At 69.3% G+C, this 57,671-nt stretch carries 47 protein-coding genes and 1 tRNA gene (1 of these 48 running past the window's edge); 35 read left to right on the top strand and 13 right to left on the bottom strand.

Annotation, left to right across the window (positions count from 1 at the left end):
- The first annotated feature begins 164 nt into the window (after positions 1 to 164).
- The 3 genes from EV644_RS05900 to EV644_RS05890 are packed head-to-tail and all read left to right on the top strand — an operon-like array spanning position 165 to position 3,788.
- On the top strand, positions 165 to 2,336 hold the full coding sequence (locus tag EV644_RS05900) for a phage holin family protein (protein ID WP_241998026.1): 2,172 nt from the start codon (positions 165 to 167) through the stop codon (positions 2,334 to 2,336).
- 4 nt (positions 2,337 to 2,340) lie between these two features.
- On the top strand, positions 2,341 to 3,108 hold the full coding sequence (locus EV644_RS05895) for an MBL fold metallo-hydrolase (RefSeq protein WP_132188187.1): 768 nt from the start codon (positions 2,341 to 2,343) through the stop codon (positions 3,106 to 3,108).
- A complete protein-coding gene (locus tag EV644_RS05890) occupies positions 3,105 to 3,788 on the top strand; it encodes a DedA family protein (RefSeq protein ID WP_132188188.1) in 684 nt (227 codons plus the stop codon). The genes EV644_RS05895 and EV644_RS05890 overlap by 4 nt, the downstream gene beginning before the upstream one ends.
- Here the strand turns inward: EV644_RS05890 and EV644_RS05885 are convergent.
- Positions 3,774 to 4,415 (bottom strand): TIGR03085 family metal-binding protein, encoded by a 642-nt coding sequence (locus EV644_RS05885; RefSeq protein WP_132188189.1) that lies wholly within the window; start codon positions 4,413 to 4,415, stop codon positions 3,774 to 3,776. The genes EV644_RS05890 and EV644_RS05885 overlap by 15 nt on opposite strands.
- Positions 4,416 to 4,570: 155 nt before the next feature.
- On the opposite strand from EV644_RS05885, the gene EV644_RS05880 reads away from it, so the two are divergent.
- Entirely contained in the window at positions 4,571 to 6,436 is a 1,866-nt protein-coding gene (locus tag EV644_RS05880; protein ID WP_132188190.1) for an ABC transporter ATP-binding protein, read from the top strand.
- The gene (locus EV644_RS05875; protein ID WP_132188191.1) at positions 6,433 to 8,229 is read left to right on the top strand and encodes an ABC transporter ATP-binding protein; all 1,797 of its coding nucleotides are present in this window, start codon (positions 6,433 to 6,435) and stop codon (positions 8,227 to 8,229) included. The genes EV644_RS05880 and EV644_RS05875 overlap by 4 nt, the downstream gene beginning before the upstream one ends.
- Before the next feature lie 174 nt (positions 8,230 to 8,403).
- On the opposite strand, the gene EV644_RS05870 is transcribed toward EV644_RS05875, so the two are convergent.
- Both EV644_RS05870 and EV644_RS05865 read right to left on the bottom strand, forming a co-directional pair.
- On the bottom strand, positions 8,404 to 8,724 hold the full coding sequence (locus EV644_RS05870; protein WP_132188192.1) for a Fe-S cluster assembly protein HesB: 321 nt from the start codon (positions 8,722 to 8,724) through the stop codon (positions 8,404 to 8,406).
- Between the two features lie 664 nt (positions 8,725 to 9,388).
- Positions 9,389 to 10,435, bottom strand: coding sequence for a hypothetical protein (locus EV644_RS05865; protein WP_132188193.1), 1,047 nt, complete (start codon positions 10,433 to 10,435; stop codon positions 9,389 to 9,391).
- 501 nt (positions 10,436 to 10,936) lie between these two features.
- Here EV644_RS05865 and EV644_RS05860 point away from each other — a divergent pair.
- Positions 10,937 to 11,803 carry a GNAT family N-acetyltransferase gene (locus EV644_RS05860; RefSeq protein WP_132188194.1) on the top strand — a complete coding sequence of 289 codons (867 nt, stop codon included), beginning with the start codon at positions 10,937 to 10,939 and terminating at the stop codon, positions 11,801 to 11,803.
- A 3-nt stretch (positions 11,804 to 11,806) separates the two neighbouring features.
- On the opposite strand, the gene EV644_RS05855 is transcribed toward EV644_RS05860, so the two are convergent.
- Positions 11,807 to 12,916: a dipeptidase gene (locus EV644_RS05855; RefSeq protein WP_132188195.1), complete on the bottom strand. Its 1,110-nt coding sequence runs from the start codon at positions 12,914 to 12,916 to the stop codon at positions 11,807 to 11,809.
- A 124-nt stretch (positions 12,917 to 13,040) separates the two neighbouring features.
- On the opposite strand from EV644_RS05855, the gene hisI reads away from it, so the two are divergent.
- From hisI to EV644_RS05795, 12 genes are all read left to right on the top strand, one after another.
- Positions 13,041 to 13,370, top strand: a complete 330-nt coding sequence (gene hisI / locus EV644_RS05850; protein ID WP_132188196.1) for a phosphoribosyl-AMP cyclohydrolase — start codon at positions 13,041 to 13,043, stop codon at positions 13,368 to 13,370.
- On the top strand, positions 13,367 to 14,857 hold the full coding sequence (locus EV644_RS05845; RefSeq protein ID WP_132188197.1) for an anthranilate synthase component I: 1,491 nt from the start codon (positions 13,367 to 13,369) through the stop codon (positions 14,855 to 14,857). The genes hisI and EV644_RS05845 overlap by 4 nt, the downstream gene beginning before the upstream one ends.
- The gene (locus EV644_RS05840) at positions 14,857 to 15,387 is read left to right on the top strand and encodes a Trp biosynthesis-associated membrane protein (protein ID WP_132188198.1); all 531 of its coding nucleotides are present in this window, start codon (positions 14,857 to 14,859) and stop codon (positions 15,385 to 15,387) included. Before EV644_RS05845 ends, EV644_RS05840 begins: the two co-directional genes overlap by 1 nt.
- Positions 15,388 to 15,442: 55 nt before the next feature.
- Positions 15,443 to 15,703, top strand: a complete 261-nt coding sequence (locus EV644_RS05835; RefSeq protein ID WP_132188199.1) for an HGxxPAAW family protein — start codon at positions 15,443 to 15,445, stop codon at positions 15,701 to 15,703.
- A gap of 16 nt (positions 15,704 to 15,719) precedes the next feature.
- Positions 15,720 to 16,526, top strand: a complete 807-nt coding sequence (gene trpC / locus EV644_RS05830) for an indole-3-glycerol phosphate synthase TrpC (RefSeq protein ID WP_132188200.1) — start codon at positions 15,720 to 15,722, stop codon at positions 16,524 to 16,526.
- A 77-nt stretch (positions 16,527 to 16,603) separates the two neighbouring features.
- Positions 16,604 to 17,812: a tryptophan synthase subunit beta gene (gene trpB, locus EV644_RS05825; protein ID WP_132188201.1), complete on the top strand. Its 1,209-nt coding sequence runs from the start codon at positions 16,604 to 16,606 to the stop codon at positions 17,810 to 17,812.
- Complete coding sequence (gene trpA / locus EV644_RS05820) at positions 17,809 to 18,636, top strand: tryptophan synthase subunit alpha (RefSeq protein WP_132188202.1); 828 nt, start codon at positions 17,809 to 17,811, stop codon at positions 18,634 to 18,636. The genes trpB and trpA overlap by 4 nt, the downstream gene beginning before the upstream one ends.
- A gap of 7 nt (positions 18,637 to 18,643) precedes the next feature.
- Complete coding sequence (locus tag EV644_RS05815) at positions 18,644 to 19,306, top strand: SCO family protein (RefSeq protein ID WP_241998027.1); 663 nt, start codon at positions 18,644 to 18,646, stop codon at positions 19,304 to 19,306.
- The gene (locus tag EV644_RS05810) at positions 19,303 to 19,788 is read left to right on the top strand and encodes a MauE/DoxX family redox-associated membrane protein (protein ID WP_241998028.1); all 486 of its coding nucleotides are present in this window, start codon (positions 19,303 to 19,305) and stop codon (positions 19,786 to 19,788) included. The genes EV644_RS05815 and EV644_RS05810 overlap by 4 nt, the downstream gene beginning before the upstream one ends.
- Positions 19,785 to 20,492, top strand: a complete 708-nt coding sequence (locus EV644_RS05805; protein ID WP_132188203.1) for a DsbA family protein — start codon at positions 19,785 to 19,787, stop codon at positions 20,490 to 20,492. Before EV644_RS05810 ends, EV644_RS05805 begins: the two co-directional genes overlap by 4 nt.
- A gap of 72 nt (positions 20,493 to 20,564) precedes the next feature.
- Entirely contained in the window at positions 20,565 to 21,605 is a 1,041-nt protein-coding gene (gene lgt / locus EV644_RS05800; protein WP_132188204.1) for a prolipoprotein diacylglyceryl transferase, read from the top strand.
- Positions 21,598 to 22,377, top strand: coding sequence for a VIT1/CCC1 transporter family protein (locus tag EV644_RS05795; protein WP_241998029.1), 780 nt, complete (start codon positions 21,598 to 21,600; stop codon positions 22,375 to 22,377). Before lgt ends, EV644_RS05795 begins: the two co-directional genes overlap by 8 nt.
- On the opposite strand, the gene EV644_RS05790 is transcribed toward EV644_RS05795, so the two are convergent.
- Complete coding sequence (locus EV644_RS05790) at positions 22,374 to 23,207, bottom strand: phosphotransferase (RefSeq protein WP_158292747.1); 834 nt, start codon at positions 23,205 to 23,207, stop codon at positions 22,374 to 22,376. The two genes, EV644_RS05795 and EV644_RS05790, sit on opposite strands and share 4 nt — an antisense overlap.
- Before the next feature lie 229 nt (positions 23,208 to 23,436).
- Between EV644_RS05790 and gltB the strand changes: the two genes are divergently transcribed.
- The 4 genes from gltB to pyk all read left to right on the top strand — a co-directional run bounded on the left by gltB (position 23,437) and on the right by pyk (position 32,609).
- On the top strand, positions 23,437 to 27,960 hold the full coding sequence (gltB, locus tag EV644_RS05785; RefSeq protein ID WP_132188206.1) for a glutamate synthase large subunit: 4,524 nt from the start codon (positions 23,437 to 23,439) through the stop codon (positions 27,958 to 27,960).
- Positions 27,960 to 29,426 carry a glutamate synthase subunit beta gene (locus EV644_RS05780; RefSeq protein WP_132188207.1) on the top strand — a complete coding sequence of 489 codons (1,467 nt, stop codon included), beginning with the start codon at positions 27,960 to 27,962 and terminating at the stop codon, positions 29,424 to 29,426. Before gltB ends, EV644_RS05780 begins: the two co-directional genes overlap by 1 nt.
- A 116-nt stretch (positions 29,427 to 29,542) precedes the next feature.
- On the top strand, positions 29,543 to 31,093 hold the full coding sequence (locus EV644_RS05775) for a metallophosphoesterase family protein (RefSeq protein WP_241998030.1): 1,551 nt from the start codon (positions 29,543 to 29,545) through the stop codon (positions 31,091 to 31,093).
- Between the two features lie 73 nt (positions 31,094 to 31,166).
- Positions 31,167 to 32,609 carry a pyruvate kinase gene (gene pyk, locus EV644_RS05770; RefSeq protein ID WP_132188208.1) on the top strand — a complete coding sequence of 481 codons (1,443 nt, stop codon included), beginning with the start codon at positions 31,167 to 31,169 and terminating at the stop codon, positions 32,607 to 32,609.
- A 504-nt stretch (positions 32,610 to 33,113) separates the two neighbouring features.
- On the opposite strand, the gene EV644_RS05765 is transcribed toward pyk, so the two are convergent.
- Positions 33,114 to 33,187 (bottom strand) — tRNA-Leu (locus EV644_RS05765).
- 35 nt (positions 33,188 to 33,222) lie between these two features.
- On the opposite strand from EV644_RS05765, the gene EV644_RS05760 reads away from it, so the two are divergent.
- The 7 genes from EV644_RS05760 to EV644_RS05725 all read left to right on the top strand — a co-directional run bounded on the left by EV644_RS05760 (position 33,223) and on the right by EV644_RS05725 (position 40,894).
- On the top strand, positions 33,223 to 34,149 hold the full coding sequence (locus EV644_RS05760; RefSeq protein WP_241998031.1) for a transcriptional regulator: 927 nt from the start codon (positions 33,223 to 33,225) through the stop codon (positions 34,147 to 34,149).
- Positions 34,150 to 34,212: 63 nt separating this feature from the next.
- Entirely contained in the window at positions 34,213 to 34,794 is a 582-nt protein-coding gene (locus EV644_RS05755) for an ANTAR domain-containing response regulator (protein ID WP_132188209.1), read from the top strand.
- Between the two features lie 192 nt (positions 34,795 to 34,986).
- Positions 34,987 to 36,228 carry a branched-chain amino acid ABC transporter substrate-binding protein gene (locus EV644_RS05750; protein WP_241998032.1) on the top strand — a complete coding sequence of 414 codons (1,242 nt, stop codon included), beginning with the start codon at positions 34,987 to 34,989 and terminating at the stop codon, positions 36,226 to 36,228.
- Positions 36,229 to 36,304: 76 nt separating this feature from the next.
- Entirely contained in the window at positions 36,305 to 37,621 is a 1,317-nt protein-coding gene (locus EV644_RS46065; protein WP_241998033.1) for a branched-chain amino acid ABC transporter permease, read from the top strand.
- Positions 37,618 to 39,303, top strand: a complete 1,686-nt coding sequence (locus EV644_RS05735; RefSeq protein ID WP_132188210.1) for a branched-chain amino acid ABC transporter permease — start codon at positions 37,618 to 37,620, stop codon at positions 39,301 to 39,303. Before EV644_RS46065 ends, EV644_RS05735 begins: the two co-directional genes overlap by 4 nt.
- Entirely contained in the window at positions 39,300 to 40,181 is an 882-nt protein-coding gene (locus EV644_RS05730) for an ABC transporter ATP-binding protein (RefSeq protein ID WP_132188211.1), read from the top strand. The genes EV644_RS05735 and EV644_RS05730 overlap by 4 nt, the downstream gene beginning before the upstream one ends.
- The gene (locus tag EV644_RS05725; RefSeq protein ID WP_132188212.1) at positions 40,178 to 40,894 is read left to right on the top strand and encodes an ABC transporter ATP-binding protein; all 717 of its coding nucleotides are present in this window, start codon (positions 40,178 to 40,180) and stop codon (positions 40,892 to 40,894) included. The genes EV644_RS05730 and EV644_RS05725 overlap by 4 nt, the downstream gene beginning before the upstream one ends.
- 72 nt (positions 40,895 to 40,966) lie before the next feature.
- On the opposite strand, the gene EV644_RS05720 is transcribed toward EV644_RS05725, so the two are convergent.
- Entirely contained in the window at positions 40,967 to 41,707 is a 741-nt protein-coding gene (locus tag EV644_RS05720; RefSeq protein ID WP_132188213.1) for a DUF554 domain-containing protein, read from the bottom strand.
- Positions 41,708 to 41,870: 163 nt separating this feature from the next.
- Between EV644_RS05720 and EV644_RS05715 the strand changes: the two genes are divergently transcribed.
- Entirely contained in the window at positions 41,871 to 42,623 is a 753-nt protein-coding gene (locus tag EV644_RS05715) for a GNAT family N-acetyltransferase (RefSeq protein WP_132188214.1), read from the top strand.
- Here the strand turns inward: EV644_RS05715 and EV644_RS05710 are convergent.
- Positions 42,586 to 43,014 carry a hotdog fold thioesterase gene (locus tag EV644_RS05710; RefSeq protein ID WP_132188215.1) on the bottom strand — a complete coding sequence of 143 codons (429 nt, stop codon included), beginning with the start codon at positions 43,012 to 43,014 and terminating at the stop codon, positions 42,586 to 42,588. The genes EV644_RS05715 and EV644_RS05710 overlap by 38 nt on opposite strands.
- 291 nt (positions 43,015 to 43,305) lie before the next feature.
- On the opposite strand from EV644_RS05710, the gene polA reads away from it, so the two are divergent.
- The gene (gene polA, locus EV644_RS05705; RefSeq protein ID WP_132188360.1) at positions 43,306 to 46,017 is read left to right on the top strand and encodes a DNA polymerase I; all 2,712 of its coding nucleotides are present in this window, start codon (positions 43,306 to 43,308) and stop codon (positions 46,015 to 46,017) included.
- Here the strand turns inward: polA and EV644_RS05700 are convergent, their stop codons facing one another.
- Together EV644_RS05700 and EV644_RS05695 are read right to left on the bottom strand one after the other, a co-directional pair.
- Positions 46,018 to 46,488, bottom strand: a complete 471-nt coding sequence (locus tag EV644_RS05700) for an NUDIX hydrolase (RefSeq protein ID WP_132188216.1) — start codon at positions 46,486 to 46,488, stop codon at positions 46,018 to 46,020.
- A gap of 63 nt (positions 46,489 to 46,551) precedes the next feature.
- Positions 46,552 to 47,814 (bottom strand): lipopolysaccharide biosynthesis protein, encoded by a 1,263-nt coding sequence (locus tag EV644_RS05695; RefSeq protein WP_132188217.1) that lies wholly within the window; start codon positions 47,812 to 47,814, stop codon positions 46,552 to 46,554.
- 74 nt (positions 47,815 to 47,888) lie between these two features.
- On the opposite strand from EV644_RS05695, the gene EV644_RS05690 reads away from it, so the two are divergent.
- Both EV644_RS05690 and EV644_RS05685 read left to right on the top strand, forming a co-directional pair.
- Positions 47,889 to 49,583, top strand: coding sequence for an MmpA family trehalose lipid delivery protein (locus tag EV644_RS05690; protein WP_132188218.1), 1,695 nt, complete (start codon positions 47,889 to 47,891; stop codon positions 49,581 to 49,583).
- 59 nt (positions 49,584 to 49,642) lie between these two features.
- Entirely contained in the window at positions 49,643 to 49,807 is a 165-nt protein-coding gene (locus EV644_RS05685; protein ID WP_132188219.1) for a DUF2613 family protein, read from the top strand.
- 25 nt (positions 49,808 to 49,832) lie between these two features.
- Here EV644_RS05685 and EV644_RS05680 read toward each other — a convergent pair whose 3' ends face one another.
- On the bottom strand, positions 49,833 to 50,996 hold the full coding sequence (locus tag EV644_RS05680; protein WP_241998092.1) for a glycosyltransferase family 4 protein: 1,164 nt from the start codon (positions 50,994 to 50,996) through the stop codon (positions 49,833 to 49,835).
- A gap of 107 nt (positions 50,997 to 51,103) precedes the next feature.
- Here EV644_RS05680 and EV644_RS05675 point away from each other — a divergent pair, with 107 nt between their 5' ends.
- Both EV644_RS05675 and EV644_RS05670 read left to right on the top strand, forming a co-directional pair.
- Positions 51,104 to 51,862 carry a class I SAM-dependent methyltransferase gene (locus tag EV644_RS05675; protein WP_241998034.1) on the top strand — a complete coding sequence of 253 codons (759 nt, stop codon included), beginning with the start codon at positions 51,104 to 51,106 and terminating at the stop codon, positions 51,860 to 51,862.
- Positions 51,859 to 55,923, top strand: coding sequence for an alpha-(1->3)-arabinofuranosyltransferase (locus tag EV644_RS05670; protein ID WP_132188220.1), 4,065 nt, complete (start codon positions 51,859 to 51,861; stop codon positions 55,921 to 55,923). The genes EV644_RS05675 and EV644_RS05670 overlap by 4 nt, the downstream gene beginning before the upstream one ends.
- On the opposite strand, the gene EV644_RS05665 is transcribed toward EV644_RS05670, so the two are convergent.
- Together EV644_RS05665 and EV644_RS05660 are read right to left on the bottom strand one after the other, a co-directional pair.
- Complete coding sequence (locus EV644_RS05665) at positions 55,812 to 57,035, bottom strand: acyltransferase family protein (protein ID WP_132188221.1); 1,224 nt, start codon at positions 57,033 to 57,035, stop codon at positions 55,812 to 55,814. The genes EV644_RS05670 and EV644_RS05665 overlap by 112 nt on opposite strands.
- On the bottom strand, positions 57,032 to 57,671 hold the 3' portion of the coding sequence (locus EV644_RS05660; protein ID WP_132188222.1) for a hypothetical protein. 1,172 nt of this gene lie beyond the right edge of the window; the window shows 640 of its 1,812 coding nt (coding positions 1,173-1,812); its start codon lies off the right edge, out of view — the gene reads right to left on this strand; the stop codon is at positions 57,032 to 57,034. Before EV644_RS05660 ends, EV644_RS05665 begins: the two co-directional genes overlap by 4 nt.

Raw genomic sequence — 57,671 nt, 5'->3', positions numbered from 1 at the left:
GGTGCTGCTCTGGCTGGCCGGCTTCGTCGGGGATGGCCCGGTCCCGGGTCGGGGATGACCCGGGATCACCCCGTCCGCTGCGTGGCGCAGTACAGCCTGGGTGGACCGGGCCTCGTACGCTCGGAGCAGCACCGACGCAGCAACCGGGGAGTCCGGAACACCAGATGGCGAGTCCACCAGAGCAGGTCTTGGCCGATCGGCGGCCACATCGCCGGCCGGTCTGGCTCGACCTGCGCCGTACTACCAGAGGCCTGCAGGCGATGTTCCTGGGCGGCCTCGCGTCACTGATCTCGCTGGTGATCACCTTCTGGACCCTGCCCCAGATCAGCAGCGACGGCGCCCTGCCGGTACTGCGACTGGTGGTGATCCTGGCGGTGATCGGCCTGTTGATGCGGTGGATCCTGGCCGGGGTCGCGATCCTGATCGGGTCGATCGGTGTGCTCGTCGGCGGGCTGCTGTCCCAGTTCGCGGTGGTCTACCTCGGCGTCACCATCGATCCGGGGGTGAACCTGCACGGCGGCCCCGAGGCGGCGCTGCTGGTGTCGATCGTGATGTCCTCGGTCAGCGCCTTCGTCGGCTGGGTCGCGTATGCGGGCAGTGACGACGCGTACGTCTCCGAGGTGATGCGGGTGGTCCGCCGCCGGGCCCGCCGGATCCAGGCGGCGCCGAAGACCGGTCTGCTGATCATCCAGCTCGACGGCCTGTCGGCGCCGCTGCTGAACTGGATGGTGATGTCGGGCAACCTGCCGCACCTCGGCGGCTGGATCCGCGACGGCAGCCACTCGATGGTCGACTGGCACACCGGTGTACCGGCGACCACGCCGGCCAGCCAGGCGGGCATCCTGCACGGCGGCTCCGGCCAGATCCCGGCCTTCCGCTGGTACGAGAAGGACACCGGCCGGGTGATGGTGACGAACCGGTCCCGGGACGCCGCCGAGATCGAGGCGCGGATGTCGACCGGCCGTGGCCTGCTCGCCGACGGCGGCGCCAGTATCAGCAACAACTGGTCCGGCGACGCGCCGAAGTCGGAGTTGGTCTTCAGCCGCGCGGCGCTGCCGGACGGCAGCAGCCGCGGGTACGTCCGGTTCTTCTCCAGCCCGCAGGGTGCGGCGCGCGGGCTGGTGCTCTGCGTCGCAGAGATGGTCAAGGAGCTCCACCAGGCCCGCAGCCAGCGCCGGCGCAACCTGGTGCCGAGGGTCAACCGCGGCGGCTCGTACATCTTCCTTCGGGCCATTTCCAACGTGCTGCTGCGCGACCTGAACGTCTCCTTGATCACCGACGAGCTGATCAAGGGCACACCGGTGATCTACTGCGACTTCGTCGACTACGACGAGGTCGCCCACCACGCAGGGCCGACCCGACCGGAGTCCATGCAGACGCTCGAGGGCCTGGACCGGGTGCTCGGCGCGCTCGAGCGGATCATCGACACGCTGCCGCACGCGTACGAGATCGTCGTGCTGTCGGACCACGGCCAGAGCCAGGGCTCCACCTTCCTGCAGCGGTACGGGCGGACTCTCACCCAGGTGGTCGACGACCTGGTCGACACCACGAAGGAGCCGGTGGCGGCCACAGGGCGCTCCGAGGGCTGGGGTCCGGTGAACGCCTTCCTGACCGAGGTGAGCCTGCGCCGCAGCGTGACCGGCTCGGTCGCCCGCAAGGCCTTCCACGGGAAGGCTCCCCGGGGCGAGGTCGAGCTCGGGCCGGCCGACTGCGAGCCGCCGGTCGCCGCCGACGAGCAGATGGTGGTCACCTCGTCCGGGAACCTCGCGCTGATCTATCTCGCCACGACGATCGGCCGGGTGCCGCTGGAGGAGATCGAGCTGCAGCACCCGCGGCTGATCCCGGGGCTGGCGACGCATCCCGGCGTCGGGTTCGTCGTGGTCGACTCGATCGCCGAAGGACCGGTGGCGATCGGCCGGGCCGGCGTCCACGTACTACGCTCCGGCCGGATCGAGGGCGTCGACCCGCTCACGGCGTACGGACCGCACGCCGCGGCGTCGATGCTGCGGCAGGCGGAGATGCCGCACAACGGGGACATCGTGGTGATCAGCCGGCTGGACGAGTTCACCCACGAGGTGGCCGCGTTCGAGGAACTGGTCGGCTGCCACGGCGGGATCGGCGGCTGGCAGACGGAGGCGGTCCTGGTACACCCGCGCCGTTTCGCGGTCGACGAGTTCCCCGTAGGCTCCGACGCGGTACACGCACTCCTGATCAGCTGGCTCGAACAACTCGGCCAGCGCACCGACCAGGCCGACCAGACCGGCAAGCCGGCCGCAGCGGAACAGGTCACGCCGGAACGTGTCGCCGAACCGTCCGACGCGAGCGTGGAGGCCTGACGAAGTGCGGATCACCTGGTGGGGGCACAGCACCATCACCATCGAGGAGAACGGCACCCGGCTGCTGACGGACCCCGTGCTCACCTCGCGGATCGCACACGTACGGCGTCGTCGCGGCCCGGCCCCGACGCCCGAGGCCGGACAGTGTGACGCGGTGTTGGTGTCCCACCTGCACGCGGACCACCTGCACCTCACGTCGCTGCCCATGGTCTCGCCCGACGCGGCCCTCGTCGTACCGCGAGGTGCGGCCAGGTTGATCCACGCGGAGCGCGGAGCGGAGTACTCGGAGCGGTGCATCGAGGTTGCCCCGGGCAACCAGGTGCGGATCGGCAACCTCGACCTCACGGTGGTGTCCGCCCATCACGACGGACGCCGGCTGCCCTGGTCCTCGTACCGCGCGCCGGCGATCGGGTTCCGGATCGAGGGCGCGCCGAGCGTCTGGTTCGCCGGGGACACCGACCTGTACGACGACCTCGCCGCCGAGGCGGGTCCGGTGGATCTGGCGCTGGTCCCGGTGGGCGGCTGGGGTCCCTCGCTGGGGCCTGGCCACCTGGATCCCGTGGGCGCGGCCGAGGCGGTCCGCCGCGTCGGGGCACGGGTCGCCGTACCGGTGCACTTCGGGACGTTCTGGCCGATCGGGTGCGACTGGCTCAAGCCCGAGTTGTTCCTGCCGCCGGGAGAGAAGTTCAAGGCTGCGATGCACGAGGTGGACTCGGCGGTGAAGGTGGAGTTGCTCGTCCCGGGAGAGTCGGCCGAGGTGGTGCGGCCGTGAGCGGTGACCCCCGCTTCGACCTCTGGTACCTGTGCGTGCTCGCCGGGGCCGTCCTGCTCGGCGCGGTGCTCCCGGTGCTGCCGACGGGCGCGGCCGTGTCGGCGGGCGCGGTACTGGCCTCCCACAGCAACCCCATCGGCCTGGTCGGCGTACTGATCGCGGGGGCCGGCGGCGCGTACGTCGGCGACCTGATCGTGTACGGCGCGTGCCGGTTGGGCGGGGAGAGGCTGGCCAAGAGGGTCGGCTGGCTCCGCGACAATGCCTCGCTCGACGCGCTGCGGGTCCGGTTGAGCCATCACGAGGTCTCTGTGCTGCTGACGTCCCGGCTGATCCCGGGGGGACGCGTTCCGGTGCTGCTCGCGGCCGGGCTCGCGGGGTTCTCCTGGCGCCGGTTCGCGGTGGTGGACCTGGCCGCCTCGTCGCTGTGGGCGGCGGTCTACATGGCGATCGGGCTGCTCGGGTTCGCGTTGTTCGACGAACCTTGGCAGGGTGTCCTCGCGGCGATCGTGCTGGTGATCCTGGTCACGGTGGTCAGCAGCCTGGTCCAGCGCCAGCGCAGGAGGGTCGCGGCCGCCCGCCGGGCCGGGCCTGAGGAGGAGGCCGAGCAGACCTCCGAGACTTCCGAATCCATGCCTTCCGAGGCCAAGGCCTCCGAAGCCAGGGCGTCAGACTCCGAATGAGGTGTTGCGGAGCCGTTCGACCAGTTCCGCTTCACCGTCGAGCTTGACCTGGGCGACCGCCTGGCGGCCGAAGCAGAACAGCACGAGCTCGACCGGCTCACCCGTCACGGTGACCGAGCCCCGCGCCGTCGGCTTCTTCGCGACCGACTCGGCGCCGTCCGGGAGGCGCAGTACGAGGCCGCTCGGGGCCTTGCGGGTCATCGACTTCGCGGCGAGGCGGAGCTGCTTCCACAGACCTTGCTGCTGCTCGGCGGGCAACTCGCGGACGGTGAAGTCCGGGACCGCGCGGCGGACGTCCTCGTGGTGGACGAGGTACTCCGTGGTGTTCAGGTTGTGGCCCAGGCCCGGGAACGAGTAGATCGAGAACGTCGGCGGCCCGGTGCGGACCTTGTCCACGATCTCGGTGAAGGAGTACTTCGCCTTCGTATGCGCCATCCGCCGCTCGGTGGTGTCCGCGAGCGCCGGGATCATGATCCCCGGACCGGCGAGCGGATCGGCCTCCCGGACATACAGGTGGACCGCCAGATCGTGCGTCGTCCACCCCTCGCAGAGCGTCGGCTGATCGGGCCCGACCTGGTCGAACAGATCACACAGCGCGAGTCGTTCCACCTTGCTGTAGTCGGTCACAACTCGATCGTAGTTGTCTTGCGACCCCTACCAGGTGTCGCCAGCACTAAAAGCACATCCGGTAGGGGTCGCACCAATGGCAGAATGTCATTCGTTGTCAGCCTCGTGGCTGGCTACGCCCCTGACAGTGCCGTCATCGTTCTGAGGATGTTTGCGTGCCGCAGCCGAAAGTCCCGAGCAAGGGCAGTGTGACCCGGCGCGGGTTCGCCGTTCTGCGCGTCGCCATCTGGGAGGAGCCGTGGGTGTTCGCGCTCTCGGTGCTCGCGAGCATGCTGTACGGCGCGATGACGGTGGCCGACGGGTGGGCCCTGGGCTGGGCCACGGACCATGTGATCCGGCCGGCGCTGGAGCGCGGTGACACCACCTTCGGCGCGATCGCGTCGATGGTCTCGCTCTTCCTCGGCATCGCCGTGCTCCGCGCGATCGGCGTGGTCGGCCGCCGGATCGGCGCCGGCGTGATGCAGTTCCGGCTGCAGGCGACGTACCGCGAGCGCGTCACCCGGCAGTACCTGAAGCTCCCGCTCGAGTGGCACCACAAGCACCCGACCGGGGAGCTGCTGTCCAACGCGAACGCGGACGTCGAGTCGACCTGGTACCCGATCGCCCCGCTGCCGATGGCGGTCGGCGTGATCGCGATGCTCGCCTTCGCCACCGTCGCGATGTTCGCGGCGGACCCGTGGCTCGCGGCGGTCGGTTGCCTGGTGTTCCCGCTCGTCTTCGTCGCGAACGTGATCTTCCAGCGCACCCTGCAGCCGCTCGCCACCCGCGCGCAGGAGTTGCGAGCGGATGTCTCCGAGGTCGCGCACGAGTCGTTCGACGGCGCGCTGGTGGTCAAGACGCTGGGCCGGGAGGCCGCCGAGACCGAGCGCTTCCGGGCGCCCACCTACGAACTGCGCGACGCGAACATCGCGGTGAACAAGGCGCGCGGCGCGTTCGACCCGGTGATCGAGGGCCTGCCACGCATCGGAGTACTGGCCGTTCTGCTCGTCGGGGTCGGGCGGGTCAGCTCGGGCGCGGCCGACGCCGGTGACGTGGTGCAGGTGGCGTTCCTGTTCACGCTGATCGGGTTCCCGATCCGGGCGCTCGGCTGGGTGCTGGGGGAGTTGCCGCGCTCCGTCGTCGGGTGGGACCGGGTGCAGCGGGTGATCACAGCCGAGGGCGGGATGGAGTACGGCGCCGAGAAGCTGACCCACTCGTCGGCCGCGCGGCTGGAGGTGTCGGACGTCCGGTTCGGCTACCTGCCGGACCGCGACGTGCTCGCCGGCGTGGATTTCACCGTCGAGCCGGGCCGGACCGTCGCGGTCGTCGGCCCGACCGGCGCCGGCAAGTCGACGATGACCACCCTGCTCACCCGGCTGGTCGATCCCGAGGAAGGGTCGGTCAAGGTCGACGACCACGACCTGCGCTCGCTGGCCCGCGACGAACTCGCCGGCTCGGTGGCGCTGGTCGCGCAGACCGCCTTCCTCTTCGATGACACGATCCGCGGCAACATCACCCTCGGCGGCGACTACACCGACGCCGACGTGTGGGACTCGCTCCGGATCGCCCAGGGCGACGGATTCGTGAAGTCCCTGTCGCACGGCCTCGACACCAAGGTCGGCGAACGCGGTACGACGCTGTCCGGCGGCCAGCGGCAGCGGATCGCGCTCGCCCGGGCGCTGGTGCGGCGACCCCGGTTGCTGATCCTGGACGACGCCACCAGCGCGGTGGATCCCCAGGTCGAGGCGCGGATCCTGGCCGGGCTGCGGACCGCCGTACAGGGGGCCGAGGCGGCGACCACCGTGCTGGTGATCGCCTATCGCAAGGCGACGATCGCGCTGGCGGACGAGGTGCTGTTCCTCGACGAGGGCCGGATCGCGGATCAGGGGTCGCACCTGGAGTTGCAGGCCCGCTCGGCCGCCTACCGCGACCTGGTCGACGCCTACGAGAAGGACGCGGCGCGGCGTGAGGAAGAGGCGGCGCTGGAAGCAGATATGGACCGCGATCTCGACACCTACGACGCAGAAGGAGCATCCGCGTGAGCGCCGCAGAGGCCACCCGGCTCGACCACGGCGACGACGCCGGCGGTCTGGAGACCCTCAAGCAGGGACTCCGGGTCTCACCCGAGCTCGGCCGCGGCTGGGGGGTCACGGGGCTGCTCGCGCTGACGATGACGGCCGGGCGGATCGTCGTACCGATCGCCGTCCAGCAGACGATCGACAAGGGCCTGTCGGGTCCCGGCGGTCCGGACATGTCGTTCGTGGCGTGGATGTGCCTGCTCTGCGTGGGTGCCGTGGTGATCACCGGCGTCGCGTCGTACCTCACCACCGTGCGGCTCGCGAAGAACTCCGAGCGCGGGCTCGCGACGATGCGGATCAAGGCGTTCCGGCACGTGCACGACCTGCCGGTGCTGACCCAGAGCACCGAGCGCCGCGGCGCGCTGGTCAGCCGGGTCACCTCCGACGTGGATACGGTGTCGCAGTTCCTGCAGTTCGGCGGGTTCATCTTCCTGGTCAGCATCGGGCAGATGCTGCTCGCGACCGTGGTGATGTTCTTCTACTCCTGGCAGCTCGCGCTGGTCGTGCTGATCTGCTTCCTGCCGTTGTTCGCCAGCCTGAAGTACCTGCAGCGGAAGATGTCCGCGGCGTACGGCGTGGTCCGGGCGAAGGTCGGCGAGATGCTGTCCGCGATCGCCGAGCCGGTCGTCGGCGCCCAGGTGGTCCGCGCCTACGCGATCGAGCAGCGCACCCAGGCCCGGATCGATGCCTCGATCGAGGACTACCGGCGGACGGCGACCCGCGCCCAGGCGATCACCGGGATCACCTTCTCCATCGGTGGTCTGGCGGCCGGTCTGGCCAACGCCGGCGTGCTGACCGTGGGCGTGCTGCTCGGGGTGGATGGCAAGGCGACGCTGGGGGAGATCCTCGCGTTCATGTTCCTGGTCGCACTGTTCTCCGACCCGGTGCAGATCGCCACGCAGGTGCTCACCGACGCCCAGAGCGCCTTCGCCGGCTGGCGGCGCGTGCTCGGCGTGATCGCGACCCCGGCCGACGTGGTCGACCCGGGCGAGGACGGCGTCACCCAGGCGCGGGGCCCGGTGACGGTCGAGTTCGCCGACGTGAACTTCGCCTACCCCGACGGCGACCTCGTACTGCGGGACGTCGACGTCCGGCTGGAACCGCACCGGCGGGTCGCGGTGGTCGGCGAGACGGGTTCGGGCAAGACGACCTTCGCCAAGCTGCTCACCCGGCTGATGGATCCCACCTCCGGCGCGGTACTCCTCGACGGGGTGAACGCTCGCGAGATCTCGTTCTCCTCGTTGCGTGAGCGGGTGGTGATGGTGCCGCAGGACGGGTATCTCTTCGACTCGTCCCTCGCCGAGAACGTCCGCTTCGGGCGGCCCGAGGTGACCGATGCGCAGTTGCTGGACGCGTTCGCCGATCTCGGGCTGACCGACTGGCTGGAATCGCTGCCGGACGGGCTGGAGTCACCCGTCGGTCAGCGAGGCGAATCCCTGTCGGCGGGTGAACGTCAGCTGGTGGCGCTGGTCCGGGCGAACATCGCGGACCCGGATCTACTCGTCCTGGACGAGGCGACCTCGGCGGTGGATCCCGGGACCGAAGTACGGGTGAATGCCGCGCTGGAGCGGCTGATGGCGGGTCGCACGTCCGTGACGATCGCCCACCGGTTGTCGACCGCGGAAGCCGCCGACGAGGTCCTGGTCTTCGACGACGGCCGCATCATCGAGCGCGGTCCGCATGCGGACCTGGTCCAGGCAGGAGGCGTCTACACCCACCTCCACGCCAGCTGGATAGCCCAACGCTCCGCAGTCTGAACCGAAGCTGGACAGGTCTAACGGGCCGGGGGAGGAAAGGGGCCCCCGGCCCGTCGACCTGCCGTGCGCGGCCAGCTGGGCCGATCCGTCGATCGGCCGCTGACCAAGTGGTACTGCGCGGTCGGCGCGCTGCTGCTTGCTCCGACTACGCGGTCTGCGCGCTGCTCGCTTGGACTACGCGGTCGGCGCGGCGCCGTTCTCGCGGCCGGCGCCCGGCTGCGGTACGAGCAGGAACTCGACACCGCCCTTGTCGTCGACGGCCGCGTCGAGGATCTTGTCGTCGAGCGCGTTCGCGGCGTTCTCCTCGAGGAATACCCGGGCGCCGCTCTCCTCGACCACCTGATCACCCGGCAGCGGCGACTCAGTCGTGGTCACCGCCAGTGCCGGGTCGGCCGGGTTCTCCTGCGAGATCCGGACGCCGGCGCCTTCGGGAGCGCCTTCGACGCCCGTGATGCTCTTGATCACCAGGGTGGCGTTCTCTGTCAGGGTAAGCACTGCTGCTCCTAGCATCGATTGCGGTGAGCGCGTCCCGTGCCCCTTCCCCCAACCTCCAAACATCCCCGCCCGAAACCCGAACCCCCACCCACCCGCACCCGCGGTACCTCGGCCACCCGCACCACGGCCACCGGCACCACCGCACCCAGCTCCGCCTGCAGCCTGCCCGGCTACTTCGCCCGGCCACCTCGGCCCGCCGCGGTCGCCCGCCCAGGCGACCTGCGACCTTGTGCACCGTTCGCGCGGCAGCAGAGCCGAGGACTACTTACCTCGTGCACAAGGTCGACGAAGCCTGGGGCGGACCAGCACTTTGTGCACCGCCCGAGTGTTTTCCGCCCGTCAGACTGCTTGGGCGGCGCACAAAGTCGCCCAGCGGACTCCGCCCGGACTCGCCCAGCGGACTCCATCCGGACTCGCCCAGCGGGGTCCGCCCGGACTCGCCCAGCGGACTCCGCCCGAACTCGCCCAGCGGGGTCCGCCTGGGCGTCGTTGAGTGCACGCGATTGGCTGGCCGGGGCGGATTGACCGTCGCGGGGTCTCGCCGACGCGGAGATGGTGGTGCCCGGGGGCGTGCTTGAGGTGGTGCGGGTGTAGTGATGCAAGTGCGTGTGGTGGTGCGAGTGTGGTGGTACCGGGGTAGTGCGGGTGGGTGAGTGATGCGGGGTCAGGCGTAGAGGGGGTGGTCGGGCTCGATCGGGGCCGGCCAGAGGGACGGATCGTCTGGGCTTGTGGTCCGCCAGGTCGGCTCGGCGCCGGTACGACGCTTGCCGCGGGTGAAGGCCGCTCGGAGGCGCGCTGCGAGTTCGTCCGCCTTCAGGACGGCGTCTTCCCAGCCGAAGTGCACCAGTTCCAGGTCGCGATCCGCGAGCCGCTGATCGCGTTCGGCCGCACGCCGGAGGAGTCGGCGACGTTGCGCAGGTGTCGGAGCCTCGAACTTCGCGAGGCCGTCCGCCTCGGCAGCGGTGCGGAACTCTGGCCACCAGAAGTCGACTCGCTCACCCAACCACTGCCGGCCGTCCCAGAACTGGGCTTGAAGCACCGGCATCGGCAGGCCGGCCTGCAGGAAACGGACGCGGGCGAAAGACTCCAATGCCGACTCCGACCTGGGATCCGCGATGGCAACGGCCGCGCGCGCCCGTTGCACGCCGGGCCAGCGGCGCTGGCGTCGCAGTACCAGTTCGAGTTCAGTTCGTGGCACCGAGACGGCCAAGGCGTGGTCCACCGTCACCACCGCTTCCTCGAGCGGCAGTTCGCGGGCGAGGTCGATGGTCGTTCGCGCGTCCGCGGTGAGCAGGTGCCCGTCGAGACGTTGGAGATCCGCGGCCGTGAGCCCAGCGCGTCGGAGTACCAGGTCGTCTCGCTTCTGGTTCCTGCGTCGGGCACCGGGCAAACACGTCAGCCAGACCGCGTCCTCCCGTGGACGGTCATCCCGCGGCCGGTTGTTCCAGACCCTCAGCCCGGACACCTCGGCCGCGGTGAAGTGGCTGACGACCGATCGCGGATGTGCCGACTGCGCGCACCGGATGGTCGCGGACCGTTCGTCCAGGCCGCCGTCGATGTATCGCCGATGGGATCTCTGCAGCGCCTCCTTGCGGAGGAGCCGCTGGAGATCGTGATCGGCGAGACCGAGCCGGTGCAGCTCCTGGCGAGTCACCGGCCCGCCGATGATCGCCTTCACGGATTCCCGCACCTCGTCATCGAGCTTTTCCACGCTTCGATGATCGCCGAGCAAACCCCTCGCTGACGCCCGTCTCCAATTCCTGTGGACAACCACCCCGAATCCCGGCCTCCGCCGTACGCCACGCCCCCACAACATCATTACCCGGGTCCGGACGAGGCTCGCTGTTGCTGTCGACTTTGTGCACCGCCTGAGCAGCCCGACGACGGGCGGACGCTCAGGTGGTGCACAAAGTGCTGGTGTGCCCCTGGTCTTCATCGACCTTGTGCACGAGGTGAGCGGTTCGGGGCTCCGTTGCCGCGCGAACGGTGCACAAAGTCGCGCGGATGCGGGCGGGCGGGTGGGTTGCGTGCGCGGTGCGCGTGTCGGGGACGGAATGCGAGCGGGAGGAGGGCAGGGCAGGTGCCGGGGGAACGGGCGCGGGCGGGAGGTAAGCAGGTCAGGAGCGGGGGGCGGGGGTTAAAGGAAACGGTGCGGGCGGCAGCCTGGAAACCCGGGTGCGGAGTGTCGGTGGAGTGGTGTGTGATCAGGCGTATGACTATCGAGCTGGGTGTGCCGGGGGTCGGCGGGTTGGGCGAGGTTGCCGGGAAGCTGGGGGAGTGGCAGTACGGCGGGGTGGCGGTGCAGGTGCATCCGGGGGATCTGGGGTGGTTCTGGCGGTTCGGGGCCGAGCGGACCGCGGATGCCGTGCGGGTGTGGAAGCGCGACCACGAGATCCTCGCGGTCGGGTTGCTCGACGAGCCGGACATGTTGCGGCTCGCGCTGGCGCCGGGTGCGTTCGACGACGCGGAGCTCGCCCAGCAGATCGTCGACGACAGCTCGGACCCCGCGCGCGGAGTACTGATCGAGGGGACCGTGTACGTCGATGCGCCGGAGGGTGCGCGGGCTCGCGACCTGCTGTTCAAGGACGGGTGGGACGCCGACGAGCCGTGGGTACCGCTCGAGCGTGATCTCGCGGAGCCGATCGAGGATCCCGGTCTGGCGGTCGAGGTGATCGGACCGGACCAGGCGCACGTGCGGACCGCGGTCCAGCGCGCGTCCTTCGACGGCTCCACCTTCACCGACGAGCGCTGGCACGCGATGGCCGCCGGTACGCCGTACGCCGACGCCAGGTGTCTCGTCGGGAGGAACGGCCGGGGTGACCCGGTGGCAGCGGTCACCGTGTGGTCGGCCGGAGCCGGCAAGCCGGGACTGATCGAGCCGTTGGGGGTGCACCGCGAGTTCCGCGGCGCCGGACACGGCAAGGCGATCACCGTCGCCGCGGCCGCCGCGCTCCGGGACCTGGGTTCGTCCAGCGCCCTCGTCTGCACGCCCGCCTTCAACGTCGGCGCCGTCGCCACCTACCGCACGGCCGGGTTCCAGCCCCTCCCCGAGACCCGCGCCCAGGTCCGGAAGGCCTGATACCTACGCGGCGACCTCGTCGGCGGCCCGCAGTACCCGAAGGGTGTTGCCTCCGGCAAGTTTTGCGAGGTCGTCGTCGCTCCAGCCGCGGTCGGCGAGGGCGTAGAAGAGCGACGGGTACGACGCGACGTCCGGCAGTCCGACCGGGAACTCCGGGCAGCCGTCGTAGTCGCCGCCGAGCCCGATGTGGTCGATCCCGGCCACCTCGCGGACGTGTTCGACGTGCGCCACCACGTCGTCGAGGGTCACCTGCGGCTTCGGTACGCCGTACGCCTCCTTCAGCTTCTTCTGCTGAGCCGGCACCAGCGGATCGAGGCCGAGCTCACCCGCCAGTTCGCGGGCCCCCGCCACCCAGTCGACGTACGCCTGCGAGACGAAGACCGGCACGAACGTCACCATGCAGACCCCGTCGTTGCCGGCCAGCGTCTGCAGTACGTCGTCCGGCACGTTGCGCGGGTGGTCGCAGACCGCCTGGGCGGACGAGTGGCTGAAGATGACCGGCGCGCTGGTCACCCGCAGCGCGTGCCGCATCGTGTCGGCTGAGACGTGCGAGAGGTCGACCAGCATGCCGAGCCGGTTCATCTCCCTCACCACGTCCTCGCCGAACTCGTTCATCCCGCCGAGCACCGGCTCGTCCGTGGCGGAGTCGGCCCAGGACACGTTGTTGTTGTGCGTCAGCGTCATGTACCGGACGCCGAGCTCGCGCATGATCCGCAGCACGCCGAGCGACTCACCGATCGAGTGGCCGCCCTCCATCCCCATCAGCGAGGCGATCCGGCGCTCCTTGAAGGCGATGTCGACGTCGTCCGCGGTGTCGGCGAGCTGGAGCGCCTCCGGGAAGCGCGCGACCATCCGGTGCACGAAGTCGATCTGCTCGAACGTCCGGCGGACCGCGTCGGCGTCCTGCGGCACCCACAACGACCAGAACTGGGCCGCGACCTGGCCGAGCCGGAGCCGGGGCAGGTCGGTGTTCAGCTTGGGCACCGAGACGCTCAGGTCGTAAGCGTCGAGGTCGTACCCGCACAGCTCGTGGAAGGCGATCGGGAGATCGTTGTGGCCGTCGATCAGGGGATGGTTCTGCAGCAGGGTCTGCACCCGGGCGACACTCGTCATTCCGGCATTTTGTCAGGCCCGGCGGCGTCTCGCATGCCCACCCGACGCCGGGCCGTCGGGGTTGTCCGCGGCCACCCGACCCCGGGCGGTCGGGGAGTGACGGGGGATCGGGGACAATGGGGTGGTGGATACCGAGGAGCTGACCTTCGACGCGGCCGGGCTGATCCCTGCCGTCGTGCAGCAGTACGACACCCGCGAGGTCCTGATGGTCGGCTGGATGAACGCCGAGGCCGTCCGCCGGACCGCCGAGTCCGGCCGCAGCACCTTCTGGTCGCGCAGCCGCCAGGAGTACTGGGTGAAGGGCGAGACGAGCGGCAACCGTCAGCACGTGAAGCAGATCCTGGTCGACTGCGACGCCGACACCCTGCTGGTCCTGGTCGACCAGGAGGGCCCGGCCTGCCACACCGGGACGCGAAGCTGCTTCGAGCACGGCGAATTCGAGGTCAAGGCGTGAACACTCCCGATCTCGAGACCTTCCGCGAGTACGCCAAGGACCGTCGTGTCATCCCGGTGACACGACGGCTGCTGGCGGACGCGGAGACCCCGATCGGCGTCTACGGCAAGCTCGCGGCCGAGCGCGAGGGCACCTTCCTGCTGGAGTCCGCGGAGAACGGCGGCGTCTGGTCGCGGTACTCGTTCATCGGGGTGCGCAGCGCCGCCACCCTGACCGAGCGCAACGGTGAGGCCGTCTGGACCGGCACCCCTCCGGTCGGACTGCCGCAGACCGGCGACCCGCTGAAGGCGCTCCGCGAGACGCTGGACATCCTGCACACCCCGCGGCTGCCGGACCTGCCGCCGCTGACCGGCGGCATGGTCGGCTTCCTCGGGTACGACGCGGTCCGCCGGCTGGAGAAGTTGCCGGACACAACGACCGACGACCTCGGCCTGCCCGAGCTGACCTTCCTGTTCGCCACCGACCTGGCCGCGCTGGACCACGAGACGGGCGAGATCTGGCTGATCGCCAACGCGGTCAACTGGGACGACTCCGACGAGCGGGTGGACGAGTCCTACGCGGACGCCGTCCGCCGGCTGGACGCGATGCAGAAGGACCTCGCCCAGCCGACCCCGTCGTACGTCGTGCACGCGAACCGGCAGGCGCAGCCGGACCCGCACCGGCAGCGGTCCGGCGCGGAGTACCGGGAGGCGGTGGAGACCGCCAAGGAGGAGATCCGGGCGGGCGAGGCGTTCCAGATCGTCGTCTCGCAGCGGTTCGAGCTGCAGACGACGGCGAGCGCGCTCGACATCTACCGGGTGCTCCGCCGGTCGAACCCGAGCCCGTACATGTACCTGGTCCGCCTGGACGGCTTCGACATCGTCGGGTCCAGCCCCGAGGCGCTGGTGAAGGTCACCGACAACAAGGTGATCCTGCACCCGATCGCCGGCACCCGCCCGCGCGGCGCGACGCCGGAGGAGGACCGGGCGCTCGAGGAGGAGCTGCGCGCCGACGCCAAGGAGCGCGCCGAGCACCTGATGCTCGTCGACCTCGGCCGCAACGACGTCGGCCGGGTCTGCGCGCCCGGCACGGTCGAGGTGGTGGACTTCATGGACGTCCGCCGCTACAGCCACGTGATGCACCTGGAGTCGACGGTCACCGGGCGGCTGCAGGCGGGCAAGACCGCCTTCGACGCGCTCACCGCCGCGTTCCCGGCCGGAACGTTGTCCGGAGCACCGAAACCGCGGGCGATGGAGATCATCGACAAGCTGGAGGTGACCCGGCGGGGCGTCTACGGCGGCGTGGTCGGTTACCTCGACTTCGCCGGTGACGCCGATACCGCCATCGCGATCCGTACCGCGGTGCTGCGCGGTACGACGGCGTACGTGCAGGCGGGCGCGGGCATCGTCGCGGACTCGGACCCGGCCTCCGAGGACGCCGAGTGCCGTACCAAGGCGGCGGCCGTCCTGAACGCCATCGCCGTCGCCGGCACGTTCTCCGAGGTCTGATGCGCCCACAACGAGTGGTGGACCTGCTGGCGGTGGTGGCCCTCGTGCTGCTCGGCCTGTCGGCCTACCTGACCTGGTCGATCGCTGACCCCGGCAGCGGCCGTCCGGTGGTGAACTTCAACGGGTACGCCGTGACCCGCGCGCCGGTGACCCTGGCGCTGGCAGGCGTGGTGGCCGTCATCGTCACCAAGCTCGCCGGTACTGCGCTCCGGCGTGTCCTGGCCGCCCTGGTCGCGCTGATGGGAGTAGCCGCGATCGCGGTGGCACTGCAGGTGCGACCGGATGCCGCGGAACTCGGTAGGCTCCGGCCAGAGCTCAGTCAGGCGGTGACGGACCGGGTGCTCCTCAGCACCGGACCGGCGCCCTGGCTTGCTCTGGCGGGCGGGGTGGCACTGCTGGCGGCGGGAGTGATCGCGCTGCTCACGGCGCATCGATGGCGGCGCCCGACGCTGCGGTACGAGCGTGATCCGGCCGCCACACCGGCCGATCAGTGGAAGGCGATCGACGCCGGTGAGGACCCGACGATCTGACTGTCGGGGGCTACCGCCACAATAGGAGGGGACGACAAGAGGAGTGGCGCCAACGATGGACAATACGACCGCAGATCAAACGGTGGACTACGAGAGCGAAGAAGCTCACGCAGGCGGCCTGCACGGCAGCACTCCGGCGGCCTGGACCGCCGTGACGATCGTGCTGGTCGGGTTCACCGTCGGAGCCATCGCGATGGTGATGGGGCCGAACTGGGTGTTGTTCTGGATCTCGGTCGGGATCGCCGTGGCGGGCGGCCTGGTCGGCAAGGTGATGCAGCTGCTCGGGTTCGGTGCACGGTCCAGCGACCACCACTGACGGACGGACCACAATCATGACTGTGCTTGACGACATCCTCGCCGGGGTCCGGGAGGACCTCGCGGAGCGCCAGGCGCGGGTCAGCCTGGACGACCTCAAGCTGGAAGCCCAGCGCAAGCCCGACGCCAAGGACCCGATGCCGGTGTTCCGCGGTGACGGGATCGCGATCATCGCCGAGGTGAAGCGGTCCAGTCCGTCCAAGGGTGCCCTGGCCGACATCGCCGACCCCGCCGCGCTCGCCTCGGAGTACGCCGAGGGTGGTGCGGCGGCGATCAGCGTGCTGACCGAGCAGCGCCGCTTCGGCGGCAGCCTGGAGGACCTGCGCGCGGTCCGCGGCCGGGTCGATGTACCGGTGCTGCGCAAGGACTTCATCGTGTCCTCGTACCAGCTCTGGGAGGCCCGTGCGGCCGGCGCCGACATGGTGCTGCTGATGGTGGCCGCGCTGGAGCAGGAGGCGCTGGTCTCGCTGATCGAGCGGTCCCACTCCATCGGGTTGTGCCCGCTGGTCGAGGTGCACGACGAAGAGGAGACGCTGCGGGCGGTGGACGCGGGGGCTCAGCTGATCGGCGTCAACAACCGCAACCTGAAGACCCTCGAGGTCGACCGGAACACCTTCGCCCGGGTCGCGCCGTCGATCCCGACCAACCTGGTCCGGGTGGCGGAGTCCGGCGTTCGAGGTCCGCATGATGTAATCGAGTTCGCGCGCGCCGGGGCCGATGTCGTCCTCGTCGGTGAAACCCTGGTGACCGGCCGCGATCCGCGGGCCTCGGTCGCCGATCTCGTCGCTGCGGGATCGCACCCCGCCATCCAGCAGCGTCACTGAGACGTGCCGGCCCCCGCCGAGGGGGTCGTCACCGAGACGTGAAACCCTTGTGTGAGCAGGGGTTTTGGAAGGCGAACATGACTGCTGTGCTGCCCGACCAGCTCGGGCACTTCGGCCGCTTCGGCGGCAGGTTCCTGCCGGAGGCGCTGATCGCGCCGCTCGACGAGCTGACCACCGCGTGGCAGCAGGCGATGGCGGACAAGACCTTCACCGACGAGTTCGAGCGGATGCTGCGCGAGTACGCCGGCACCCCGAGCCTGCTGTACGACGCGACCCGGCTGTCGGACGTCGTCGGGGCGCGGGTGCTGCTGAAGCGCGAGGACCTGAACCACACCGGCGCGCACAAGATCCGCAACGTGCTCGGCCAGGCGCTGCTCACCAAGCGGATGGGCAAGACCCGGGTGATCGCCGAGACCGGCGCCGGCCAGCACGGTGTCGCCGCGGCGACCGCGTGCGCCTACCTGGATCTCGAGTGCGTCGTCTACATGGGCGAGGTCGACACCGAGCGGCAGGCCCTGAACGTGGCCCGGATGAAGCTGCTCGGCGCCGAGGTGATCCCGGTCAAGACCGGCAGCCGGACGCTGAAGGACGCGATCAACGAGGCGCTGCGCGACTGGGTCGCCAGCGTCGGCAACACGCATTACCTGCTCGGTACCGCGGCCGGCGGGCACCCGTTCCCGGCCATGGTGCGCGACTTCGTCCGGGGGATCGGTGACGAGGCGCGGGCCCAGTCGCTCGAGCTGCTCGGCCGGCTTCCGGACGCGGCCGTCGCCTGTGTCGGTGGTGGCTCGAACGCGATCGGTCTGTTCGCCGCCTTCGTCCCCGACACCGAGGTGAAGCTGTACGGCATCGAGGCCGGCGGCGACGGGTACGAGACCGGCCGCCACGCGGCGACGATCACCGCGGGCCAGGTCGGCGTGCTGCACGGCGCCCGGTCGTACCTGCTGCAGGACGAGGACGGCCAGACGATCGAGTCGCACTCGATCTCCGCCGGACTGGACTACCCGGGCGTCGGCCCGGAGCACGCCTGGCTGGCGGAGACCGGCCGGGCGACGTACCGGCCGGCGACGGACGCGGCGGCGATGGAGTCGCTGCGGCTGCTCGCACGCACCGAGGGCATCATCCCGGCGATCGAGTCGGCGCACGCGATCGCCGGCACGCTGGAGATCGCCAAGGAACTGGGGCCTGAGGCAACGATCCTGGTGTGCCTGTCCGGTCGTGGTGACAAGGACATGGACACGGCCGGCGAGTGGTTCGGCCTGATCGACGGGAACGGCAAGGCATGAGCGACGTGAGCGCCGAACTGGGCAACGCGGGCACCGCGATCCGGAAGGCGAACGACGAGGGCCGGGCCGCGCTGGTCGGCTACCTGCCGGCCGGCTACCCGACCATCGACGGTGGCGTGGACGCGATCAAGGCGATGGTCGACGGCGGTGTGGACGTGCTCGAGATCGGCCTGCCGTACAGCGACCCGGTGATGGACGGCGTGACGATCCAGCGCGCCGCCGAGATCGCGCTGGCCGGCGGGCTGCGGATCCGCGACGTGCTCGGCACCGTCGAGAAGGTCGCCGCGTACGCCGATGTACCGGTGCTGGTGATGACGTACTGGAACCCGATCGAGCGGTACGGCGTGGATCGGTTCGCGGTGGATCTGGCCGCCGCCGGGGGAGCGGGCCTGATCACGCCCGACCTGATCCCGGACGAAGGCGCCGAGTGGATCGCCGCCGCCGACAAGAACGAGCTGGACAAGGTGTTCCTCGTCTCGCCGTCCTCCACCGACGCGCGGATCGGGCTCACCACGGCGTCCTGCCGGGGATTCGTCTACGCGACCGCCGTGATGGGCGTCACCGGTGCCCGTGACCAGGCCTCCGACCTGGCCGCGCCGCTGGTCGCCCGGACGAAGGCGACCACCGGGCTCCCGGTCGGGGTCGGACTCGGCGTCTCCGACGCGGACCAGGCGGCGGACGTCGCGGCGTACGCGGATGCTGTGATCGTGGGCTCCGCGTTCGTGAAGGCGCTCGACGCGGGCGGACCGGCGGGAGTGAAATCGCTCACGGAAAGCCTCGCTGAAGGGGTCCGGCGGGAACGTAGCACCCCCGTCGCTCGTTAGAACCGCCGTGAGTCGAACCAGGAACGCGGCCGTTTTCTTCGCCGCGGTGGCTCTGCTTGCCCTCGTGGGCTGCAGCAGCGGGCCGAAGCAGTCAGCCGACAACCCCGGTGGGGCGATCATCCGCACCCCGGCCGGTGACCCGAACGGGTTGCGCGGGGCAACGCTGGACCGGCCGTACTCGTTACCGGCCACCTCGCTGACCGACACCTCGGGCAACGAGTTCAACCTGGTCACGTCGACGAAGAAGCCGGTCACGCTGGTGTTCTTCGGCTACACGAACTGCCCGGACGTCTGCCCGACGGTGATGGCCGACGTCGCCTCCGCCTTGACCAAGCTGGACGAGTCGGTGCGCGACCAGGTTCAACTGCTGTTCATCACCACTGATCCGGCGAGGGACACCGGACCGGTGATCCGCAAGTACCTGGACCGGTTCGACCCGTCGTTCGTCGGGCTGACCGGCAACCTGACCTCGATCAAGGACATCGCCAAGGCCGTCGGCGTCCCGGTGGAGGGCATGAAGAAGCTGCCCTCCGGCGGGTACGAGGTGGGCCACGGCGCCCAGGTGCTCGGCTTCGGCGCGAACGACCAGGCCACCGTGCTGTGGCTGTCGAACGCGGCGATCGGCGACCTGGCGCACGACTTCGGCAAGCTCGTCGAGGAGAACCAGTGAAGCAGCAACCTTGGTTCCCGTGGGTGTCGCTGGTCGCCCGGCTGGTGCTCGGCGGTGTGATGCTGGTGGCCGGCGCGCTCAAGGTCACCGACCCGGAGGTCGCCGCGCAGGCGGTCCGGGCCTACGAACTGCTTCCGTCCGGGTTCGACAGCATCGTGGGGCTCGTGCTGCCTTTCCTGGAGATCGCGATCGGGTTGCTGTTGATCGTCGGTTACGGTGTCCGGCCCGCCGCCGCGGTGGCTGGAGTTTTCATGCTGGTGTTCATCGCCGCGGTGTCCTCCGCCTGGGCTCGTGGTCTGGCGATCGACTGTGGCTGCTTCGGCGGCGGCGGTCAGGTCGCGCCCGGCCAGACGAAGTACTTGCAGGAGATCCTGCGGGACGTCGGTCTGCTGGTGCTCGCGGGGTGGCTGTGGTTCAGCCCGCGCAGCAAGTTCGCGCTCGAATCGGATCCGCACGTGTCGACAGGAGTTACCGCGTCGTGAGCAAGACCCAGCCCAAGCCCCCGGTCAATCCGCTGCTGCAGCAGAAGCCGGCGGATCTCGCCGGCATCGTCATCGTGGTCGTGGTGGTGCTCGCCATCATCGCCGCGGTCGGCGTCGACTACTGGCGCAAGCACTCCAAGGTCGAGGTGACCACCAGCGGCCAGCCGGAGCCCGCGGTGATCACCGGACCCGGCACCAACGGCAAGGGCGTCACGGTCGGCAAGGCCGGCGCCAAGTCGCACATCGACCTGTACCTCGACTTCCGCTGCCCGCACTGCGCGGACTTCGAGGAGGAGTCCGGCCCGACCATCGACAAGCTGGTCCAGGACGGCACCGCCACCCTGACCTACTGGCCGCTGGCTTTCGTGAGCCCGGATGACTCGCCCCGGCTGGCGAACGCGTTCGCTGCGGCCGCCGCGAACGGCAAGGCACTGAGCTACGCCGACGGCATGTACGGCGACTTCTCCAAGGCCTGGACCACCGACCAGCTGATCGACCTGGGCAAGCAGCTCGGCATCGACGACCAGAAGTTCGAGGCGGCGGTCAACGACAACAGCTACCAGGGCTGGCTCGACTCGATCGCCCAGGCGGCCAACGACCGCAAGGTGGAAGGCACTCCCACGGTCTTCGTGAACGACAAGATGCTGAGTGGCGACCAGCTCACTCCTGAGGGCCTGGAGAAGGCCGTCGGGGCCACGAGCTGACGCGCCGAGTCCCCATCGTGACCACGTGTTGGTGGTCGCGATCGTGCCGGTCGAGTAGCGTTCCTGCTTGCCATGTCTAGTCTGCTGCCCGCCGTGATCATCCCGGCGTTCATCCCCAGTCCCAGCCAGGGCGTCTGGCACCTCGGCCCGTTGCCGCTGCGTGCCTACGCCATCTGCATCCTGCTCGGCATCTTCGCCGGTTACTGGCTGGGCCGGAAACGCTGGGTCGCCCGCGGCGGCTCGGCCGAGGTGCTCGCCGACATCATCATGTGGGCGGTGCCGTTCGGCCTGGTCGGGGCCCGGATCTACCACGTGATCACCGACGCCGAGCTGTACTTCGGCGAGGGCAAGCACCCGATCGACGCGCTGAAGATCTGGCACGGCGGCCTCGGCATCTGGGGCGCGGTCGCGTTCGGCGCGCTCGGCGCCTGGATCGCCTGCCGCCGGCACAAGGTGCCGTTCCTCGCCGTGGCCGACGCGATGGCGCCCGGAATCGCGCTGGCCCAGGTGATCGGCCGGTTCGGGAACTACTTCAACCAGGAACTGTTCGGGAAGCCGACGGACCTGCCCTGGGGCCTGGAGATCGCCCCGGGGCACCGGCCCCCGGGCTACATCGACTTCGCCACCTTCCACCCGACGTTCCTCTACGAAGCGATCTGGAACCTCGGCGTGATCGCCCTGGTGATCCTGGTCGACCGGCGCTACAAGCTCGGCCACGGCCGCGCCTTCGCGCTGTACGTCGCGGGCTACACGCTGGGCCGGGCGTGGATCGAGAACCTGCGGATCGACACGGTGAACGAGTTCGCCGGCCTCCGGTTGAACGTGTGGGTGTCGATGGTGCTGTTCGTGCTCGCCGTCGCCTACTTCGTCATCAGCCTCCGCCTGAGGCCCGGCCAGGAGGACATCTCCGGCGGTCCCGCGGCTGGCGGCGACAAGCCCTCCGACACCGCGGCGGATGCCGACGAACCGGCGGACACCGCGGCCGAGACCCCTTCCTCGGAGGAGGCGGTCCCGGCTGACGCGGACCAGCCGTCCGCGGACACCGCCGCCCCCGGCAGCGACAAGGACGCCAAGGTCGAAGCCGGATCCCCGACTGACAGGCCCCGTGACTGACCCCGTTGTACCTGCTGCCGGCGGCGAGGACTCCACCCCGCCGCCGACTTCCGGCGTACCGGGGGTGTCCGCGGAGCATTCCGGGGACCACACGCATCGCGATGTGACGGGTGGCTGGCTGCGGCCTGCGGTGTTCGGGGCGATGGACGGGCTGGTGTCGAACTTCGCGCTGATCGCCGGCATGGACGGCGGCACCGAGTCCGGGTCGCAGTTCATCGTGCTGGCCGGGCTCGCGGGGCTGGCGGCCGGCGCGTTCTCGATGGCGGCGGGGGAGTACACCTCGGTCGCCTCGCAGCGCGAGCTCGCCCGCGCCGAGATCGAGGTCGAGCGGCGCGAGATCCAGCGCCACCCCGGCGACGAGGAGCTGGAACTCGCCGAGACCTACGAGGCGAAGGGCCTCGACCCGGAGCTGGCTAGCAAGGTCGCCCAGCAGTTCCACGCGAACCCCGACCAGGCGCTCGAGGAGCACGTCCGCGAAGAGCTCGGCCTCGACCCCAACGACCTGCCGTCCCCGGTGGTCGCGGCGTCGTCGTCGTTCGTCTGCTTCGCGATCGGCGCGATCATCCCGGTCCTGCCGTACCTGCTCGGCGCCTCGAACGTGCTGCCCGCGCTGATCATGTCCCTCACCGCGCTCTTCATCTGCGGCGCGGTCGTCAGCCGCGTCACCACCCGCTCCTGGTGGTACTCCGGCCTCCGCCAGCTGATCCTCGGCGGCATCGCCGCAGCCCTCACCTACTTCGTCGGCACCCTGGTCGGCCCGGGCGTCGGTTAGCGACCCGCCTGGCGGGAGGCCTCGTCGATCACGTCGCCGAGCGCGACCAAACGCTCGACGTGATCACCTGGCGACGGCTGATCAAGTGACCACGCTGCCCGCGACACCGCGGTGAACGCTGCGGTCAGGACAGCACCTCGCCGTACCGCGGAATCTCCGCCGTGGGCGTCGAGCAGCGAGGAGAGCGGCAGGTCGGTGGCTAGCAGGAGGTAGCCGAGGTCGAAGCCGGCCGGGCCGAGGCCGAACTGCTCCCAGTCGAGGGCGATCACGTCGTCGCCCCACCTGCCACAGAGGTTCACCGGGTGGGCGTCGCCGTGCGTCGGGACTCGCGGCAGGGCGTCCAGTTCCGCCAGCGCCGCGTCCCGTCGTACCCACAGCGCCTGCACGGTCCGCCGCAGCGGCTCGTCGACTACCGGGGAGAGCGCAGTCCACCCTCCGCGGCGCTCTACCGTCCGCAGGCGGTCGCGTACGACGTCCCGAGCGCCCCACGCAGGCTCGACCACCCGGGCCTGCGCAAACCGCCCGAGAGCCCGCGCCAGCGCGAGCGGATCCACCACCGCGCTCTCGACGTACTCGGACCACAGACTGATCCCCTCCGCATCCCGGACGACCCGGAGGTACTCCGGCGTCCGCAGCCCGGGGGTCCGCGCGACGATGCCGGTCTCGGCGACGAGGGCCTGACGCTGCCAGTACGCGTGATGCCGCACGTCCTCCACGCCGGGCAGCAGCCTCTTCACCACCCAGCCCTCGCCGGTGACCCAGACGCCACCATTCGCCTGCCCGGTCCCGGACGTGAGCGGCTGCCAGTCGTCGTCCGGTCCCCAGGTCACAGGTGAATTCTCGGGGGCGTGTCTGGTGGGTGGGAAGGGGGTGCTGTCACCATGGGTAGATGAACGAGTGAGCGCTTGCTCACGTGGTGTGACAGTGGACTGTGAAAGGCGTTGTGACGGTGGAATGGCTGTCCATCTGTCGGGCGTCATGAGGTAGTCTCGGGGCTCCCGGCTTGGGCCAGTGTTGTCCCGCGGCCAGTTGTTGACCGTAGGACGACGGGAGCCCTGAATGTATGGTCGCCCCCCATTCCCGAGCGAGGGTCTGTACGACGGACGCCACGAGCACGACGCATGTGGTGTCGCCTTCGTCGCAACCCTCACCGGTGAACCGAGCCACGACATCGTGGCCAAGGCTTTGACCGCCCTGCGCAATCTGGAACACCGTGGTGCCTCCGGCGCCGAGCCCGATTCCGGCGATGGCGCCGGCATCCTGCTGCAGGTCCCCGACGCGTTCTACCGCAAGGTGTGCGACTTCGAGCTGCCCGTACCGCGGAGCTATGCGACGGGCATCGCCTTCCTTCCCGAGGAGGCCGACGACGCCGCCAAGGCCGTCGCCAGGATCGAGGAGCTCGCCGCCGAGGAGAACCTGACGGTGGTCGGCTGGCGCGACGTGCCGACCGACCCCGAGCTGCTCGGGGCCACCGCGCGGTCGGTGATGCCGGTGTTCCGCCAGCTGTTCGTGGCGGCCAAGGGCGGCCGGGTGATGGGACTGGCGCTGGAGCGGATGGCATTCCGGCTGCGCAAGCGGGCCGAGCGGGAGACCGCGACCTACTTCCCGTCGCTGTCCGGTCGCACCATCACCTACAAGGGGATGCTGACGACCGACCAGCTGGACAAGTTCTTTCCCGAGCTGACCGACCCGGACCTCGCCTCGGCGATCGGCGTCGTGCACTCGCGGTTCTCCACCAACACGTTCCCGTCCTGGCCGCTGGCTCACCCGTACCGGTACATCGCCCACAACGGCGAGATCAACACCGTGCAGGGCAACCGGAACTGGATGCGGGCCCGCGAGGCGCTGCTGGCCAGCGACCTGATCCCGGGTGACCTCGAGCAGATCTACCCGATCTGTACTCCGGACGCGTCCGACTCGGCGTCGTTCGACGAGGTGCTGGAGCTCCTGCACCTGGGCGGCCGCTCGTTGCCGCACGCGATGCTGATGATGATCCCGGAGGCGTGGGAGAACGCCACCACGATGGACCCGAAGCGGCGCGCGTTCTACGAGTTCCACTCCACCCTGATGGAGCCGTGGGACGGTCCCGCCTCGGTGGTGTTCTCCGACGGCACCAAGGTCGGCGCCGTACTCGACCGGAACGGCCTGCGCCCCTCGCGGTACTGGGTGACCGAGGACGGTCTCGTCGTCCTCGCGTCCGAGGCCGGGGTGCTCGACATCGACCCGGCCACCGTGACCCAGAAGGGCCGGCTCGAGCCGGGCCGGATCTTCCTCGTCGACGTCGACGCGCACCGGATCATCACCGACCACGAGGTGAAGTCGGCTTTGGCCGACGAGCACCCGTACGACGAGTGGCTGCACGCGGGCCTGATCCGGTTCGAGGACCTGCACGAGCGCGAGCACGTCGTCCACAGCCACGCCTCGGTGACCCGGCGCCAGCAGGTGTTCGGGTACACCGAGGAAGAGCTGCGGATGCTGCTCACCCCGATGGCGAAGGCCGGTGCCGAGCCGATCGGCTCGATGGGCACGGACACCCCGATCGCCGTACTGAGCGACCGGCCGCGGCTGCTGTTCGACTACTTCGCCCAGCTGTTCGCCCAAGTCACCAACCCGCCGCTGGACGCGATCCGCGAGGAGCTCGTCACCTCGCTGTCGTCTTCGCTGGGGCCCGAGGCGAACCTGCTCAACCCGAGCCCGGCGTCCTGCCGTCAGGTGGTGCTGCCGTTCCCGGTGATCACCAACGACGAGCTGGCCAAGCTGCGGCACATCAACCTGGACGGCGACCTGCCGGGCCTCGCGACGACCGTGCTGCGCGGCGTGTACGAGGTCGAGGGTGGCGGCGCCTCGCTGAAGGCCAGGCTCGAGGAGATCTGCGCGGAGGCCGACGCGGCCATCGCGGACGGCGCGCGCATCCTGGTGCTGTCCGACCGGCACTCGAACGCCGAGAACGCGCCGATCCCGTCGCTGCTGCTGACCGGCGCGGTTCATCACCACCTGGTGAGGGAGAAGACCCGCACGCAGGTCGGCCTGGTCGTCGAGGCGGGAGACGTGCGTGAGGTCCACCACGTCGCCCTGCTGATGGGCTACGGCGCGGCCGCGATCAACCCGTACCTGGCCCTGGAGTCCGTCGAGGACCTCTGCCGCCGCGGCACCTACCTGCCCGGGATCGAGCCGGAGCAGGCCGTCCGGAACCTGGTGAAGTCGCTCGGCAAGGGCGTCCTCAAGGTGATGTCGAAGATGGGCGTGTCCACCGTCGCGTCGTACACCGGTGCGCAGATCTTCGAGGCCAACGGCCTGTCGCCGGACCTGGTCGACGCCTACTTCACCGGTACGTCGTCCAAGCTCGGCGGGATCGGGCTGGACGTCATCGCCGAGGAGGTCCGGCGCCGGCACCTGCGGGCGTACCCGGCGGACGGCATCGTCGCCGCGCACCGCAAGCTCGAGATCGGCGGCGAGTACCAGTGGCGCCGCGAGGGCGAGCCGCACCTGTTCGACCCGGAGACGGTGTTCCGGCTGCAGCACTCCACCCGCACCGGGCGGTACGACATCTTCAAGCAGTACACGGCCCGGGTGGACGAGCAGTCCGAGCGGCTGATGACGCTGCGCGGCCTCTTCGGGTTCAAGTCCGGCCGCGACCCGATCTCTATCGACGAGGTCGAGCCGGTGGCGGCGATCGTCAAGCGGTTCTCCACCGGCGCGATGAGCTACGGCTCGATCAGCGCCGAGGCGCACACCACGCTGGCGATCGCGATGAACCGGCTCGGCGGCAAGTCGAACACCGGTGAGGGCGGCGAGGACTCCGACCGGCTGCACGACCCGGCCAGGCGCAGCTCGATCAAGCAGGTCGCGTCCGGCCGGTTCGGCGTCACCGCGGAGTACCTGACGAACTCCGACGACATCCAGATCAAGATGGCGCAGGGCGCGAAGCCCGGCGAGGGCGGTCAGCTGCCCGGGAACAAGGTGTACCCGTGGGTGGCGAGCACGCGGCACTCCACCCCGGGCGTCGGCCTGATCTCGCCGCCCCCGCACCACGACATCTACTCGATCGAGGACCTGGCCCAGCTGATCCACGACCTGAAGAACGCGAACCCGTCCGCACGGATTCACGTGAAGCTCGTCTCGGAGGTTGGGGTCGGCACGATCGCCGCCGGCGTCAGCAAGGCGCACGCGGACGTCGTACTGATCTCCGGCCACGACGGCGGTACTGGTGCGGCACCGCTGACGTCGCTCAAGCACGCGGGCGGTCCCTGGGAGCTCGGCCTCGCCGAGACCCAGCAAACCCTGCTGCTGAACGGTTTGCGGGACCGGATCGTCGTACAGACCGACGGCCAGCTCAAGACCGGTCGGGACGTCGTCATCGCAGCTCTGCTTGGCGCGGAGGAGTACGGCTTCGCCACGGCCCCGCTGGTCGTCTCGGGCTGCATCATGATGCGTGTCTGCCACCTGGACACCTGCCCGGTCGGCGTCGCGACGCAGAACCCGGTACTGCGTGAGCGGTTCTCCGGGAAGCCCGAGTTCGTGGTGAACTTCTTCGAGTTCATCGCTGAGGAGGTCCGGGAGTACCTGGCGGAGCTGGGCTTCCGGTCGCTGGACGAGGCGATCGGTCACGCCGACGTGCTCGACATCCAGCGCGCGGTCGACCACTGGAAGTCCGACGGGCTCGACCTGACGCCGATCCTGCACGTGCCCTCGCTGCCGGAAGGTGCTTCGCGGCACCAGACCGTGCTGCAGGACCACGGGCTCGACAAGGCGCTGGACAACGAGCTGATCCGGATCTGCGCACCCGCGCTCGAGAACGGCGAGCCGGTCCGGGCGCAGCTCCCGATCCGGAACGTGAACCGGACCGTCGGCACCATGCTCGGCCACGAGATCACCAAGCGGTACAAGGCCGCGGGGCTGCCGGACGAGACGATCGACCTGACCTTCACCGGGTCGGCCGGCAACTCGTTCGCCGCCTTCGTCCCGCGCGGGGTGACGCTCCGGCTGGAGGGTGACGCCAACGACTACGTCGGCAAGGGCCTGTCCGGTGGCCGCGTGGTCATCCGGCCGGACCGGCACGCGCGCTTCGACGCGGCCGATCAGATCATCGCCGGCAACGTCATCGCGTACGGCGCGACGTCGGGCGAGCTGTTCATCAGCGGTGGCGCGGGGCAACGGTTCTGCGTGCGGAACTCCGGAGCCACCGCCGTGGTCGAGTCGGTCGGCGACCACGCCTGCGAGTACATGACGGGGGGTCGCGTCGTGGTGATCGGCGCGGTCGGCCGGAACTTCGCGGCGGGCATGTCGGGCGGCGTGGCCCACGTGCTCGACCTGGACCGCGCCTTGGTGAACCCGGAGCTGGTAGACCTGCTCCCGCCCACCGAGGACGAGTCCGAGCTGTTGCACGACCTGGTCCGCAGGCACCACGAGGAGACCGGTTCGGAGCGGGCGGCCAAGCTGCTCGGCGACTGGACCGCCGCGGCCGCCAGGTTCACCACGGTGATGCCCCGCGACTATGCCCGGGTGCTGGCGGCCAAGGCGGCCGCCGTGCGCGACGGGCTGGACGCGGACGCCACCACGCGAGCGATGATGGAGGCCATCTGATGGCTGACCCGAAGGGATTCCTGACCACTCCGCGCGAGGTCGCCGAGCGCCGCCCGGTGGAGGAACGCAAGCAGGACTGGAAAGAGGTCTACCCCGGTGGCGCCGGCAAGGCACTGTTGCCGATCATCACCAAGCAGGCCGGGCGCTGCATGGACTGCGGCATCCCGTTCTGCCACTCCGGCTGCCCGCTGGGCAACCTGATCCCGGAGTGGAACGACCTGGTCTGGCGCGACGACTGGACCGGCGCGATCGAGCGGCTGCACGCGACGAACAACTTCCCGGAGTTCACCGGCCGGTTGTGCCCGGCGCCGTGCGAGCCGGCTTGCGTGCTGGGGATCAACCAGGAGCCGGTGACGATCAAGAACGTCGAGGTCGCGATCATCGACAAGGCCTGGGAGTCCGGCGACGTCCGGCCCCAGCCGCCGGAGTGGCTGACCGGCAAGACGATCGCCGTGGTCGGCTCCGGCCCGGCCGGTCTCGCCGTCGCCCAGCAGCTGACCCGGGCCGGTCACACCGTCGCCGTGTACGAGCGGGCCTCCGCGCCCGGCGGGCTGCTGCGGTTCGGCATCCCCGAGTTCAAGATGGAGAAGTCGCAGGTCGAGCGCCGGATCCAGCAGATGAAGGAAGAGGGCACTGTCTTCCGCTCCGGAGTCAACGTCGGCGTGGACGTCACCGGCACCCAGCTCAAGCAGCGGTACGACGCCGTCGTGATCGCGACGGGTGCCACCGCGGCCCGGGACCTGCCGGTGCCGGGACGCGAGTTCGGTGGCATCCACCAGGCGATGGAGTACCTGCCGCAGTCCAACAAGGTCGCGCTGGGGGAGACGGTCGAGAACCAGATCGTTGCTACTGGCAAGGATGTGGTGATCATCGGTGGCGGTGACACCGGCGCCGACTGCCTGGGTACGGCGCATCGGCAGGGTGCCCGTAGCGTCACCCAGCTGGAGATCATGCCGCGCCCCTCGGACGAGCGGCCGGCCGGACAGCCCTGGCCGACGTACCCGATGATCTACCGGGTCGCCTCGGCCCACGAGGAGGGCGGCGAGCGGGTCTACGCCGTCTCGACGAACAACTTCGTGGCCGATGACGACGGCAACGTCTCGGGCCTGGACCTGGTCGAGGTGGAGCTCGTCGACGGCAGGTTCACCCCCGTCGAGGGCTCGGAGCGGACCATCCCGGCGCAGCTCGTGCTGCTGGCGATGGGCTTCCTCGGTCCCGAGCGGGAAGGTTTCCTCGAGCAGCTCGGCGTGGACCTGGACGAGCGCGGCAACGTCAAGCGCGACAAGTCCTACCAGACGTCGGTAGAAGGCGTCTTCGCCTGCGGCGACGCCGGCCGAGGCCAGTCCCTCATCGTCTGGGCCATCGCCGAAGGCCGCTCCTGTGCCGCCGGCGTAGACACCCACCTGACCGGCTCCTCCACCCTGCCCACACCGATCCCACCGACCGCCCGACCACTGGTGGTCTGAGTTGACCGGTACTACGGGCGCCTGCGTGCGGCAGGCGTCCGCAGTACCGGAGGCTTCGGTCGAAACGCCGCGCGCCATGGTGCGGACGTTTGATCAAGGGCTCTAGGTTGGGACGCGTGTCTGGACGGCTGGTGACGAGGTCCCGGCTCCGCAAGGCGGCGCCGTGGGCCGGGTTGGTTCTGCTCTGGCTCGTCGTCTCGACCACCATCGGACTGCTCGGGTTCGCGAACGACTCCGAGCGCGTCACCATCGGTGCGCACGCCGCGACCGTCTCGCCGACCTTCGACGGCCACGCCACGCTCGACCTCGGCGCCGTCCTCCCGCGTCTGCGGCTGAAGACCGACCTGCCCGCGGACCTCGGCCTCAACATCGACATCCAGGAGACGGATGCCGACAACCTCACCGAACTGCTCAACCGCGACGCCCTGATCGCCAGCCAGCCGGACGGTGAGATCGCCCGGATCCGCGAGGTGGTCCGCGAGATGGCGGTCGACAACGCGGTCGCCGGCGCCGGTTCGGGCCTGCTCGCCGCGGTCGTCGTCGCCACCGTCTGGGCGATGCTCGGGCCCCGCCGGCGCCGCGAGTTGTTCGTCCTGCTGCACAGCTCCGAACGACGCGTCCAGCACCGGGCGGTCGTCGTACTGGTCGCGATGCTGATCACCATCGCCTCGATCTTCGGCCCTGGCCGGATGCGCGCCCCCGAGGTCGCCCCGACCGAGTGGCGGCCGCTGTCCGCGCTGCTGCCCGAGCTGTCCTTCGACGAACGCCTGAGGTCGGTCGAGGTCGCCTCCGGCTTCTCCACCACCGGCGGGATCGGCGTGATCCGTACGGCGGTCGAGACGTACGAGCGGTCCACCGACTTCTACGGGCAGCTCCGCGACCGGGTCGTCCGGGTCGGCGGCCGGATCCACCAGGCGAACCCGGGGGAGACCGTCGCGCTGCTCGTCTCGGACCGGCACGACAACATCGGGATGGACCCGTTCGCCGCGGAGGTGGCGGAGGTGGCCGGGGCGAAGGTGCTGATCGACGCCGGAGACGACTCCTCCTCGGGCCAGGCCTGGGAGGTGTTCAGCATCAACTCGCTGGCGCAGCACTTCAAGGACCTCAAGGTGGTCTCGGTCGCGGGTAACCACGACGCCGGCGGCCACATCGAGGACGCGATGCGGAAGAACAAGTTCACCGTGCTCGACAGCAAGCCCGTCGAGGTCGAGGGGATCCGCTTCCTGGGCGACAGCGATCCGACCCGGACCGGGCTCGGCAGCGCCGACAGCCCGGGCGACGAGACGACCGCCGAGCAGTCCACGCGGCTGGCCGACGTGGCCTGCGAACAACCCGAGGACAAGCGGATCTCTACCATGGTCGTGCACGATCCGGCGTCGTTCGCGGACACCGCCGCCCGGGGTTGCGCGACCCTGCTGCTGTCGGGTCACCTGCACCGTCAGGTCGGGCCGGACACGAAGGTGGTGGACGGCAAGCCGGTGACCACCTTCACGAACGGGACCACCGGCGGAGCGGCGTACGCGTTCGCTCTCGGGTACACCTTGCGGCGTCCGGGCGAGGTCACGCTGATCACCTACTCACAGGGTCAGCCGATCGGTCTGCAGACCGTCACGGCCGAGCTGACCGGCGAGGTGACGGTCGGGGCGTACCGGCCGCTGTCTTCCTGACACCAATTGTTGACCGTCCAGTAGTGGAGGTGGACCAATCGTCGAGTGGTCTGTAGGAGTAGGGTTTTGTGACGTGCGTCGCGCAAAGATCGTTTGTACGCTCGGCCCGGCTACGGCCGCCCCCGAGCGCGTCCTGGAACTCGTCCAAGCAGGTATGGATGTCGCTCGGCTGAATTTGAGCCACGGCGCCCACGCCGAGCATGAGCGCATCTACCAGCGGATCCGCACTGCAGCGGCCGAGACCGGCCACAACGTCGGCATCCTCGTCGACCTGCAGGGCCCGAAGATCCGGCTGGCTGAGTTCGCCGAGGGGAAGGTCACCCTGACCTACGGCGAGCGCTTCACCATCACCACCCGGGAGGTGCCGGGTGACGTCACCATCTGCGGTACGACGTACGACGGCCTGCCGGGCGACGTCAACCCGGGTGACCAGCTGCTGATCGACGACGGCCGGATCGCCCTGGTCGCCGAGGAGGTGACCCAGACCGACGTGGTCTGCCGGGTCACCGTCGGCGGGCCGGTGTCGAACCACAAGGGCATCAACCTGCCCGGTGTCTCGGTCAGCGTGCCCGCGCTGTCCGAGAAGGACGTGGAGGACCTGCGCTGGGCCCTGCACCTGCCGGCCGACATGATCGCGCTGTCCTTCGTCCGGGACGCCTCCGACATCCAGCTGGTGCACAAGATCATGGACGAGGAAGGTCACCGGGTGCCGGTGATCGCCAAGATCGAGAAGCCGCAGGCGGTCGCCAACCTGGACGAGATCATCGAGGCCTTCGACGGCTTCATGGTCGCCCGCGGCGACCTCGGCGTGGAGCTCCCGCTGGAGGAGGTCCCGCTGGTCCAGAAGCTGATCATCGACCAGGCCCGGCTGAACGCGAAGCCGGTGATCGTCGCCACCCAGATGCTGGAGTCGATGATCTCCGCCCCGCGCCCGACCCGGGCCGAGGCGTCCGACGTGGCGAACGCGGTGCTCGACGGCGCCGACGCGGTGATGCTGTCCGGCGAGACGAGCGTCGGCCGGTTCCCGATCGAGACCGTCAAGACGATGGCCCGGATCGTGGCGTCCACCGAGCAGCACGGTCTGAGCCGGGTCAAGGAGATCGAGTGGGAGCCGCGCACCAAGGGCGGCGTGATCGCCAAGGCGGCCGCGGACGTGGCCGAGCGGATGGAGGCGAAGTACCTGGTGGCCTTCACCCAGAGCGGTGACACCGCACTCCGCCTGGCCCGCTATCGCACCGAGATCCCGGTCCTCGCCTTCACCCCGGTACCGTCGGTGAGCGCCTGGCTCAGCGTGGTCTGGGGCATCGAGACCCACATCGTCCCGACCGTCGACCACACCGACGAGATGGTCCGCCAGGTAGACCAGCGCCTCCTCGAACTGGGCAAGCTCCAGAAGGGCGACCTGGTCGTCATCGTCGCCGGCTCCCCGCCCAGCATCCCCGGCTCCACCAACGCCCTCCGAGTCCACCGCATGGGCGACGCCATCTCCGGCGCAGCCCCCGCTTACCGCGCCTGACCGCGCACCCACCCGGTTCCGTCACCCCACCAGGTGGCGGGACCTGCTGTCGGCACCCCCGCCGCATCGGCTCGTACAAGCAGCGGCGCGAGACCGCTCCCAGTCGGCCGCCGCCAGGGGGAACGTCAGCGAAGTCGCCGCTTGCGTCCGAAGAACTGCAGAGGCGTCTTGGCCACTTCTTCGGACGTAATGGACGGGTTCAGGTTCGGGTCTGCGGTATGGGCGGCGCGAAGTGGGGACCTCGGACAGGCAGTGGGGACCTCGGACACCGAATACCGTGACCCCGGTCCCCAGAAGGTGTCCTAGGTCCAGGTGTTTGGCGACGGACAAGAAGGCTGGTGGTCACGCCACTCATGGAGAGTGGCGCGGCTGACGGCGAGGCGGCTGCTGAAGGATTTCAGACTCTCGCCGACCGGCATCGCAGCCAGTGCCACCCGCCGTGTGGGGCCGTCGTACATGAAGGGAGGTTCGCACCCACAACCGACAGAACCGGTCGTTTCTGGGTGCCCTGGGTGGGACTCGAACCCACACTGGATGCTGTTTGAGAGCATGGCCTCTGCCGATTGGGCTACCAGGGCATTCCGCCGAAGATCCTAGCCCATTGGCTGGCCGGATGTTCGCCATGGGCTGGCGTTTCGCGCCGGCCCATTGCACTTCGGACAACATCACTGACTGCGAACATCTTCTTATTTTCTTGAGGTCCTGGCAAATCCGGACGCCATCGGAAAATGTCGATGGCGACGGTCAACGTGGCGCTATGCCTCGCGTCAGCTCACAGGAGACCGTCGAGTCGGCGTTGCGGATGTCCGACCAGGGCGTCAGCGACCGTGTGAACGCCGACATCCACGGGGCGGCGATCAAGACTATCCGCAAGTGGCGTCGGCTTTACCAGCGGCAGGGTCTTCCCCGACTCGGTAGTGGGTATCCGGCGACTCATTGCCCGCGCTGCGACGAGGCAGACCTGAACGGGTCGGCATACGCGCACCTGTTGGGGTGGTACCTGGGTGATGGGCACACCGCCGATGCCCGCCGAGGTGTCTATGTTCTCTCCATCTCCAACGATCCGAAGTACTCGGGGCTGTCAGACGAAATCGCCGCCACCATGCGGTTGGTCAAGCCGACGGGCAGCCCGTGTAAGCGTGGCGGCCAGGCGACGCGGATCGAGGTGCGGTGGAAGCACTGGCCATGTCTGTTCCCGCAGCACGGGCCAGGCAGGAAGCATCTACGGAAGATCGAGCTGGCCGACTGGCAGCAGGAGATAGTTGCCCGATATCCCGACCGGTTGCTTCGCGGCTTGTTCCACTCTGATGGTTGCCGCGTCACGAACTGGACGACCCGGGAGTTGAAGAGCGGGGAGATCAAGCGCTACGAGTACTTGCGATATGTCTTCGCCAACGAGTCCGAGGACATCATCGGCATCCTGACAGCTGCCCTGGATCTGCTGGAGATCCCGTGGCGGCGGCCGCGTCGGAACATGGTCGCGGTGAGTCAGCGAGCGGGGGTGGAGGCGCTGGATGGGTTTGTGGGACCCAAGAGTTGAGCGGGGTGGGCCAAGGGTTGAGCGGGGCGGGGCTGGGAGGGTGGGGATCGATATGGTGGCGGGGTGAATGCGAAGCGAGTGGTGATCGCCGAGGACGAGGCGCTGATCCGGATGGACCTGGCCGAGATGCTGGCGGAAGAGGGGTATGACGTCGTCGGGCAGGCGGGGGACGGGGAGGAGGCGATCCGGCTGGCGACCGAGCACCGGCCTGATCTGGTCATCCTGGACGTGAAGATGCCCAAGCTGGACGGGCTCAGCGCGGCGGAGAAGATCGCCGGCGAGCGGATCGCCCCGGTGCTGATGCTGACCGCGTTCTCGCAGCGTGAGCTGGTCGAGCGGGCCCGGGACGCGGGTGCGATGGCTTATCTGGTGAAACCGTTCTCCAAGGCGGATCTGCTGCCCGCGATCGAGATCGCCGCCTCCCGGTACGTCGAGCTCGCGGAGCTGGAGCGTGAGGTCGCGGACCTCGCGGAGCGGCTGGAGACGCGCAAACTGGTGGATCGCGCGAAGTCCGTGCTGCAGACGAAGTTCGGGTTGTCCGAGCCGGACTCGTTCCGGTGGATCCAGAAAACCGCCATGGACAAAAGAGTTTCGATGCGCCAGGTCGCCGAGTTGGTCGTTGACGAGGCGGGCAGTAACGACTGAGTCACTCTGTGCTCAGGGTGTACGAGCGTGCACCGGCGTCGTACAGCTGTCACTCCTGCTCATGCTGCTTACGGGGGTAACGACCTCACAACACACACAGTGTGCCGTTCGCTTGGAGAGCATCCGGAGGTCTAACCTGCGGATGCTCGCGGCAATCGCGGGAGTCCGGGGGTTTGCTCGGATTATCCAGACATGGGAGGAACAGTGCACCAGCGTTCCGTAGTACGGGTCGGCGCGTCGCTGATCGTTGCGTCGTTGGCCCTGACTGCCTGCGGTTCACGCAGCGACGACAACGCCGGCGGTGACTCTGGCGGCTCGACCAAGACCGCCAAGATCGGCGTGATCGCGCCTCTGTCAGGAGACCTGTCCGCGCTTGGCCTCGGCATCCAGCACTCGGTCGAGCTGGCCGTGAAGCAGGCGAACGACTCGAACGCGATCCCGGGCTGGAAGCTCGAGGTCGACGCGAAGGACGACGAGGCCAAGCCCGACGTCGGCAAGAACGCCGCCACCGCGCTGTCTTCGGACGCCAACGTGATCGGCGTGGTCGGCACGCTGAACACCAGCGTCAGCCAGCAGGTCCAGCCGGTGCTCGCGCCGAAGAACATCGTCCAGGTCTCGCCGGCCAACACCGGTCCCGGCCTGACCCAGGGCGCCAACTGGCAGACGGACCCGAAGCGGCCGTACCCGACGTACTTCCGTACCTGCACCACGGACGCGGTCCAGGGTCCGTTCGCTGCCCGGTACCTGTACGAGACGGCGAAGATCACCAAGGTCGCCACGATCCACGACAAGAAGGCCTACGGCCAGGGCCTGGTCGGCACCTTCACCGAGGAGTTCAAGAAGCTGGGCGGCCAGGTCACCGCGGCCGAGACCATCAACCCGGACGACTCGAACTACCAGGCCGTCCTCTCGGCGATCAAGCCGTCCGCGCCGCAGGCTCTCTACTACGGTGGTGAGTACCCGCAGGCCGGACCGCTCTCGCAGCAGATGAAGGCCGCCGGCCTCAACATCCCGCTGATGGGTGGCGACGGCATCTTCGACCCGAAGTACATCCAGCTGGGCGGCAAGACCAGCGAGACCGACCTGGCCACCTCGGTCGGCGCCCCGGTCGAGGCACTGGACTCGGCCAAGAAGTTCGTGGCGGACTACAACGCGGCCGGTTACAAGGACCCCTACGCGGCCTACGGCGGCTACTCCTACGACGCGGCCAACGCGATCATCAACGCCCTGAAGACCTCGCTGAAGGACGCCAAGGACGTCGAGTCGGCCCGCCAGGCCACGGTCGATGCCCTGGGCAAGGTTTCCTTCGACGGTGTGACCGGTAAGGTCGCCTTCGACCAGTACGGTGACACCACCTCCAAGGTCCTGACCGTCTACAAGGTTGCCTCCGGCAAGTGGGCAACCGTGGAGACCAAGGACTTCGAGTCCAAGTAGTCGACCTCATGACTCGGGGGTGGGACGCCGTCCCACCCCCGAGTCATGTCGGAACAGAGGCAGTTGGGAGGTCGACGTGGACCAGTTCTTCCAGCAGCTCGTGAACGGGCTGACTCTCGGATCGCTGTACGCCCTGATCGCGGTCGGGTACACCGTCGTCTACGGCATCGTGCAGCTCATCAACTTCGCCCACGGCGAGGTGTTCATGATCGGTGCGTTCGGCGCACTGACGACATACCTGTTGTTCTTCAACGGTGACACCAGCGTGTGGATCCTGCCGGTGATGATCATCGGCGCCATGATCGCCTCGGTGGGAACCGCCGTGGCGATGGAACGTGTCGCGTACCGTCCCCTGCGGAACGCGCCACGACTGGCGCCGCTGATCACCGCGATCGGCATCTCGGTCTTCCTGCAGGAGTTCATGCGGCTGTTCTACGAACGCCCGGGCTGGACCGTGCCGGCGATGGCCGCCCTCGCGATCGCGATCGCCTATGCGGTGGGCGCCCGGATGACGGACGTGCCGCTGAACCACCCGATCACCAAGTGGCATGACCGGTCCCCGCTGCTGGTGGCCGCCGGCGTCCCGCTGCTGATCTGGATCGGCGTCCGGCTCTCGCAGCGCGACGTCTCGTTCGTGGCCTCGGCCGGCGTCGTGGTCGGCGGCCTGATCCTCGGTACCGCGGCCGGTCTGCTGGTGGCTCGTCTGACCGCTGGGGCGGAACGTGCCCAGGTGCTGGTTCGCCCGCTCGCGGTCGTCGCGGTCGTGACGGCGGCTCTGCTCGAGGTGGCCTGGTTCATCTACAAGGACGTGCTCGCCAAGGTGGACTGGCCCAGCGCGAAGCAGCGGATCCCGTTCCCGCAGATCGACGTGGTCACCGGGCCTGCCATCGACATCGATGGTGTCACCATCCAGCGGTCGGCGATCTTCACGATCGTGGCGCTGGCGATCTGCGCGGTGCTGCTGTGGTACTTCATCAACCGGACCCGGCTGGGCCGCGGCATGCTGGCGGTGTCGCAGGATCCTGACACCGCCCGGCTGATGGGCATCAACGTCGACCGGATCATCGTGGTCGCGTTCGCGCTCGGCGCCGTGCTGGCCGCGGTCGCGGGTGTCTCGCAGGGCCTGCAGAACAACAACATCGACTTCCGGATGGGCTTCCTGGCCGGTCTGAAAGCGTTCACCGCCGCGGTGCTGGGCGGGATCGGCAACATCGCGGGCGCCGTCGTCGGTGGCCTGGTGCTTGGCGTGGTGGAGGCGATGGCCACCCAGTACATCCCCGGTCGGTTCGGTGGTGGTTCCTGGAAGGACGTCTGGGCATTCGTGATCCTGATCCTGGTGCTGGTCTTCAGGCCGCAGGGTCTTCTCGGAGCAAGGGTGGTGGACCGCGCATGAGCGACGACCTGACAACTGCGACCCGCGGGCACACGATGGCGTGGCCGCTCGGTCTGGCCGGTGTCGCGCTGGTGATCATCGGATCGTTCCTGTCGTGGAGCTACGACGGCGGGATCCTCGGCGACCTGTCGATCAACTTCTACCCTGGCTCGCTGCAGATCCTCGCGATCATCATGGCCTTGCTCGGTCTGGTGCTGCTGCTGGTGGAGAAGGGCCCGCTGCGCAAGCCGCTCGGCCAGTGGCTCGACGCCACCCTCGGCCTGCGGGCGCTCGGCATCGTGCTGACGCTGTACATGGTGCTGGTGCTGATCGCGATCTCGGTCGAGTCCGACGGCCTGATCAACGTCAACCCCGGCGGCTACATCAGCACGGTCGGCGCGATCCTCCTCCTGGTCAGCTCGCGGATGCTGCCGTTGCGGCAGTTGCGGGACCTCAGCCAGGCGAGGCTGCCCGGCTGGGCCGAGATCCTCGCCATCACGCTGATGATGGCGGCGGTCCTGTTCGGCGCGGCGTACGCGCTGGGCCTGACGGACGCCTGGGCGTTCGTGCTCTGCCTGGTCTTCATCACCGCGGTGATCGCGGTGCTGTTCCGGATCGGCGTGATGCGGTGGTTCGGACACGTCGCGCAGCGGCACAGGAAGGTGCTGACGCTGGCGGCCTTCGCGGTGGCGTTCTTCTTCCCGTTCACCCAGAAAGGGTCGGACGCGAACATGTCGATCGCGACCCAGGTGCTGATCTTCGCGGCCACCGCGATGGGCCTGAACATCGTGGTCGGCCTGGCCGGCCTGCTCGACCTCGGATATGTCGCCTTCCTCGGCTCCGGCGCCTACGTGGCCGCGATGCTGTCGACCTCGGCGTTCGCGACGATCGACTGGCACCCGCCGTTCCTGGTCGTGATGCTGCTCGGCGCCGGCACGGCGGCCACCCTGGGTCTCATCATCGGTTCGCCGACCCTGCGGGTCTCCGGTGACTACCTGGCCATCGTGACGCTGGGCTTCGGTGAGATCTTCCGGTTGACGATGTTCAACCTGGACGGCACCAACGGCCCGCTGCTGACCAACGGCCCGAACGGTATCCCGGGTATCCCGGAGCTGGAGATCGGCAGCTTCAACTTCGGTGACACGCACACCGTCGCCGGGATCGAGCTGGGCCGCTTCTCGAACTACTACTTCCTGCTGCTGCTCCTGCTCGGCTTCGTCATCCTGGTCTTCTCCCGGCTGAACGACAGCCGGATCGGCCGCGGCTGGGTGGCCATCCGCGAGGACGAGAAGGCCGCCGAGGCGATGGGCGTCAACGTCTTCGGCCTGAAGATCCTGGCCTTCGTGGTCGGCGCCTTCCTGGCCGGTCTGGCCGGCACCATCAAGGCTCACCAAGACGTTGCAGTCAGCCCGGACCAGTTCATCTTCCTGGAGTCGGCGTTCCTGCTCGCGGCGATCGTGTTGGGCGGTATGGGTACCATCGCTGGTGTCCTGCTGGGTGCGACGATCCTGAAGCTGCTGCCGGAGAAGCTGCGGTTCTTCTCGGAGTACCGGCTGTTGCTGTTCGGTCTGCTGCTGGTGCTGATGATGCGGTTCCGGCCGGAGGGCCTGGTCGCGAGCAGACGCCGGCAGCTCGAGTTCCACGAAGAGGACGAGGAGCTCGCGGTGGCCATCGAGAGCGAACTGGTCGAGGAGGCGAAATGACCGTCACCGACACGACTGCGACGCCGGCCCCGGTTTTCGGCGCACCGGTGCTGGAGGCTTCCGGGGTGACCATGCGATTCGGTGGTCTGCTGGCGGTCAACGACGTCAACCTGACCGTCCACGAGGGCGAGATCGTCGGTCTGATCGGCCCGAACGGGGCCGGCAAGACGACCTTCTTCAACTGCCTCACCGGTCTCTACAAGCCGACGGCCGGCCAGGTCCGCTTCGCCGGCGCTCCGTTGCAGCCGAAGCCGCGAGCGGTCGTCCAGGCGGGGATGGCGCGGACGTTCCAGAACATCCGGCTGTTCGCCAACATGACGGCGCTGGAGAACGTGATGGTGGGCCGGTACTGCCGGACCTCCTCCGGCGCGTTCACGTCGGTCCTGCGCGGACCGAAGTTCCGGCGCGAGGAGGCGGCCACCCGGACCCGGGCGCAGGAATTGCTGGACTTCGTCGGCCTCGGCCGGTCGACCGAGCACCTGGCCCGGAACATGCCGTACGGCGACCAGCGGCGGCTCGAGATCGCCCGGGCGCTGGCCACCGACCCGAAGCTCATCCTGCTGGACGAGCCGACGGCCGGTATGAACCCGCTGGAGACCCGGCAGGCCAGTGACCTGATCTTCAAGATCCGGGAGTCCGGCCTGTCGGTCGTGGTGATCGAGCACGACATGCGCTTCATCTTCAACCTGTGCGACCGGGTGCTGTGCCTGGTCCGCGGGGAGGCGCTGGTCGAGGGAACCCCCGGCGAGGTGCAGTCCGACCCGCGGGTGATCGAGGCCTACATCGGCACCGGTGAGGAGGACGAGGACGAGGCCGGCACCGGCAGCGCCGACGTCCAGGACGCCACGATGGCCGAGGAGGAGGAGGGCAAGTCATGACCGCGATGCTCGAGATCAAGGACCTGGAAGTTGCCTACGGCAAGATCGTTGCCGTCAAGAAGATCAGCTTCTCGGTCGAGCAGGGCCAGGTCGTCTCGCTGATCGGCACGAACGGCGCCGGCAAGACGACCACGCTGCGAACCATCTCCGGGCTGCTCCGGCCGACCCACGGCGAGATCCTGTTCCAGGGCCAGCGGATCGACCAGGCGCAGGCCCACGACATCGTCACGATGGGGCTGGCGCACTGCCCGGAGGGCCGGAAGATCTTTCCCCGGCTGTCGGTCGAGGAGAACCTGCGGCTCGGGGCGTTCGCGCGCAACGACCATTCGGCGGTCCGGACCGACCTGGACGCGGCGTACGAGCTGTTCCCGATCCTGGGGGAGCGGCGCAAGCAGCCGGCCGGCACGTTCTCCGGTGGTGAGCAGCAGATGCTGGCGATGGGCCGGGCGATGATGAGCCGGCCCAAGCTGATGATGCTGGACGAGCCCTCGATGGGCCTGTCGCCGATCATGATGAAACGGATCATGTCGACCGTCAGCGAACTGCAGAAGCAGGGCACCACGATCCTGCTGGTCGAGCAGAACGCCCAGGCTGCCTTGAAGCGGGCGGACTTCGGCTACGTGCTGGAGGTCGGCAAGATCGTCCTGTCCGGCACCGGCCGCGACCTGCTCACCAACGACGAGGTCCGCAAGGCCTACCTCGGCGAGGACTGAGCCACAGCGTCAACGGAAGAGCCCCGGCCGGACCCGGCCGGGGCTCCTTGCGTGCGGCAACGACTCCTGCTTTCAGCGTCTGATCACGACGAGCAGTTGGACCAGCAGGGGAGCGACGATCAGGGCCGGCAGGAGGTCCGCTACGGCGATCTGCTTGATCTTCAGCAGGCGGAGGGCCACGCCGACCAGCAGCAGGCCGCCAGTCGCCCCCAGAGCCGTTACGTGGGCATCTGGGAGCACATCGCCCAGCAGAGCACCCACTCCCGTCATCAACCCCTGAACGACGAGCACGACAAGGGCGGAGGCCGCGACGCCCCAGCCGAGTGAAGCGGCGAAGGCGATCGACGCGAAGCCGTCCAGCACCGACTTGAGGAGGAGTTGGTCCGCACCTCGGCCCAAACCGTCCGACAACGCGCCCAGGAACGTCAATGGGCCGACACAGAAGACCATCGACGCGGTGACGAAGCCTTCGACGAAGGTGCTCTCGCCGTCGCCTCTGCTGAACCGGTGCTGCAGCCAGGCGCCGAAACCCTCCAGCCGCTGCTCGATCCGAAGGATCGAACCGATGATGCCGCCGATCAGCATCGCGCCCAGGACGATCAGCACCGGAGCGCTGTCGCCGACCGCCGCGCCGAGCACCTCGTCGCCGACCGCGAGGGCCGAGGTGATCGCGATCAGCAGCGTCACCAGGCCGAGCGCGTCGGTGACCAGATCACGCGTCCGCTGACTCAAACGATGGCCGACGAGCACGCCGAGTACCGAGCCGACGAGGACCGCCGCGACGTTGACGACGGTGCCGATTCCGATGAACAAACCCTGGTCTCCGATCGCCGGCCGTGACGGCCGGTGTGGCGGTCGTGTGGAGGGCGAGTCACTGCTTTGCAAGTGACCCCGGAAGCCCTACTGTTGCGCGGGGATGAGCGTATCGGCTCGTCTGTTCACCTCGGGGGTGGATCAGAATCTAGGAGGGGCCGACGTGGCACCAGTCATCGAGGTGCGCGACGCCCGTCCCGACGACGCCGACACTTTGGTGATGCTCTGGCGTGAGCTGGCGACCGGTACCGGGCACCAGGCCCGGCTGCTGGCGGCGCCGTCCGCTGAGTCCGCCCGGGCCGCGGTGGCGAGACATCGGGACGATCCGTCGGGCCGGCTCATCGTCGGCGAGATCGACGGCGTGCTGGGCGGGATGGCTTATCTGCGGCAGACGCCGCTCAGCCCGCTGCACGACGAGATCACCGTGATGGTGGAGTACCTGCACGTCAGCGACCATGCCCGCCGGCACGGCCTGGGCAAGGCCCTGATGGCGGAGGCCGCGGCGTGGGCCGAGCACGGGAGTTGCCCGCACCTGGCGGTGCTCGCCCCACCGGTCGCGCGGGAAGCGAACAGGTTCCTTGCGCGGTTGGGACTCGGACAGGCCGGGATGGTGCGATTCGCGACCACCCACACTGTTCGCCGTCGCCTGGCCGCGGAGCACGCGCCGAACATGCTCGGCCTGCTCTCGTCGCGGCGCTCGGTGATCGCCCGCCGGGCCCAGTTGCCCCGCTCGCCGCTGATCGAGGACCCGTCGTACGCCGACGCGTCGTACCAGGATCCGTCGTACGACGAGGCGCAGTACGAGGACCAGCAGTACGACGGTCCGCAGTACGGGGCGAACGGGTTCGACGATCCGGCCTACGAGAAGCTGGAGGAGCTCAGGCTCCCGGCGGAACCTGAATCAGCTGGCACGTGATCCGGGCGGTGCAAACGCGCTTCTCGCGCTCGTCGGTGATCACGATCTCGTACGACGTGGTCGTGCGGCCGAGGTAGATCGGGGTGGCGACGCCGGTGACGACGCCTTCGCGGACGGCGCGGTGGTGGGTGGCGTTGATGTCGACGCCGACCGCGACCTTGCCGTAGCCGGCGGCGTGCAGCGCCGAGCCGATGGAGCCGAGGCTCTCCGCGAGCACGCAGGAGGCGCCGCCGTGCAGCAGCCCGTAGGGCTGGACGTTGCCCTTCACCGGCATCGTCGCGACGACCCGCTCGGGGCTCGCCTCGGTGACAACGATGCCCATCAGCTCGAGCAGCGTGCCCTCGGTCGCCATGCCCGCCGGAAGCTCCGCCGCGGCCTTCTCGTCACTCACAGCGGTCTCCTCCGGGTCGCACGACGTGTCGCTTGGAAGACTACGTGAGCACCCGCGCGGGCGTGTCAGAACTGTCGGCGGGACCGAGTGCCCCTCGCCGACAATTCCCGCTCGCTGGCAGGCGCCCAGGCGGGCACCTCGCGGCGTTGGAGGAAGAGTCACGATGAACCCCGCATCGAGACTCTTCCTCCGCCTTGCGATGCACCCACCTGGACACCTGCCAGCGTTGCGGGAATTGTCGGCGAGGGGCACTAGAGTCGGTACGTGGCTCCTGAAACAGACTCCTCGACGATGACCAAGGACCCGGGCACGGTGGCCGGTGACGCCGGCGGACGGCCGCGGATCCTGCTGCTGGACGGGCACTCGCTCGCCTACCGGGCGTTCTTCGCGCTGCCGGTGGAGAACTTCTCCACCACCACGGGTCAGCACACCAACGCGGTGTACGGGTTCACCTCGATGCTGATCAACATGCTGCGCGACGAGCAGCCGACGCACATCTGCGTGGCGTTCGACGTGTCCCGCAAGACCTTCCGCTCCGAGCAGTACACGGAGTACAAGGCCGGCCGGTCGAAGTCACCGGACGAGTTCAAGGGACAGGTCTCGCTGGTCAAGGAGGTGCTGGAGGCGCTGCGCATCCCGACCACCGAGATCGACGGGTGGGAGGCCGACGACATCATCGCGACCCTGGCCACCCAGGCCGACGAGCAGGGTTTCGAGGTGCTGATCAGCAGCGGCGACCGCGACTCGTTCCAGCTGATCAACGACAACATCACCGTGCTCTACCCCAAGCGCGGCGTCTCCGAGATCGCCCGGATGGACCCGGCGGCCGTCGAGGCGAAGTACGGCATCCCGCCCCGGCTGTATCCGGATCTGGCCGCGCTGGTGGGGGAGAAGAGCGACAACCTGCCCGGCGTCCCGGGGGTCGGCGACAAGACCGCGGCGAAGTGGCTGAACCAGTTCGGCTCGCTGAACGACGTGATCGACCGGGTCAACGAGATCAAGGGCAAGGCCGGGGAGTCCCTGCGCGAGCACCTGTCCGACGTGATCCGGAACCGGCAGATCAACGAACTGGTCCGCGACCTGACCCTGGACGTGGCGGTCGACGACCTGGTCCGGCACCCGTGGGACCGGGACAAGGTGCACACGCTGTTCGACAGCCTGGAGTTCCGCGTACTGCGTGAGCGGCTGGTCGCCGAGCACGAGCAGGTCGAGGAGACGATCGAGGAGGGCTTCGACCTCGAGGGCTCCCAGCTGAAGCCGGGAGAGCTTGCCGCCTGGCTCAAGGAGCACGTCTCCACGGGCGCGCGGACCGGTGTCGCGGTGCAGGGCAGCTGGGGCCGGGGGACCGGTGAGATCACCGGCCTCGCGCTGGCCACCTCAACTGGCGCGGCCGCCTGGTTCGACCCGACCACGCTGACGCCGGACGACGACTCCGCCTGGCAGGCCTGGCTCGCGGATCCCGAGCAGCCGAAGGCGCTGCAGGACGCGAAGGGCCCCCTGCTCGGTTTCCTCGAGCGCGGCTGGACGCTGGGCGGCCTCACCTCGGACACCCAGTTGAGCGCGTACCTGGTCCGCCCGGACCAGCGGTCGTACGACCTCGCCGACCTGACGGTGCGTTACCTGCGGCGGGAACTGCGCAACGAGGAGGCCGACAACGGCCAGCTCAGCTTCGACGACATCGAGGGCGGCCCGGCCGCGGACGCGACGATGCTGCGCGCGCGGGCGATCGCCGACCTCGCCGACACCCTCGACGCCGAGCTGGACAAGCAGGCCGGTACTGCGCTGCTGGCGGACGTGGAGCTGCCGCTGATCGACGTGATCGCCGGGATGGAGCGGGACGGGATCGCCGTCGACCGGCCGTACCTGGAGGAGCTCGAGGAGCGGTTCGCGACCGGCGTCCGGGAGGCGGCCACCGCGGCGTACGAGGTGATCGGCAAGGAGATCAACCTCGGCTCGCCGAAGCAGTTGCAGGTAGTGCTGTTCGACGAGTTGCAGATGCCGAAGACCAAGCGCACCAAGACCGGGTACACCACGGACGCGGACTCGCTGCAGTCGCTGTACGAGAAGACCGAGCACCCGTTCCTGGCCTACCTGCTCGCGCACCGGGACGCGACCCGGCTGCGGCAGACCGTCGAGGGGCTGCTGAAGACGATCAGCCCGACGGACGCGCGGATCCACACCACGTTCAACCAGACGATCGCGGCGACCGGGCGGCTCAGCTCGACCGACCCGAACCTGCAGAACATCCCGATCCGGACCGAGGAGGGCCGCCGGATCCGCGAGGCGTTCATGGTCGGCGACGGGTTCGAGGCGCTGATGTCGGCCGACTACAGCCAGATCGAGATGCGGATCATGGCGCACGTGTCGGAGGACCAGGGCCTGATCGACGCCTTCAACTCCGGGATGGACTTCCACTCGGTGACCGCCGCACGGGTCTTCTCGGTGGAGCCTGCCGAGGTGACGCAGGAGATGCGCGCCAAGATCAAGGCGATGAACTACGGCCTGGCGTACGGGCTGTCGGCGTACGGGCTGAGCCAGCAGCTGAAGATCGGGGTGGACGAGGCCAAGGGTCTGATGGACGAGTACTTCGAGCGCTTCGGCGGCGTCCGCGACTACCTGCGCAGCATCGTCGGCGAGGCGAGCAAGAGCGGGTACACCGAGACCATCCTCGGCCGCCGGCGCTACCTGCCGGACCTCACCAGCGACAACCGCCAGCGCCGCGAGATGGCCGAGCGGATGGCGCTGAACGCCCCGATCCAGGGATCGGCCGCGGACGTGATCAAGATGGCGATGCTCAAGGTGGACGCGTCCCTGCGCTCCTCCGGCCTCAAGTCACGGATGCTCCTGCAGGTCCACGACGAACTGGTCTTCGAGATCGCCCCGGGGGAGCGGGAGGCGCTGGAGGAACTGGTCCGCCGCGACATGGGCGCAGCGGTCGAGATGGCTGTCCCCCTGGACGTCTCCGTCGGCGTCGGCCGCACCTGGCACGAAGCCGCCCACTAGTCAGCGGGCGAACAGCGGTGGTTCGTCGGCCTTGCGTGCGTTGGCGAGGTAGGTGAGTTCGCGGTCCGTGAGTTCCGGGAGGTCGTCGAGGGAGTACCAGGCGACCTCCAGGGACTCGTCGTCGTTCACGCGCGCCTCGCCGCGGATCGGCCGGCAGCGGAAGCAGAAATCCAGGAACTGGACCTGGTCGCCGTTCGGGTAGGACGACGGCGGCAGCGCCTCGATGCTCACCAGCCGGACGATCTCGGACTCGACCGCGGTCTCCTCCTCGATCTCCCGGAGCAGCCCGAGCGCGGGTTGCTCGCCGGGCTCGAGAATGCCCGCGGGCAGGGACCAGCGGCCGGTGTCGGCCCGGCGTACCAGCAGGACGCGCTCGTCGTCGTCCAGCACGACCGCGGTGATCCCGGTCAGCCAGAGCAGATCGTGCCCGACCTTCTTGCGCAGCTCGAGGATGAACTCCGGAGTCGCCATAACCGCGACCCTATGTGACAGCCTGAGCGCGCCGCCGACCGCATCCGGCCGAAGAAGACCGGCTCAGTCGTTGTCGGCCGTCTGTTTGTGGAGTCCAGCAGCCAGGGCGGCCGACAGCGCCAGAGCGCAGGTGGCGGTCATCGCGGCGAGCACCTTGACCGCGGTCATGCCGGTGGCGATGTCGAGCCCGAGGATGATCAGCGCGGCCACTACCAGAGCGGCCAGGCCGATCCAGATCACCAGCGCCGCACGCTTCTCCTGCTGCGCGATCGCGGCGTACACGACCAGTTGCAGTACGGCGTACGAGGAGCCCGCGAGGGCGAAGATCCAGGCGTACGAGCCGAGCGCGGCGTAGTTCTCCTTGCCACCGGCCACCGTCACCACCAGGTCGGGGAGCAGGAGTGCGCCGAGCACGCAGCAGACACCGAGCGCGGCCACCGCCTGGATCGCCCGGCGGAGTCGCAGGGTGTCGCCGGGGGCATTGGCCAACGAGGGGAACACGATCACGATGACGAACTGCGGCAGGAACAGACACGCCTTCGCGACGATCACGCCGGCCGCGTAGTACCCGCTGTGCTGGCCGTCCAACAGGCTGCGCGCCAGGAGCACGTCGACGTTGGCGATGGCGAAGAAGGCGAGCAGGGTGTGTGTGCCGTGCACCGCCTCCCGCAGTACCTGCTTCACCTGCTCCGTCGTGCCGCCGGTCGAGCCGCGCAGCAGGAAGGTGCCCAGCAGCGGTGGTACCGCGGCGCCGAGCGCAACGCCGATCATGGCCGAGGTGAGAGTCGGGTGGATCACCAGCGCGCCCGCACCGAAGAAGAACCGCCCGACTCCGACAGTGGTGTACAGGGCTGCCAGTTCGGTCCAGTTCTGGCCGCCCTGCAGCACGCCTAGCTGGGACCCCATGATGCTGAGGCAGCCGAGAGTGGGCGCCAGGAGCAGGACGGCGATCAGCGAATCGATGTGCAGCAGCCACATCAACACCGGAGTGGCGACCAGGCACACAGCGGTCAGCCCGAGCGCGGCACGACGGCCCGCCTTCAGCAGGGAGTCGGCCAGCTCGGCCTGGCCCGGACCGGTGTGGGTGGCGATCCGCCGGGCGCCGGACGCCTGCAGCCCGAGCGGCACCACATTGCCGATCAGCAGCAGGCCGAGCAGCGCGATGACCGCGCTGAACTGCTCCGGCGCCAGCTTGTGGACGGCAAACAGGGTGAAACCGTAGGCGCCGACGTTCATGATGGCCATGCCGACCGCCACCACGGTCGCGCTGCCCAGGAAGGTCAGTTTCGGCGCGGGGGGCTGGCCGGGCGTCGTCTCAGAGGTCATGCGGCTTCTGTTCTGCTGGCGGTTCAACGGATCGCGGGTAGGTTTCGCTGGAACAGTACTGCGAGGAGGTAGGCGTGGAGGGGGGATCCGCCCGGCCGGCCCGGTTCTTGCCGTGGGCCTGGCCGGTACTGCTCACCATGTTGATCACCGTGCCGCTGCTCGCTCCTGGTTACGTGGTCGGCTACGACCTGGTGTTCGTGCCGGACCTCACGCTACGGCTTGATCAGTTCGGAGTCACAACCGCACTGCCGCGCGCCGTGCCTTCCGATGTGATCGTCGCGCTGCTCGACGAGGTCGCCGGTGGTCAGTTCCTGGACAAGGTCGTCCTGGTCGCAGTACCGCTGCTGGCCGGCCTCGGGATGACCGCGCTCTGGAGGGAGCTACGGCTCGGCGGCCCGCTGGCAGGCTGCGCGGCGGTGACACTCTACGTCTGGAACCCGTTCATCGCCGAGCGCCTGCGGCTGGGCGCCTGGGCGCTACTCCTCGGGTACGCCGCCCTGCCGTGGCTGGTCCGTTCAGCGCTCAAGGTCCGCCGCGGGGAGGGCTGGGCCGGGTTCCTCCTGGCTTCGGCCGGATGTGCGCTGACGGCCTCGGGCGGGCTGACCGGACTGCTGGTGGCGGCCCTGATCCTGCTCTGGCCGGGACGTGGCCGCGTGTGGCCACTGGCGGGCGCGGCTCTCCTGAACGCGCCATGGCTCGTCGCCGGGCTTGCACGCTCCTCGGCCGCGACATCGGACCCTGCGGCGGTCCCGGCCTTCGCCGCGCGCGACGAGGGCTACGGGGGAGTGCTGCCCACTCTGCTGACTCTCGGTGGGGTCTGGAACGCCGACGTGGTCCCGGCCAGTCGCGGAGATCTGGTCCCGCTGGTGCTCGGTTTCGCGATCCTGCTGGTCTCCGTGATCGGCGTGGTCATCTGGTGGCGCCAGGATCGCCTGGCAGCGCCCCTCGTCGTAGCGGCTGTCGTCTCCGTCGCTATCGGTATGGCGGGCGTGGTTCTCCCGGACGCTTTCGCGCGGGTGGTCGAGGTGGTCCCGGGCGCCGGGTTGTTCCGCGACGGCCAGCGCTACCTCGGGCCGTTGGTGCTGCTCGAGGCCGTGGGGTTCGGAGCCGCCGTGGCCGCGCTGCTACGCGTAGTACCGCTGAAGTGGTTGGTCGGGGCGACTGCGGCGTTGATGCCGATCGCGGCGTTGCCCGGGCTCTTCGGTGGCGGTGGGATGAAGGTGTCCGACTACCCGGCCGATTGGGCGCAGGCACGACAGGTGCTCGCGAGCGACACCAGGCCGGGGGAGTTCATCCCGTGGCCGTTCGAGTCCTACCGGGCGCCAGGGTGGAACGGGCGCAGGCCGGTGCTGGACCCGATGCCGCGGTACTTCAGCAAGCCGTCGATCGTGCCGGACGAGTTGATCGTCGGCGGGCATCGGCTGGCCGGCGAGGATCCCCGGGCGTTGGCGATCGCGACCGCGCTCCGATCGGCAGCGCGGACCGGCGCCGATCCGACACCGGTATTGCTGGAGCAGGGCGTGGGGTGGCTGGTGGTCGATCGCGAGGCCGGAGGTCCGTCACCCCGCGACCTGGTCCCGCAGCTCACCGAGCTGTTCAGCGGTCCGTCGGTGACGATCTACCGGGTCCCCGGAACGCCTGCGGAACAAGAGGTTCGGCCGTGGGCGGTCGTCCTCATCCTGGCGGCCTGGGCGGCCGCCGGCGCGGTCCTGGTTGCTGCGATACTCGCTCCGATCTTCCGGCGGACAACGGCCCGTTCCAAGCTCTAGCGAAGTTACTGGCCGGTTGTTACCATCCGGTTTACTTGTCGAGGAGGGGACACGCTTTCATGGGAACACTGATCGGTGCTGCGATCGCAGTACTCGCCGGATTGGCCGTTGCCACTACCACCGTCGTGGGGGTCGTGCAGTCGGTCAAGGACGACCCGGCGCCACCTGCCGGCCAGACACAGGGGCAGGCGGACGTTCCGATCGTCAACTACGGGGACAAGTAACCGGATCACCAGCCCCCGGGGGGGCCTAGATCTCGAGAGGCCGGCCGGCGTCAGCGCGGGCCGGCTTCTCTGCTGCTCGGCGACCATTCGCGACCTCGACCACCTGGCCGGTCAGCACGCGGTCCATGCCTCGCACTGTGGTCGACCAGTTGAAGTTGCCCGCGCAGGCCAGGGCCTCGGCAGACAGCCGGCGGCGGACCGCCTCGTCCTGCAGCAGCTCGGTGATGGCCGCACGGAACTCGGCCGGGTCGTCCACCAGGAGTCCGGTGCGCCCGTCCTGCACCGACTCGGTCGGACCGCCCGCACTGCGGTAGGCGATCGTCGGTACGCCGTGCCCGGCCGCCTCGCCCACCACGAGACCCCAGCCCTCCTTGAGACTCGGCAGAGCCAGCACCCACGCCTCGTCGTACGCCGCGTGCTTGTCGGCCTCGCTCACGTGGCCCCGGAATTCCACGGCCTCCTGCAGCCCTCGCTCGGCCACGTACTCGCGCAACGAGTCCTCCCACCAACCAGAGCCGACCACCACCAGCCGGGCCTCGGGCAGTACCTCGCGAGCTTCGGCGATCGCGTCGACCGCGTGCTCGATCTGCTTGTGCGGCACGATCCGCCCCACGCACACCACTGTCGGCCGCGCGTCCCGCGGAGTCTGCCGGGCCGGCGCCGGATCAGTCCCGTTGTGTACTACGTCGACGCGCGCGGCATTCACTCCCAGCGCGACCAGTTCGTCCCGTGAGGCCGAGGACACCGTCACGTACCGGCAGTCGCGGTACAGGCGAGGAGCGGCCCGGGACTCGAGCCACCAGCCGAGTCGGCCCTTCCAGCCCGGGTACACCACCTGCCACTGCTCCTGGTGGACGTGGTGCACGAGCACGACCACCCCGGTACGACGTACGAGGCGGGTAAAGAATGGGAGGCCGTTCTGCACGTCGACCACGCGGTCCGGGCGATGCAGCCAGGTGTGCAGCAGGCCGCGCAGGTACACGGTCACCTTGCTGCCCCGGTAGAGGTACCGGACGCCGTGACGGCGGGCTTCCCGGGGACTGCCCGGGTACGCCGCGCACAGTATGGTGACCGACCAGCCCAGTTCCGCAAGGCCTCTGGCGACCTCCTCCACGTACCTTTCGGAGCCACCACCTTCCGGGTTCGTCGTGTCCCGCCAGTTCAGCAACAGCACGGTCTGCTCGCGCACCGTCAAGGCCCCACCCTCCGCTAGCCCGCCCCCCGGGGATAAGCCCGCGAGGTTACCAGGGAGTAACGATGTCCGCCAGAGGTCGCGAAATCAGTTAGGGTCCGCGTGTGTCCGCTGCGATTCCGAGTCCCCGATCCGCCGTCCGGTGGACCGCCGACGTCGGCCGCGCCGTGCGCTTGTTCAAGGCGTTCGGGGTCGAGCAGTCCGACCCGGATCTCTTCTACGGAACGCTCGCGGACGACTCCGTCGGTCAGCTCTCCGAATACGTCGACCTGCGCGGTGCGCGGATGCTCGACGTCGGCGGCGGCCCCGGGTACTTCGCCGACGCCTTCCGCGCGGCGGGTGCGACGTACTACGCGATCGACTCCGACCTCGGCGAGCTCAGCGGCCGGGGTGAACCTGTCGAAGGCACGGTCCTCGGCAGCGGGATGGCGCTGCCGGTCGGGGACGCCCAGGTCGACGTCTGCTTCTCGTCGAACGTGCTCGAGCACGTCCCCGATCCCTGGCTGATGGCTGACGAGCTGGTTCGCGTCACCCGGCCCGGCGGCACGATCTTCCTGTCGTACACGGGCTGGTGGGGCCTGCACGGTGGTCACGAGACGGCCCCCTGGCACTTCCTCGGCGGCCATCGAGCCGCCCGGCGGTACGAACGACGCCAGGGCCACCCGCCGAAGAACAAGTTCGGCGAATCGCTCTTCCCGATCACCGTGGCCGGCGGACTCCGCTGGGCCCGGGCCTGCGCCGATGCGGACCTGGTGGCCGCACTGCCGCGCTACCACCCGCGCTGGGCGTACGGCGTACTGGCTGTTCCCGGGGTGCGGGAGTTCGCGACCTGGAACCTCGTCCTGGTGCTCCGGCGCCGATGAAGACGGCCGACAAGGAGCGGGTGGTCTGGCGGACGAGGCTGGTGCTCGGCTGCCTCGTCCTGATCGCCCTGTGCTTCCACCAGGCGCCCGGCAAGATCGTGCCGGACACCAAGCTCGACCTGACCGCCGGACCGGGTGCCTTCCTGGCCCGCTCCCTGCACCTGTGGGATCCGCAGGGCGCCTTCGGGCAACTGCAGAACCAGGCCTACGGCTACCTGCTGCCGATGGGCCCGTTCCACTGGTTCCTCGACACACTGTCCGTGCCTGGTTGGGTCACCCAGCGGCTGTGGTGGTCGCTGGTCATGTGTGTGGCCTTCCTGGGTGTGTGGAAGCTGTGTGGCGCTCTTGGCTACGGCGCTCCTTGGGCGCGGTTCACGGTCGCTCTGCTGTACGCGCTGAGTCCGCGGATGCTCGGCGAGGTGACGATCACGTCGATCGAGGTCTGGCCGTTGGCGATGGCTCCCTGGGTGCTGCTGCCACTGGTGACTCCGCGGGCGCGTTCCGGTTGGTGGCGGGTGGGGTGGTCCGCTGTTGCCTTCGCCTTGGTCGGGGGAGTGAACGCAGTGGCCACCGGTGCGACGCTGGTGCTTCCTGCGCTCTGGATCGCCACCCGGCGGCTGGACAAGCCGACGCTGAAGCTTGCGGTGGCCTGGCTCGGCTGTGTGGTGGCGGTGTCCTTCTGGTGGTTGGTGCCGCTGGTGCTGCTCGGCCGCTACAGCCCGCCCTTCCTCGACTGGATCGAGAACGCCGCCATCACCACCGGCACGGCGAGCGTCTTCGAGTCTTTCCGCGGCACGTCGCAGTGGCTGAACTTCCTGACCACCGCCAGCGGTCCGAGCTGGCCCGCGGGCTGGCTGTTCGTGACGCAGCCGGCACTGATCCTCACGACGGCCGCTGTCGCGCTACTCGGGCTGGCCGGCCTGGCGATGGGGTCGCTCAAGCACCGTGGCTTCCTGCAGTTGTCGCTTGTGGTCGGCCTACTCCTGGTGACGCTCGGGCACGTCAGCTCGCCGCTGTCGCCACAGCTGCAGGATCTGCTCGACGGGCCGCTCGCAGCCTTGCGAAACACCCACAAGTTCGAGCTGGTCGTCCGCCTGCCGCTGATGCTCGCTGCGGCTCACGCCCTCACCCGCGTGACCAGCTGGTCGACGGCCCGCGGTGTTCACCGCCGGCTCGTGCCGGTGCTGGCAGCCTTCCTCGTCGTGTCGGTGGCCACGCCTGCGCTCTTCGCCCAGCTGCCGCGAACCGAGGGATACGAGGCGATCCCCGCGCACTGGCGTCAGGCGGCCCGCTGGCTCGACAGTCAGCAGACGAGCGGCAGCGTGCTCGTCGTACCGGCTGCGTCATTCGCGGACTTCACCTGGGGCTCGACGAAGGACGAGCCCTTCCAGGCTCTGCTGAAACGCCCGATGGCCGTGCGGGACGCGGTACCGCTCGGCTCTGCCGGTACTACGCGTTGGCTGGACGAGGTGGAGCGCCGACTCGGTACGGGTGTCGGTGACAGGACCCTGCAGCAAACCCTCGCGCGGGCAGGCGTCCGGTACGTCGTCGTGCGGAACGACCTCCGGTACGACGCTCAGGTCAGTCCGACTCTCGCGGTCCATGAAAGCCTGGCCGAGTCCGCCATCAAACGGGTGGCCTCGTTCGGCCCGCTCACGGGCAGCACCACGGAGCAACCCGGGGTGACCCTCGACGGGCGTACCCGGCTGCCGTACCCCAGCGTGGAGATCTACGACGTCGGCACGACGACCGGGGCACGCCTGGTCCCGCAGTCGCAGTTGGTGGAGGTCCGCGGGGCTCCCGAGGACGTGCCGGGTGTCCTGACCGCGCTGGGTGGGGACCGCGAGGCTGTGACGAGCTCGGACGCCGCCGGCCGCTTCAAGGACCTCCCATTGGTCCAGACGGACGGCATGCAGCGTCGCGAGGTCTCCGTCGGCCGGGCGGCGGACAACTATTCGGCCGTGCTGACCGGCTCCGATCCCGGCACGCTGCGCAGACGAGCTCTCGGGTACGTCGTCGACCCGGCCGCGCCCAGTACTACGAGGACGTGGGCCGACGGACTGGTCGACGTACGGGCGTCGTCGTCCGCGGGCGACGCCAACGCCACGCTGTGGACCGGCCCGGGCAACGGCCCGTTCGCGGCCGTCGACGGTGACCCGTCGAGCCGGTGGATCTCGGGCACGTTCGGCCGCAGCAGTGGCGAGTGGCTCGAGCTCAGCTTCTCGGCGCAGCGCTCGGTGGAGGGTCTGAAGATCCAGTTCTCGCTGGCGGCGCCGACCACCGAGCCGGTACGGACGCTGGAGGTGGAGACCGATGCCGGCTCGTTGACGACCCTGGTGGTCGGCACGAACAAGGCGCAGCACATCCCCACGCCGCCCGGTCGCACCAAACGACTGCGGATCCGCGTCGGTGTGACGGATGGCAAGAATCCGAACGGGGTGTCGATCGCCGAGTTGACCGTGCCCGGTCTCACCCCGGTCAGCCGGCTGGCGGTGCCGTCGGGGCTGGCCCGTCAGCCGGACGCGCTGGTGTTCAGGAACCAGGAGATCGGACGATCGGCCTGCCTGCACGTGGACACCCGGCCGTTGTGCCGGCAGGCGACCGCCTCGGACTCCGAGGAACCGACGGGCCTCCTGCGCAGTGTGGACCTGCCCGGGGCGGCGTCCTACCGGCTCCAGGGCACCGCGCTTCCCAAGGACGGGACCGCACTCGACCGGCTGCTCGCCACGCCAGGCGCCATCACTGCCTCCGCTTCGTCCCGCGCCGTGGCCGCGCCGGAGGGTCGTCCCGGTACCGCGGTGGACCGCGATCTCGGCACGGGCTGGGTCGCGAACAGCACCGACCTGCGACCGCGACTGACCCTGAGGTTGCCTCGGGCAAGGAAAGTTCAGGGGTTGCAGTTCCTCACCGATCCCTACCTGGCCGCGTCCCAGCCCGCCAACGTCTCGGTCCGGCTAGACGGTGCCGCTCCGGCGGAGCTCACGGTGGACCCGGAAGGATATGTCAGGTTCCCCGCCCGTGCGGCCAGGTCGATCGAGGTCGTCTTCACATCGGCCAAGCCGCTGATCGACTTCGACTCGGCCAGCGGGGCTGCCCGGACCGCGCCGGTCGGCGTCTCCGAGATCCGGGTCCTGGGTGCGGACGACCTGCGGAGAGCGTTGGATCCGGACGCCCGCACCGGCGCGTACTGCGGGTTCGGCCCGGCTTTGCGAGTGGACGGCGTCCCGGCTGACACCGAGGTGAAGGCAACCGTGCGAGACGTCCTGCAGCGTCGACCGGTGACGTTCACAACCTGCGGGGAGCACACAGCGGTTCCCGTGCAGGCCGGGCGGCACAACGTCGATGCGCTGGCTGGAGGCGGCTTCGTGCCGGTGGCGCTCACGCTGACCAGGGCAGGTCTAGCCAGGGCGGCTGTCACGCCGGTGAAGAACGTGGAGGTCTGGCGACCCAACCCCGCCGAGCTGACCATCGAAGTGCCGGCTGCCGAGGAGCAGTCTGTGCTGACAGTCGCCCAGAACTACAGCGACGGCTGGGTGGCGTACGACGGCACCGGGCACAAGCTGGCGCCGATCCGGATCGGCGGCTGGCAACAAGGCTGGCTGCTGCCTGCCGGAGCGGAGCAGGTCGTCACTGCGCGGTTCATGCCCGACCGTACGTACCGGGCTGGCCTACTGGTCGGTCTTGTCGCGATGCTGGCCGTGCTCGCCCTGGCGGTGTTTTGCCGCCGTGGATCAAGGTACTCGGGCCACCGGCTCCGGGAGGCACGCAGAGTCAGGCCGTGGGTTGCGATGGTGTGCGGCCTGGCCGCAGGCACGTTCATGTCCGGCTGGATCGGCCTGGGAGCGGTCATGCTCGCAGCAGCGTGCTCGTGGTTCCTGTCCGACCGACGGATCGCGATGCTCGCGGTGACGGCCGGCGCGGTTCTGGCGGGGACCCTGGTCGCAGTGGTTCAGCCCTGGCCGGCCGGGGGAGCAGGCCTGACCTCGGGTGTCGTCCAGGCGTCTGTCCTGTTCGGCTGCGCGCTGGCCCTCTTGTCCAGGCCTACCGGCGAGACGTCGTAGCTCCTGTCCCGTCGGCCCCGGCGCATGATCGGCCGCTCCAGGCAGTAGTAGCTCACGGCCGCGAGAGCGGCTGACCCGGCCAGGGTCGAGAAGAACAAGAGCGCGAGCTGGCCGTGGAACAGCTCGAAGCCGATCAGTCGCTCGACCAGGCTGAGCACGATCAGGTGGTAGAGGAACACGCCGTACGAGATGTCTCCGGCGATGTGGCCGACCCGTCCACCCAGGACCTTGGCCGTCCTGGCCGTCGGGGTGACCGCGGGCAAGATCACGCACGCGGCGATCGCCGTGTAAAGAAGGCTCTTCGTGAAGGCCTGCCCAGGAGTCGGCGCTATCAGGCTGAACGGACCGGCTACCGGGGTACTCGCGATCACGAGGAGTGCGACTGCGGCGGCCCAGACCGTGCCTGGCAGCTTGGTCAACGTGTCGAGCGCTGACGGGCCGAGCCGCCCACTGCTGCGAGCCACCTGCCACAGGGCGAGGGCCATACCGACTGCGAACCAGCCGAGGTAACCGGGCAACCAGAGCCCGGCGATCGCATGCTTGCCGGCGTTGACTCCGGCCATCCAGGCCGGGCCGAGCAGCGTGAACGTTGCGAGGACAGCGAGCCGCCATCGCACACCGCGCCGAGTCGGGCGCTCGTAGCCGGTCAACAGCTTCGCCAGGATCGGCAGCAACAGGTAGAACACGACCTCCGTTGCCAGGCTCCACAGCTGGGTGAGCCCGTCCGCAGGTGGATCGTGCGCGTAGATCTGGGTCAGCGTGGCATGCCGCAGGTACACCACCCACGACACTGCCCGGTCGTGCGGTACGACGAGACCGGCGAGCAGTACGACGACCCACAGGGCGGGCAGGATCCGCAGGGCGCGATTGCGCAGGTACGGCAGGACGAGGGGCGGCTCGGTCTCCTCGAACCAGGCGACCACCCAGGGCCGGTAGAGCAGGAACCCGGAGATCGCGAAGAAGATCGCCACTCCGACGTCCAACCGGGCCAGCAGCCCCGAGAACGGGCCGTGCAACGCGTCACCGCTGTGGAAGCCGATGTGCGTGCCGAGGACCGCGAGTGCGCCGACCGCGCGCAGGCCGTCGAGGGCCGGGAACCTGGTTCGTCTCACCTGCTCACCTCCGGCAGTCCGACCTCGATGTGGCCCACGCAGAGGTTCGTCCCCGGATCCGTCGAACGCAGCCGCACCGCGGTGGCACGGATGTGGTCCGACGGACCGAGGTACATGTCGCCCGGCAAGGCGGCCGGCCAGGTGACGGCCGGCATCGCGGCGACGGAGCCGTTGTCGTCGAGCAGTTCGACCACTAGGTGGTTCTCCCGGTTGGAGAAGTAGCTGATCTCGGCGTACCAGTTGCCGGTGGCAGCTTCGGTCGGGGTGGACCGCAGCGGCAGCGTCACGGGTTCCGTCCCCCGCACGAGCAGATCGCAGATGGTGTTGCCGGTCTTTGGTGGTTCGGCCTGCGACCAGACAGTCAGGGTCGCCGGCCGGAACCGGCCGGTGTCATCCACGATGGACGGCTCGCTGCCGGGTGCCTGTGACTGGAACGGGATGCCGGTCAGCCGCAGCACCGATGAGAGCCGGATGTCGGGCGACAGCAGGCTGACGATCGTCGGTGGCATCGTGGTGTCCCACAGGTTCGCCGTCGGCCCATACCGATCGAGCTCGCCCCGGACGGTCGCGAAGTACGGCTTGGCGGGGTTCTTGGCCCACTGCTCGGCGAAGCCGGTGTCTGTCACCAGAGTCCCG

Source organism: Kribbella orskensis, from assembly GCF_004342085.1.
Classification (GTDB): domain Bacteria; phylum Actinomycetota; class Actinomycetes; order Propionibacteriales; family Kribbellaceae; genus Kribbella; species Kribbella orskensis.
Note: the sequence above shows the minus strand (reverse complement) of the source record. Positions and strands in the feature narration are given on the sequence as shown.

What these genes read in the sequence shown, in the direction of transcription:
- EV644_RS05900 (WP_241998026.1), top strand. Translation starts at nt 165, where the DNA reads ATGGCGAGTCCACCAGAGCAGGTCTTGGCCGATCGGCGGCCACATCGC.
- EV644_RS05860 (WP_132188194.1), top strand. Translation starts at nt 10,937, where the DNA reads ATGACTATCGAGCTGGGTGTGCCGGGGGTCGGCGGGTTGGGCGAGGTT.
- EV644_RS05855 (WP_132188195.1), bottom strand. Translation starts at nt 12,916, where the DNA reads ATGACGAGTGTCGCCCGGGTGCAGACCCTGCTGCAGAACCATCCCCTG.
- EV644_RS05840 (WP_132188198.1), top strand. Translation starts at nt 14,857, where the DNA reads ATGCGCCCACAACGAGTGGTGGACCTGCTGGCGGTGGTGGCCCTCGTG.
- EV644_RS05835 (WP_132188199.1), top strand. Translation starts at nt 15,443, where the DNA reads ATGGACAATACGACCGCAGATCAAACGGTGGACTACGAGAGCGAAGAA.
- trpC (WP_132188200.1), top strand. Translation starts at nt 15,720, where the DNA reads ATGACTGTGCTTGACGACATCCTCGCCGGGGTCCGGGAGGACCTCGCG.
- trpB (WP_132188201.1), top strand. Translation starts at nt 16,604, where the DNA reads ATGACTGCTGTGCTGCCCGACCAGCTCGGGCACTTCGGCCGCTTCGGC.
- trpA (WP_132188202.1), top strand. Translation starts at nt 17,809, where the DNA reads ATGAGCGACGTGAGCGCCGAACTGGGCAACGCGGGCACCGCGATCCGG.
- lgt (WP_132188204.1), top strand. Translation starts at nt 20,565, where the DNA reads ATGTCTAGTCTGCTGCCCGCCGTGATCATCCCGGCGTTCATCCCCAGT.
- gltB (WP_132188206.1), top strand. Translation starts at nt 23,437, where the DNA reads ATGTATGGTCGCCCCCCATTCCCGAGCGAGGGTCTGTACGACGGACGC.
- EV644_RS05780 (WP_132188207.1), top strand. Translation starts at nt 27,960, where the DNA reads ATGGCTGACCCGAAGGGATTCCTGACCACTCCGCGCGAGGTCGCCGAG.
- EV644_RS05760 (WP_241998031.1), top strand. Translation starts at nt 33,223, where the DNA reads ATGTTCGCCATGGGCTGGCGTTTCGCGCCGGCCCATTGCACTTCGGAC.
- EV644_RS05750 (WP_241998032.1), top strand. Translation starts at nt 34,987, where the DNA reads ATGGGAGGAACAGTGCACCAGCGTTCCGTAGTACGGGTCGGCGCGTCG.
- EV644_RS05735 (WP_132188210.1), top strand. Translation starts at nt 37,618, where the DNA reads ATGAGCGACGACCTGACAACTGCGACCCGCGGGCACACGATGGCGTGG.
- EV644_RS05730 (WP_132188211.1), top strand. Translation starts at nt 39,300, where the DNA reads ATGACCGTCACCGACACGACTGCGACGCCGGCCCCGGTTTTCGGCGCA.
- EV644_RS05725 (WP_132188212.1), top strand. Translation starts at nt 40,178, where the DNA reads ATGACCGCGATGCTCGAGATCAAGGACCTGGAAGTTGCCTACGGCAAG.
- polA (WP_132188360.1), top strand. Translation starts at nt 43,306, where the DNA reads ATGACCAAGGACCCGGGCACGGTGGCCGGTGACGCCGGCGGACGGCCG.
- EV644_RS05700 (WP_132188216.1), bottom strand. Translation starts at nt 46,488, where the DNA reads ATGGCGACTCCGGAGTTCATCCTCGAGCTGCGCAAGAAGGTCGGGCAC.
- EV644_RS05695 (WP_132188217.1), bottom strand. Translation starts at nt 47,814, where the DNA reads ATGACCTCTGAGACGACGCCCGGCCAGCCCCCCGCGCCGAAACTGACC.
- EV644_RS05685 (WP_132188219.1), top strand. Translation starts at nt 49,643, where the DNA reads ATGGGAACACTGATCGGTGCTGCGATCGCAGTACTCGCCGGATTGGCC.
- EV644_RS05670 (WP_132188220.1), top strand. Translation starts at nt 51,859, where the DNA reads ATGAAGACGGCCGACAAGGAGCGGGTGGTCTGGCGGACGAGGCTGGTG.